The organism is Roseibium denhamense (genome assembly GCF_009711415.1).
GTDB classification, from domain to species: Bacteria; Pseudomonadota; Alphaproteobacteria; order Rhizobiales; family Stappiaceae; genus Roseibium; species Roseibium denhamense.
Window position 1 is genome coordinate 1 of record NZ_SMLZ01000113.1, and the last position, 47,073, is coordinate 47,073.

Here is a 47,073-nt window from a genome sequence, read left to right on the forward strand (position 1 = left end):
AAAATATTGAAATTCTGAGGAAAATGGCTGGGGTGGAAGGATTCGAACCTTCGCATGGCGGTACCAAAAACCGCTGCCTTACCGCTTGGCTACACCCCAAGGCCGTGGAGACGCTGTATAGCGATGCCTTTTGAAAAGCGCAAGCCTCTCCATCCGCATTCTTTTCCCCGCGTGGATAAGTTTTCCCCAGCTTGGTTATCGTCTTTTGGCACATCATCAAAAACTGTGCGCGCGGGCGCCCTCATCCCATGGCTGACCGGAAAGGCAAACGCCTTGCGGGCGGTCACTTCATTGGATTTATTGTTTATTTGAAAAAATGGATCGCGAGCCAAGCAAACAGCTTGCGCGCCTCTGGAAGCTTTGCTAAACGACGCTCCACGCAGCGAGGCCTTGCACTGCTGTTCCCGGCAGATTTATAGTAATCTGCAATTCAAGTCGGAGTGTAGCGCAGCCTGGTAGCGCACCTCGTTCGGGACGAGGGGGTCGGAGGTTCGAATCCTCTCACTCCGACCATTTTCCCAAAATTGACTTCAGATTATGCGCGGCCGTCTGGCTTTCGCGAATCCAAAACAACGACGCCTCTCAAACACCGGCGACACGGGTCAGGAACCGGTCTATGCCATCCTTGAGGTCGCGGTTGCGGCTTGTGAGATCCTCCGACGCGGACAGGACATTTTGAGAGGCAGACCGTGTCCGGGACACGGCGTCCGACAAGTCACTCATATTGGAGGTCACGGTGGTGGCGCTGTGCGCTGCCCGCTGGATATTTCCGGATATCTCGTTCGTGGCAGCCCCTTGCTGGGACACGGCCGCGGAAATGCCCTGAGTGTATCCGTTCACCTCATCCATGGTGCCCGAGATCGAGCCGATCGCCCTGACCGCTTCGCCGGTGGAAGCCTGGATCGTGTGGATCTGGGCCGAAATTTCCTCTGTTGCCCGTGAGGTCTGGGTGGCCAATTCCTTGACCTCGGCGGCAACCACGGCAAACCCCTTGCCCGCCTCCCCGGCCCGCGCCGCCTCGATTGTCGCATTGAGCGCCAGCAAGTTGGTTTGTTCGGCAATCGCCTGAATGAGCGTCACCACCTCCCCGATCTTGGACGCGGCCTCGGCGAGGCCCTGGACCTTGGCATTTGTGTCCTGCACCGCCTCCGTTGCTGTTGTAACGACGGCCGATGTCCGGCTGACCTGATCGCCAATCTCGGCAATTGAGGCAGACAGTTCCTCCGTTGCGCCCGCGACGTTTTCAACGCTCATGCTGGCATCTTCACTGACCCGTGCCGTATCTCCGGCCTGCGCCGCACTGCTTTCGGCAATTTCGCCGAGTGCCCGCGCAGTGCCGGTCATTCCGGCAGCTGTTTCGTCAAGCGCGGCCAGCAGGGTTTGAATGTCGTCCCGGAACGTTCCAATCAAGGCGTCCACTTCGTCCTGCCGGGCTGCCTGCTGATCGCGGCTTTCAAGGGCCTCAGCCTCAAGGCGCACCCGCGCGCGGGCGTTCTCCTGGAACACCTTGACCGTCCGGCTCATGTCGCCGATTTCATCCTTTTGGCCGGTGGACGGGACCACGACATCAATATCGCCCTCGGCCAGCCGCCCCATGGCGGCCGTTAAGGCGCGCGTGGGTTTGGTGATCAAAAGAGACAGCAAGAAAGCCAGAACACCGCCCAGGACGACAGCCGCGACGAGGGCCGCTGCAATCAGAGACAGAGCCGTATCGGCCTGCGCCCTGGCGCCGATGGACTGTTGCCCGGCAAGCCCCGTGATGGCCGTGCGCACCTGCGCTGAGGCTTCAGACAAGGCGAGCCGGCTGTCTTCAAGCCGTGTCTGTACGTCAACCATGGCCGCAAATTCACGCTCGAATGCAGCGACATCCTGTTCGACCGCCGCGACGGTTTCCGTGATTTCGGGAAAAGCCGCACTGTCCGCCTTCAGGGTGTTGGCAAGTAGCTGGAGGCTTGCAATCCGGTTGGCAACCGTATCGCTGCTGCTGTCATTCACGCCCGCAAAGAACTCCATCGTGACCGACCGGATTTCGAGGGACGCCTGCAGGAACTTGGAGGCATTTACCTTGACCAGATCGATGATGCCGAGTTTAGAGCCAGCGGATCTTGCCTCCTTGGACGCCGCATCGGCAGCTTCATAGGCGCGCTTCCTCAGATCCGAGGCCGTTTCATGTATACCGGCCAACAGAAGACCGGCCGCCGTGGCGGCTTCTTCCGGCAAGCCTGCGGGCGCGGTGGTATCCTCTGACGGGGCCCACTTTTCCTGAAAGGCAGCGATTTGAGCAGCCAGATCCTTGATCTTGGGGCCGTCGACACCGCCGACCTTCAGTTTGGCGGCCCGTTTGGCGCTTTTCTCAAGATCGAGCAGCCCGTCCAGAACGGCAGCGCTCAGGTCGGGCGCAAGACCGGCACCGGCCGCACCTGCCGTGACCATTTTGCCAAGCTCTCCGGACAAGTCTTCCATGCCCGACAGCATCCGGCCCAGCTTGTCCGCCCGGTTACGGGCGCCGTTCGCTTTCTTCGCAACCCCCCCGGCATCCCGCTGGATTTTATCCATCTGGTCGGTGATGCCCATGGCGAGGGTTTCGAGCCGGACCGCGGCCCGGATCAGGTTGCCAACCTGATCCTGCTGCGCGGCCACGGCCGCAGTTACACCGTCAAACTCGCTCTGAAGATCTGAAACCAGCGCGATCGCCTCATCCGCGGCGGCGCGGCCGCCATCGGTTCTGGAGGCCGCTTTCAGCCCCAGCAACGAGCTGTTCAGCCCGTCGATCCTTGAACGTGCTGTTTCGGCAAGCTCCGGTGTGCCGGCTGACAGGTAAGCTGCCTTCGCCTGCGCAACTTGTTGAAGATCCGCCATCGATGCGGTCGCCTGCCCGCTGAGGTCTGACTGGGCCCTTAGACCCAGAATGGCGCCCGTCCCAACGGCCCCGACGGCTGCGGCCACCAGCACCATGGTCACGAAGCCTCCGCCAACCTTCACGGATAGGCGCAGATTTTTGAGCGGTTCGAGCAACTTGGACATGTTTCCCCCAATAGTTGCTTCAATTGAAGCTCCAGGGGTTAAACAAAAAATGAAAAGCCTTTGATTTTACTCGCCTTTTCAATCCCGAATTAAATCGGGCCGATTTTGTCCATATGCACCAATGCGATACCTGAGAAATTTTCCAGGATAAAAATTTCCCAAAATAAATCCGCGGCCCCACTTTTCCGGTCCCGCCCCCACATCACAGGCGAAGGGACTAGTCTTTTACGGCACTGACCCCGGACGTTGCCGCACTTGCCAGAAGCCCCTCCAGAACAGCCTCATCGCCGATTTGGTTGGCCATAAGCAGGATCAAACGCGCGTTGAAGGCATCGCTGTCGGCTTTGCTCAAGCCCTCATGCGCCTTCAAAAGGCTTTCGTAGAACGCGTCAGGCTTTGTAAGCCCTGTTGTACCCATCCCGGTCATGCGTGCTCCTCTTCTTTCGCGCCAAGCGCCTTTGCAAGCGCTGCTTCTACTGCGGTCCTGTCGAATTCGAGCCACCGGGCCGCCACATGCTGATCGGGCCGGATCAGATAGACCGCCTTTGATTGCTCCCCCAAATACCGGTCACGGAGCTCGGGGCCGATATCGGGCCCGTGGATTGCCACACCGACGACCTTGAGCCCGTTCAGGCTGATGTCTTCCGGCACGCTGCAATTGATCCCGAGAACGACAAAACCACCCTTCAACCGGTCCAGCAGCCAGTCCGCTCCAAGAGGAGCGTCCGGCGCCGGGCTGCCCGGCCGTGTCCTCATCGGCAGGAGGTCCGTGTCCGCCCCGTTCAAAGGCGAGCCGTCATAGATACAAGGCACGGACAGCCGCCCGGAATTGACCAGAGGCCGCGCGAAGGCGTGGTCTTCAGCCAGATCCAGCACAGCATCGCGGAAGATCCGGCTCATTTCGGATTTCGGGGTGATGAAGTCGGTCGACCGGCTGCTCTGGAGGATGTTCTCGTCGGCAGCCATTTCCCGCTCATACGCATAGCTGTCGAGAAGGCGCTCCGGAGCCTTGCCTTCCAGAACCATTTTCAGCTTCCAGCCAAGATTGTCCGCGTCCTGGAAACCGGAATTCGCCCCGCGCGCGCCAAAGGGCGACACCTGGTGCGCGCTGTCTCCGGCGAAGATCACACGGTCATGGCGGAAGGTTCCCATCCGGCGGCACTGGAACGTGTAGATCGAGATCCACTCCAGATCGAAATCGACATCATCCCCAAGCATCTGCTTCAAGCGCGGGATGACGTGATCCGGTTTTTTCTCTTCTTCCTTGTCGATGTCCCAGCCAAGCTGCAAATCAATCCGCCAGACGCCGTCTGGCTGTTTGTGCAGAAGCGCCGACTGGTCCTTGTTGAAGGGCGGATCGAACCAGAACCAGCGCTCAGTGGGGAAGTCGGCCTTCATGACGACATCGGCGATCAAGAAATTGTCTTCAAAAACGCGGCCGGCAAATTCAAGGTCCATCATCCGGCGCGCTGGCGAGGCCGCGCCATCACAGGCAACCAACCACTCGGCCTCCAGCCGGTAGGCATCTTCCGGTGTTTCGACAATCAGTCGGGTGTGGCCTGCGGCCGGTTCGATTTCCGACACCCTGTTGCGGCCGCGGATTTCGATGGGTTTGCCTTCGGCCTGAAGCATACGGATGCGTTCGACCAGATAGAGCTCGCAGTAATATTGCTGCAGGTTGATAAAGGCCGGCCGCTTGTGGCCGTCTTCTGGAAGCAGGTTGAATTCGTAGACTTTCCGGTCGCCGAAAAACACCTTGCCCAGGTTCCAGACAACCCCTTTCTGGACCATCTCGTCGCCGCAGCCGAGCCGGTCGAAAATCTCCAGCGAACGTTTGGAAAAGCAGATCGCGCGGGATCCGACGCTGACCTTGTCATTCTCATCAAGCACCACGACCGGCACCCCGGACTGGGCAAGATCAATGGCAAGGGCAAGTCCAACTGGCCCCGCGCCAATGATGACCACGGGATGGCGGACCGGGCTGGCCGCGTCCTGGTCCTTGGACCGCTGATAGGGATAAAGCGGTACTTCAAACAGTTTCGTCACAGGGTCTCCTCCCAAAAGTCCCGTGTCAGAGATATTTGTGCGCCGCCGGATGACGGTCGAATTCCAGAAAGAACTCATCCAGCTGGGGCGGCGCAACGGAGGTTCCGGCCAGCATGGCGTGCACCTGTCCGCGATGATGAACCTGATGCTGAAACAGGTGCAAAAGCGTGTTTGCGATTGTCTCGTGAAAGATGCCGTTGCGGCCCCTGTCCTGCGGCACCTGCTTGCTGAGATCCTCCGCAGCCAGAGCATCGCAAAAAGCGATCAGCTGCCGGTCCACCTCCGCCTGCGCCGTTCCTAAAACGTCTGCCGTTTTCAAAAACGGGACATCAAAAACCGAAAGCCCCTGCCCTGCCCCGGTCAGTGCGTCCAGATAATACCGGTCGACTTCCCAATTGTGGTTCAGCGTTTCCAGGATCGAGGGAAAGAAGTTCGTTCTTTCCGCCTCGAACGCGTCCTGACTCAAACGGCAGCAGGCCTCATAAAGCCGCTCATTGGCATAAGCATTGTTGCGCGTCATAAGGCGGAGGTGATCAACGGGTGCACTCATCACTCAGCCCTGCAAATCCGCCCACATGTTCGCATCGCGCTCTGCAGTCCAGATGCGCGGCGTATCGATGCCCAGCGCTTCGTCAAAGGCCCGCGCGACATTGAACGGCAGGCAGTGCTCGTAGATCGCATAGTCCTTGAATTTCGGATCGCATTCCGCGCGGCAGGCATCCCAGGCCTCTTTCAAGGTTCCGCCGCCTTGAGCCACCCGGGCGACCGGCCTGTAGGTCGAGGTCACGAAATCAGCCGTGTTCGTCAGCGCCTTGCCGACCATCTCCTTGCCGACCAGCGCATCGCCGCGACCCGGCGCAATGGCTTCAACGTCATAATCGCGGATGGCCGCAAGTGTTTTCGGCCAATCGTTGAAATGGCCGTCACCGCAATAACAGGCCGAGTGGTATTCAACGATATCGCCGGTGAACATGACGTTCTGGTCCGGCACGTGAATGACAATATCGCCCGCCGTATGCGCCCGTCCCAGGAACCTCAGGTCCACCCGGCGCTTGCCCAGATAAACGGTCATCTTGTCGTTAAAGGTGGTGGTCGGCCAGGTCAGCGGCGGAATATCGGCGACATTGTCATAGCCCATGAACAGACGCGGAAAGCGCATGAATTCCGATTCCCGGTCTTCCGCACCGCGTTCCACGACCATGGACCGGGCTTTTTCGCTCATGATGATGTTTGGCGCCTGATACGCTGCGGCGCCAAGAACCCGCACGGCGTGATAGTGGGTCAAGACCAGATGGCTGATCGGCTTGTCGGTGACGGACCGGACCTTCTCGATCACCTTGTTCGCGAGCGCCGGCGTTGCCTGCGCCTCGATGATCATGACGCTGTCGTCGCCGATGATCACGCCGGTATTCGGGTCGCCTTCTGCGGTAAACGCCCAAAGATCCTTGCCGATTTCGGTGAAGGAGATCTTTTTTTCTTCCATGTCGCCGCTTGATGCGAATTGCTTGGCCATTCTGTATTCCCGTCGTTCACGAGGTTCGCGTCGTTCTTGGTCTTGATGAGGCGCCATCACGCGGCCGTTTCCACCGTTTGCTCAATCGCCCCGAAAATCGAGTGGCCGCCGGTGTCCTGCATTTCAATGCGCACCGTGTCTCCGGATTTCAGGAAAGGGGTTTTGGCCTCGCCGTGTTCAATGGTCTCGATCATGCGCAATTCGGCAATGCAGGAATATCCGGCGCCCCCGTCCGCCAGCGATTTTCCCGGTCCGCCATTCAGCTTGTTGGAGACGGTCCCGGAGCCGATGATCGTGCCAGCGCCAAGGGCCCGCGACTTGGCCGCATGGGCGATCAGACGGCCGAAATCAAACGTCATGTCGATGCCGCCATTCGCCCGGCCGAACGGCTCACCGTTCAAATCGACATGGAGCGGCAAATGCAGTTTTCCGCCTTTCCAGGCATCTCCCAGCACATCCGGCGTGACCGCAACGGGTGAAAAAGCCGAGGACGGTTTGGACTGGAAAAAGCCGAACCCCTTGCCCAGTTCGCCGGGGATCAATCCACGCAGGGAAACGTCGTTCACGAGCATCACCAGACGGATGAAATCCCGCGCCTCATCAGCCGAGACGCCCATGGGAACGTCGCCGGTGATGACGGCGATCTCTCCCTCCATGTCGATCCCCCAGGCGGGATCGGGCATACGGATCGGATCGCGGGGGCTCAAGAAGGTGTCAGACCCGCCCTGATACATCAGCGGGTCCGTCCAGAAACTGTCCGGCATGGTCGCGCCGCGCGCTTTGCGCACCAGCTCGACGTGATTCACGTAAGCCGAGCCGTCCGCCCATTGGTAGGCCCGGGGCAAAGGCGACAGCGCGTCATGCTCATGAAAGCGGATCATGGGCACGGCCTCATGGGAAAGGCTCTCGGAAAGCACTTGAAGCTTGGGCGCCGCATGTTCCCAGTCATCGAGGGCTGCCTGCAATGTGGCGGCAATATGAGTTGCCTCCGTGCAGTAGGTCAGCCGGTCATTGACCACCACCAGCTTTCCGTCGCGGCTACCGTCTTTCAAGCTCGCCAGTTTCATGAATAGTCCTCCCAGGCCCGTCTTACCTTTTGATTTCAAGCCCATCATGGCTGACGATGGTTGTGCCGGAAAAGGCTTTTGTCGCCTCGATCCATTCTTCGTGTTCAAAACCCAGCAGGTCAGCGGGAATAAGGTGGTTCAAAACCAGTGTTCCGGCGCCGGCGTCTTCGGCAATGCGCGCGGCATCCGGCGCCATTGTATGGCTTGCCAGAAGATGCTCGCGCAGGCGGGCGCCGTTTCCGGTGATCTCGACGATCTTCTCAACGCCGCGCGCCAGCATCGCCTCATGAACAAGAACATCACAGCCCTTTGCGAACCCGGCAAGCGGCGGGAAAAACGCGGTGTCGGCAGAGAAGACGACGGACCAGTCCGCGGTCTCAAATCGCAACGCAAAGCAATCAATCACAGGCGGATGATCAACCCTTAGGGCCGCAGCCCGGACCGCATCGTCCTCAAGCGGAATGGCGCCTTCGCCCAAGAGGCGGATTTCGACCAGGTCCCTGAGATCGGGCCGGCCCTCATCCTCGATCCGCAAATCTATGTCGTAGCGCATGGAGGCGAGAAAACCGTCCCAGTACTCCATCAGGTCCTGGGGTCCGAAAACCGTGACCTTTTTCGCAAGGCCCGCCGTCCAGGCCGTGTGCAAAAGCGGCCCCAGCTCCAGAACATGGTCAGAATGCATATGGGTGATGAAGATCAGGTCCAGATCCTTCAGAACCATGCCTGCCTCGACCAGGCCCCGGGTGACGCCAAGACCGCAATCGATCACACAACGGCGTCCACCGATCTCGAGGAGAGAGCTCGTTGGTGACGGCCCGCCTGGCCGGATCGCAGGGCCGCCCTTGGAACCCAATATGACGAGACGGTCATCCATATCCGCTTTGCCCTGCACCCACACACTCCTTGCCAGCATTCACAACTGCGCTTTGTCAAAAAAGCTGTCCCGGACTTGATCCGGGACCAACCCTGAAGGCCCCGGACCAAGTCCGGGGCGGCAAACAGTGTCAGTTACTTCCTATCCCACGTGCCTTCCGGTGTTCCGTCAAATTTCTTTTCAAGGCTGTCCCAGCAATCGATGTAATCGTCCTGCAGCGGGGCTTCCTTGGCGGCGTATTCCGTCAAGTGCTGCGGGAAGCGGGTCTCGAACATGAAGGACATGGTGTTGTCGAGCTTCTCCGCCTTCAAGTCCGCATTTGAGGCGCCCTCAAAGGCTTCATTGTCCGGACCATGCGGCAGCATCATGTTGTGAAGGCTCATCCCGCCCGGCACGAAACCCTGCGGCTTGGCGTCATACTGGCCGTAAATGTTGCCCATTAGCTCAGACATGATGTTCTTGTGATACCAGGGCGGGCGGAAGGTGTTTTCCGCCACCATCCAGCGCTCCCGGAACAGAACAAAGTCGATATTGGCGGTCCCCGGCACCCCGGACGGCGCGGTCAAGACGGTGAAGATCGACGGATCTGGATGGTCAAACAAAACCGCTCCGACAGGGCAATAAGTTCTAAGGTCGTATTTTACCGGCGCGTAGTTGCCGTGCCAGGCCACCACATCAAGCGGTGAATGGCCGATCCTGGTCTCGTGGAACTGACCGCACCATTTGACGGTGACCTTGCTGAGGGTTTCCCTGTCTTCATACCAGGCGACCGGTGTCTTGAAGTCGCGGCGGTTAGCCATGCAGTTGGCGCCAATCGGGCCGCGGCCCGGCAGCTCGAACTTCTGGCCGTAATTCTCGCAGACAAACCCGCGCGCCGGACCTTCAACAACCTCAACCCGGTAGACCAGACCGCGCGGCAGGATCGCAATTTCCTTCGGCTCCAGCTCGATAATGCCGAGTTCTGTGCAGAACCGAAGTATCCCCTCCTGCGGCACGACCAGAAGCTCGCTATCGGCGGAGAAGAAGTATTCATCCTCCATCGACTGGGTCGCGAGATAGACATGCGTTGCCATGCCGACCTGGGTGTTTACATCCCCGGCGGTCGTCATGGTGCGCATGCCGGTCAGCCACGTGAGATCGGCGTCGGCGTGCGGCACCGGGTCCCAACGGTACTGGCCCAGCGAAATCACGTCATCGCAAACGTTCGGCGCGCTTTTCCAATAAGGAAGATCGATTTTCTGAAACCGGCTGGTGTGCTTGACCGACGGCCGGATACGGTAACACCATGTCCGCTCGTTCTGATGGCTCGGCGCAGTGAAGGCGGTGCCGGACAGCTGCTCACCGTAAAGCCCATAGGCACATTTCTGCGGGCTGTTCATGCCTTGCGGCAGCGCGCCCGGCAGGGCCTCGGTCTCAAAGTCATTGCCGAAACCCGGCATGTACTGAAGCTCATTGGCAAGCGGCTTGCCACCTTTGCCGGAAACTTGCTTGTGATCGACCTTGTTCATGCGCGCGTCCTCCCAGGATCATGCCCCGTCAAATTAGTTACGTATGTAACTATTTCATCAGGCGGGGTCAAGGAGATCCGGAAAATGAATGGATGGGCTTCAAAAAGTGACAGGAGTTACCGGCCCTGGCTGCGTTTCAAAACGGTTTCCGGTGCTGCTGCCCATTCCCCTCCAACCGTCATCGCCTCACTGCGGCTTATCTGGCAGCCTCAATGGCAGCGTAGGCTTGATCCTATGCACATAGCCTGATATAGATGAGAACATATCATGAACATTGAGGTTTGAGATGCAGTTCGCCGCTCCCACGCAGGCCCGTCAGACCAGCAGCGCTTGCCCGCCCCCGGCAGACCTTGGGCAGCCGTTGGATGTTACCCGCAAGGATGTTGACCTGATGGTGCTTTATCTGCGCAAGGCCCGGGACCGGGCCCGCGACATCCGGGACCGTTCGCCGGCCGGAAGCTACATGGAAAGTGTCCTGTCGCGGACAATCGACGGACTGACTTTGGAATTGTCCCAGCTTGAATATCTGCTTGCGCGCAAACCCGCCGACGCGCCGGGCAATCCACCTGCCGGCACCCGAATGCGGCCGGCAATCTGAGCGGTTTGAGCCACCTTTGACAGACCGGCCCGCTGCAGCGGATCGCGTCATTCCGATTTCAGGTCCAGCGATCCGATAAGCTGAAGCCGGGCTAGCGCAGACCCAAGCAACCGGCGGAGCAATCCAACAACGGAAATGCTTCGCCCCTGCCAAATGGTCCATGAAATCCACCAGATTGTGTTGGGTTGATCACACTACGCTTGGCCGCCCCAAAGGCACCCTTTGGCGGAAATCGGCATGTGAACACCGTGTTTGCTTTGCGAAATCGCAGCCAGCCACATATGGTCCGCTCGAACGCTGTACTTATATATGAGCTCCCGGACACATGGTCATTGAAGCTGCAATCCTGTTCTGCCTGATCCTGCTGAATGGCGCCCTTGCCATGTCAGAGCTTGCCATCGTGTCCTCACGGCCGGCCCGGCTCAAGGCACGCAAAGACCGGGGCGCGAGACTGGCCTTGAAACTGTCCGAAGATCCCGGCCGTTTTCTGTCCACCGTCCAAATCGGGATCACCCTCGTTGGCGTGCTGTCCGGAGCCTTTTCCGGCGCCACCTTGGGGCTCAGGGTTGCAACGATGCTGGAAAGCTCGGGACTGTCGGCTGGCCTGGCACAGCCGCTGGGCGTCGGGTCCGTGGTCGTCGTGGTAACCTATTTGTCGCTGGTCATCGGTGAATTGGTCCCGAAGCAGATTGCCCTGTCCAATCCGGAGGGCATTGCCGCCCGCGTTGCGCCGGCCATGACCCTTCTGGCCTTCATATCCGCGCCGCTGGTCTGGATACTGGACAATTCCGGCAAGGTGATCCTGTCCGTGTTCGGCCAGGACCGGGGCCAAAAACAACGGGTAAGCGACGAGGAAATTCATCTGCTGATTTCCGAGGCCGAGACGGACGGCGTGATCGAAAAGGGCGAAACTGCCATGATCGCTGGTGTCATGCGGATCGCCGACCGGTCCGCAAAGGGCCTCATGACCCCGCGCAACGAAGTGAAGGTGGCCGATGTCAGCGAGAGCCGGGACGAAATTCTAAAGCGCTTCATTGAGACCGGACGCACACGCCTGCCGATCCGCGACGGCGGCGCCGACGAGATTATCGGGATCCTCCATATCCGGGACCTTCTGGCCTCTGACCCCAACGCCTTCGATCCGCGCAGCCTGATGATGAACGCTCCTGTCATTCACGACGGTCTGCCAGCCATGGAAGTGATCGACCGGCTGCGCGCCTCCCCGGAGCATATGCTGCTTGTTTATGACGAGTACGGCCATTTCGAGGGCCTTGTCACGGCCATGGATGTTTTGGGGGCGATTGCCGGAGGCTTTGACGAAGCCGAGGACGACCAACCCAAGATCGTGGAGCGCGAAGACGGCTCTCTCCTGGTCGCCGGCTGGATGCCGATCGATGAGTTCACGCACAAGCTGAAGGTCACGCTGGACGATGACGGGGACTACGAGACGGCCGCCGGGCTGGTGCTGTTCCTGTCCGCCGATCTTCCGAAAGTCGGCCACGTGGTGCGAATCGGCGATTGGCGGATCGAAGTGATGGATATGGCCGGGCGGCGGATTGACCAGCTTCTGGTGCAAAGATCGGCCCCGGCACCCGAAGCGGCACCCGAAGCCGATTGACGGGCCGCACGGCGCTGTCCCCAGCCTCAAAGCCGGCGCCGGTCCCGGCGCTGCCGGTCACCGGTATTTGGCGGCTGTAATAAACTCTGAAAACGCCTCGCACCAGACAAGAACTGTCGTGTAATCCTCCAGGCTAATTCCGTCGGGCACCTCCACGATAAACCCGTCGAAAGTCCTGATGTCCCCCAAGCGGACGGCGCCGTCCTTGACGGCCTCGAACCCGGCTTCGTCCTCAACGAACTCGCTCACCAGATACAGTTTGTAGTCCGGACCGGGTGAAAGCGCGCCTTCATGTACGATCTGGGTTGTCGACAAACTGATTGTGCCCTCTCCCCAATGCAAGAGATCACTGCCGGCAAGGTCACGGGTCAAGGTGGCCTGATACTGCGCCTGGTTTGCAGCAGCTGACAGCATTGCTTCGTCAGGGCCCTCGGGGGCGGTCAGGATCGGCAGGAAGTAAATGCCCAGGGCAAATCCTGCAGCCAGCATCGCACTATGAGAAAACGCCAGCAGGAGAAGTCTTATCATTTCGAGCCTCTATTCGGTTTTGCGGACAAGAGGTAAGATGCTGCCGGCAAAATACAATCAAACGGTGCTGACACTTACGTGGGCCGCGCGTGAAAGAGGTAGCCCTCAGGCGGCGGCCTCGTCGCCCGGCGCGGTTTGCCAGCCAAGATCGGTCAGGGTGACGATGCGGTTACCGCGCAGATCAGTTGCACAGACCAGAAAACCGCGTTCTTCCATATGGCTGAGCAGCCAGCGGGCGCGCCCTGGCGAACGCGTGCCATAAGCCGTTGCGATTTCCACATTGCCCGGACACGGCGCCTTGGCCAGTGCCGCCTTTGCCAGCAGCAGATAGACGCCGCGCATGTCATCGGGAAGTTCGGCAGCAATCAGTTCGGCCTGCTTCCAGTCATCGTCATTGACTTCAGCCGTATCGACCTTGGCCCTGGCAACCGCCAGTTTTTCCCGGAACGCCTGCAAATCGGGCGCGCCGCCCGCCAGCTTCGCGATCCGGCACCGCACCTGGAAATCCTGATAGAGCGATGCAATCGGCTGGAAAGCTGCCTCGTCGTCTTCCAAAATGCCGGCAATGATTTCGTCGATCTTTTCCTCGCGCTCACCAATATCAAACAGGCTTTCGGCTTGAGGTGCTTCCTCGGCCTGCGCCCGCTCTGCACTGGAGAGCTGATCCAGAACGTCACCCGTGGAGACAACAGGCTCGGCGATCCGGGGACGCACAGGCACGGCTTCATCCGCGCCGCGGGTAAAGATCAGGTCCTTGGCGTCTTGCGTCGGCTGGTCAGGCAAGGGCATCAATTTCGGGCTTCCGCCGCGTCCGGCCGTTTCAACGGGGCCGATCTTCACCGGGACAGGACGGCGGGACATGGCAGGCCCAAGGGCGATGAAATGCCCCCGGTCAAGATTTCGGAAGCTTTCTGCCTGCCGCCGCTCCATACCGAGAAGATCTGCCGCCCGGGCCATGTCGATATCAAGGAACGTCCGGCCCATGAGGAAATTCGAAGCCTCGGCAGCCACGTTCTTGGCCAGTTTCGCAAGTCTCTGTGTGGCAATGACCCCGGCCAACCCACGTTTGCGGCCCCGGCACATCAGGTTCGTCATGGCACCAAGAGACCTGCGGCGGGCCTCTTCGGTTACTTCTCCGGCAGCGGCTGGCGCAAACAACTGGGCTTCGTCGACAATGACCAGCATCGGGTACCAAAGGTCCCGGTCGGCATCGAACAACCCGTCAAGGAAGGTCGCCGCCGCCTTCATTTGCCGGTCGGCATCCAGGCCTTCCAGATTGAGCACAACAGAGACGCGGTGCTGGCGTACACGGGCGGCAATCATCTGCAGGTCTTTTTCGGTTCCAACCGCATCGACAACCACATGGCCGTACTTGTCGGCCAGCGACACAAAATCGCCCTCCGGATCAATGATCGCCTGCTGAACCCATTTCGCGGACTGCTCCAGAAGACGGCGCAGGAGGTGGGACTTTCCGGAACCGGAATTGCCCTGGACCAGCAAGCGGGTCGCCAGCAGCTCTTCAAGATCGAGCATTGCGCGCTGCCCGCCTGCCAAATCCCCGATGTCTATCTGAACCGTCATGGCGTTGCCCCGCGCGGTCCGGACCGCGCTCTATTCCTTTTTGTCTTTCTGGATGTCCTGCGCCACAGCGAGGGTGCAGTCCGTAGTCAGCACGATTCCGGCTTATATGCAAAGGCAGCGGCGGGGGAAAGCCCGGTTTTCCCAGACATCCACGGGCAGTGACGCACCGGGCAGCCGGACGTAACCTGCACCTCAGTTTAAATTGGAAAGCCGATTAATCTTACTCGCCGCGCGCACTGTACACACCAAGCACGATATGCTTCATTACTTTGAGACTCGACTTCTTTTCTCGGTAATACGAATAAGTGACCTAAAGACATGCACGTATTTCGGACACTTATCCTAGCCTCATCACTTGTGATTGCGTACCTCACTCCGGCTTCCGCAAATTCAGACGTGTGCCCGGTCCCCTTGAAGGTCCGGTTTTCAGTTGACTATCTCCCCTTCAGCCTCATGACGTCCGAAGGCCAGTTGATGGGCATTGATGTCGAGTTCGTCCAAAAGCTCTTTGAGCATTTGGACTGTCCGATTGAACCGGTCACCATGCCCTTCAAAAGGGCCATCATCGAGTTGGCGGCCGGGCGGATCGATATGATGCCGTTTGCGTCGATTACCCGGGAACGCAGAAGCTTCGCGCTGTTTTCGCTCCCCTACCGGAACGAGACAGCAGGCCTTGTTGTCCGCCGCGAGGAATTGCCGAACCTGCCCATCGATGAGTTGGACGACGTTGTCGACCTCGGCCTTGTGCTCGGGCATGAACAAAACTCCTATCGCGGCGAAACCTTCAAGGCTTTTTTAAAGTCCCCCAAGGCCGAAAAGCATGTGTTCGAGTTTGTCTCGTCCAGCGAAGGGATCCGCATGCTGTCGGCAGGCAGGATTGACGCGATTGTTGAGATGCCGGCAGCTGTTCTTGCCACGGCGCGGGAGATGGGCGTTGAAGCCGATTTCGCAGAGCATCCATTCCGGCTTTGGAGTGAGCCCGTGCACTTCATGTTCAGCCGCAAAACCGTCTCGCCGAAGCTCATAACCGCCGTGAACTATGCGCTCGAAGACCTTATCGCGACCCCGGAATATGTTGCCCGCTACGGCTCGATGGGTCTCCAGGACAATCCGAGATTCGACCCGGACGGCTAAACAAGCCCCAGACCGTCACCGCCCAAAGGAAACGCACGATATGGACCAGTGTAAGGCACTATCAAAAACAGATCCGCTTCCCTATGGGCCAATCCGCATAAAAAAAACGGTCTGGCGCCTCTTTCTCGGTATCGCCCTGATGTTGGTGGTCCTGACAAGCACGGCACGGTTTCCGGCGTCTGCTGAAAACTGTCCAAATCCGCTCCGGATTCACGTGCCGCAGGACTATGAGCCGTTTTCCTACAAGACGTCAGAAGGGCAGATCGTCGGCATCGACTTCGAGTTCGTACAAGCTGTTCTTCACCGGGCAGGCTGTCAGATCGAATTTTACGAAATGCCGTTCCAGCGCGCTGTCGTCGAGCTGTCGGCCGGGCGGCTGGACATGACGATGTTCTCATCGATTACAGATGAAAGAAGGGCGTTTGCCCATTTCTCCGTTCCATACCGGAACGAAACTGCCGGCTTAGTGATCCGCTCTGCTGATACGGGCAAATTCGATATCTCTTCCCTCGAAGATATCCTGTCTTTAAACCTTCTCTTGGCCCACGACATTGGTACTTATCGAGGAGATCCGTTTGAGACATTCCTGCAAAAGCCCGAAGCGCAAAAGCACATTGTTCAAGTGAGCGGATCGGAGCAGAGCCTGCAGATGCTTCTGAAAGGCAGAATTACCGCGATCGTCGAAACACCGGCTGCTGTCTTTTCGCTTGCCAGATCGTTGAACGTCGAAGACCAAATCGAAGAACACCCGTTCCTTTTATGGAGCGAACCGGTCCACCTCATGTTCTCCAACAAGTCGGTACCAAAAACATTCGTCGACCAGGTTGATGCGATTATATCCAAGCGGGTAACGACAGACGACTACCAGGCGCATTTCGGCTCCATGAGCCTGCAGACCGGGGACGGGAACACATCCACAAACTAGGGCGTTACTTACCAGAACCGCAATTGTGGCCGAAGCAGACTGTCCTGCCCCTTTTCCCCGCGCGCGGAAACGCCATTTTCATTGGCAGACTGTGTGAGGCGATTGGATAGACCTGATGAAAATACATGCTGATTTGTCAAAACGCGCGGCCGTGGACACATCAGATCTTGAATGGGTCCCCTCGCCCATGGCCGGTGTCGACCGGCGGATGCTGGAGCGCGATGGCGCGGAGGTGGCACGCGCGACAAGCATTGTCCGCTACGCAGCTGGCTCCGCCTTCTCTGCCCACACCCACGATCTTGGCGAGGAGTTTCTTGTTCTGGACGGTGTTTTTTCCGACGAAACAGCCGATTTCCCGAAGGGCATGTATGTCCGCAACCCGCCGGGCTCCCGACATGTTCCGTCCAGCGGCCCGGGCGCAGTCATCCTCGTCAAACTCCGGCAAATGGACCCGGAGGACGATGCCTTTATCCGTGTGAACACGCTGGATCCGGCCGCATGGCAGGACGGGCGGCCCGGCGAGACCCTGCTGCCGCTCCATGTACGCCCTGATGAAGAGGTGGTCATGTTGCACTGGTCTCCGGACACGCAGTTTGACACCCAGGACTTCCCGGCCGGTGCGGAGTATTTTGTTCTGGAGGGCCGGTTCAAGGATGCGGACGGCACCTATGATCAGGGCACATGGCTCAGGTTGCCGCCCGGCAGCAGGCAGACAATTTCAACTGATACCGGCGCCCACGTCTGGCGGAAGACAGGACACCTCGACCGTTAGGGCCCCTTTTCCGGGAAAGCTGAGGTTGCTGGGAGCGGATAAGTTGTGCTGCGGAAACCTTAGGAAATGGTGCCCGCACTCCTATTACTTGCCAGTCTCTGGAAATCCGGTGGGGTCAATCAGCGCCATTTTATTGCAGAGTATTTTCAGGGTCAAACGCCGTTATGCGGCCCTCCTTGACCTTTAACCGCTCCGGGCATTTCGCCAGTTCCTTGTCCAGATAGGCCTTGGCGAGCGCCCTGTTATGCCGAACGTCCGGAAAGGCCGCTTTAAGGGTATCCATGGCGCTGTCCTGGACCGCATCGCCCAGTGCAACGTTGTAGAGGGCTTTTGCACGGGCGCGGCTGCGGAAAAGACCCCTACCGGTCAGGTACCGCTCTCCCAGCGTCGCCCCGGCCGTCTCAAAACCTCCCGTCATGGCAAGATGGAACAAGCACAAGGTTTCTTTCCGAAAATCCGGCGCCTCACTGATGTGATTCATGTTGGTTTCGGCAAGGATGGCTTGCGCGACGGGATATCCAAGATACGCGGCAGTCATGTAACCGTAATAGGTGGTCCGGTAAGCCAGATCTCTCAGGGTTTCATATTCAAAAAGCCTGGAATTGGGGACTTTGAAGGGATGTGGCTTACAATCCGCCTCCCAAGTCAGCCAGGATAATTCGGTGATCGCAACGGGATCTTGGTGTTCTTGAAGGCTCTGAAGCCTTTGGTAGGCCTGCTGATCTCCTTTGCACGCAGCATCGCCAAGGGCGTTCATCGCCTCGCGCTGTTCCTGCCATTGCTTGGACAACAGATCGGCAGCCCGCGTCTGCGGAGCTAATGCAAGACAACCGGCCAAGAGAGCCGCAAACACCTGAACAAATCTTGTCGAAATCGACATGAACCTGCCTCCACGCGCAATGTGCCGGAGCGCCCATCCTTAGCGGTTCACATGTTTAACGTGTGTTTCAGATCACGTTTCCCGTCACGCCATGCAAGTCTGCTGAGACCTCATGCCGTCCAATGTCTTGGGACAGGCATGACGGTGGTGGATGCATGTTTGGTGAACTCAGACGGTCGGCGAAGGAGTACCCAGCGCTGTTCGCAGACCCGTTTTTACAATGAACTTATGAAAAGGAAGAATGGCCCATAGATAAGCATGGCCCGCCAGGTTATGGCGCCTGCAGCAGGTTGCCACGAACAAGCGTCCGTCTGCGCCTTGAGTCCGGTAAAGGCTCAGCCGGAAATCCTGATGCTTGTCATCTTCCCCCAAGACGATTTCATCGTTGTCCACGACGAAAATGCGGAAGAACGCGATCCGGTCGCCCTCTCCACGCTCCGTAACCGGTGGATTGCTGTCCACCATGGCCAGGTCCGCTGTGGTTTTAAGCCCAAGCGGTTTGACCAGTAGGTCCCGGAGCTTCAGCAGCCTCTTTACCCAGACCGGGTCCCTGGAAACCATGTGATCTGCAATCAGCCGGATGTCCATCGTCTGCAACTCTGGCCGCTCTGCGATCGAAATCGAAAAAACATCCAGGAAATCGGACGGGGCGCGGTAGGCATTCAAACGGCTCGCTGGTGGCAAAATCGCGTTCGACTGTACGGCGGCACGCATGGCTGGCTCCTTCCAAAGACCTGAAATCCTAGGTTTGACCATAGCCGGATTGCACGCACGCGGGCGGCGCACATTGTCACACCGCCCAGCGCACTCAACCTGCGGTCACGCAAATTCAGGCGCGTTAAAGGCGCCCTGGAACGCGATTTCGTTCAAGGACTTCCTCTCACTCGGCCGTTCTTGTTTCTGGAGTTCAGAAGACAATGCTCCGACCGGTCCCCTGCGGCCGATCAAGATTGCAACCTCTGCCTTGTAGCGCCCGGGAACACCCAATGTCTCATGCACCCGGTCCCGGGCAAGGCCTGCAACTGCATGCGCGTGATAGCCGAGAAGGCTCGCCTGCAGTGCAGCCTGTCCCCAGGCCGTTCCCGCATCGAAGGAGTGAAACGCATTTGGAATGGTCCCGTTCTCCTTCACGCCATCGACTTCCTTGTCTGAAAACAAAAACACCAGGGCAGATGCGCCATGCGCCCAGCTGCCATTGAAGTCATCCAGCAATGAATAAAAGGAACTCCAGGTGCTGTCGTCGCGCCGGGAATAGACGAACCGCCACGGCTGCACATTGAAGGCAGACGGTGCCCAGCGGGCGGCTTCCAGAATGGTCAGCAAATCCGCCTCCGGCATGGTTGATCCATCGAAACTGCGGGGCGACCAGCGGTTCAAAAACAAATGATCGACAGGAAATTCTGAGTGGCGTGCTGGCATGAGATTTCTCCTTTTTATCTCGCGGCCCGTCCGGACCGAAACTGTCCAGCCGTAGATAGCCACTCTTTATCTTTATATCAAGATACTTGTTTACGAGAATTATTATCGCGAGATATTTGCGCGTTCACTTCCCCGTTTCGGGGCAGGCAACAAGCGCCCTTCCCCTGCTCCGAAACGGGCTGAAGGCCGGGACGGTGACTTGGAACTGCTCGATTAGACAGATGAAGCGCAGCGGTGAAACCGGGCCGACCTGCGTTCGGGTAAAGGCCGCGCTGGTCAAGGAAGGGGTTCGATGGCGCCGGCATTCCAGACAACTGGCTTAGGCCTGCGGTGCTTCCGGCAATCTGGATAGCGCCCTCGCGGTCACAGCATGTGGCGATAAATGCTATGAATAGACGATAACTATCCGGCGCGCTGGCAGCGGTATAAGAGAGCCTGTCAGGACTGGACTGCGGTAAACAAGGGCGCCTGCGTCCAAGTGCTTATTATGGCAGCTGCCGCTTTAGCCATCGGGCGGGGTGCCCGAACCCAACTGCTACAGTCCTTCAAAGTCGCCCTTGTATTGGTCACGCAGAACCTTTTTCTGGATCTTGCCCATGGTGTTGCGCGGCAGATGGTCCAGAACATGCACTTTTTTGGGCTGCTTGAACTTTGCAAGCTTGCTGGACAGGGCAGCGAGAATGAACGCCTCATCCGGCGTTGCACCCGGGTCCGGCGCAAGCACGGCCACCACGCCTTCTCCAAAATCAGCATGAGGCACGCCAATCACGGCGCTTTCTGCCACCCCATCGATTTCATCCAGCAGAGTTTCGACTTCGGCGGGATATACATTGAAGCCGCCGGTGATGATCAGATCCTTCTCCCGGCCGACAATCGAGACATAGCCGTCTGTATCCATCCGCGCCATGTCTCCGGTGATGAAATATCCGTCGGCCCGGAACTCCTGAGCGGTCTTTTCCGGCATGCGCCAGTAGCCTTGAAAGACGTTCGGACCTTTCACCTCGATGATGCCGACGTCGCCCTGCGCAACCTCGCGGCCTGTCTTCGGATCGGCAATTCTCAGTCCCACACCTGGCAGCGGAAAACCGACCGTTCCCGGACGCCGGTCGCCGTCATAGGGATTGGACGTGTTCATGTTGGTTTCCGTCATGCCGTAACGCTCCAGGATCTTATGACCCGTGCGGTGTTCAAACGCCTTGTGCACTTCTGCCGAAAGAGGTGCCGATCCGGAAATGAACACGCGGAAATGACGGACAAGATCACGGGTGAAGGCCTCAGACCCCAATAGGCGCGCATAGAAAGTTGGAACGCCCATCATGCTTGTGGCTCCCGGCAAGAGGCGCAAGACGGCCTCCAGATCGAATTTCGGAAGAAACAGGAGCGAACCGCCCGCCATCATCAGACAGTTTGTAGCAACGAAGAGCCCGTGCGTATGGAAGATCGGCAAGGCGTGCAGAAGGACATCGTCTTCGGTAAACCGCCAATACTTTGCAAGGGTTTGGGAATTGGAGGCCAGATTGGCATGGCTGAGCATGGCACCCTTGGAGCGCCCGGTGGTTCCGGACGTGTACAAAATTGCGGCAAGGTCATCGTCCTCCCGCGGGCAGTTTTCGAACTGCTCCGGCATGCTGTCTGCAAGGCTCGCCAGTGGACCGGTTCCGGCCGCGCAAAGCGTTTGCAGAACGGCGCCGGTGCGCGCCGCGATATCGCTGAGAGCAGCTTCATTCTTCGAATCGCAGACGAACACCACAGGCTCGGCATCTTCCAGAAAGTAAGCGACTTCCGCCGGGGTATAGGCTGTATTCAGCGGCAGAAACACGCCTCCTGCCCGAATGGTGCCGAGATAGAGCATCAGGGCATCCGGTGTCTTTTCCACCTGAACAGCGACCCGGCCGCCCGGCTTCAGTCCCAGCTTTTTGACGGCACCTGCATATTGCGCCGATCTTTTCAGAACCTGTGCATAGGTCATTGTGACACCGTCGCCGGTTGTCAAAAAGACCTTGTCCAAAGAGGGGATGAAAGCGGTAAGGGTGTCAAAAAGATGATTGCTCATGTGACCTGGTATCGCCATGGAGAAACGCGCGTGCCGGAACCGGCAGCTTGACCCCACCGTTTAATCAAGTCTGCCGCTTGAGAGCAAGGCGGCCGGTCCTTGGGATAACTGCAACCGGCGCCCTTGCAAGAAACGACAGCGGTGAGAGCACGCGGTGTCCCGCGCCAGATATGCGTGATACGGTCGTGCTGAATCACACCGGTGCTGCGCTCGAGTCGCGGCATGTAAATTCCAGAAAGGACAAGACTTGAAGGCCAGATCCCAGACCTTTGCCGAGCTCATCGCAGACGGAACAGTTCATGTAATCGGGATCGGCCTTGGTATCGCGGCCACAATCATCCTCGGCGCTACGCTTTGGGATGCAGGCGATCCCGCCCGTCAAATCAGCGTACTGATTTATGCCGCCTGTCTGATGGCCATGCTGGTATGCTCCGCGCTCTACAACATGATCGCCAAGGACAACAAAACGGGCGTTCTGCGCCGGCTGGACCATGCCGCGATCTTCCTGATGATTGCGGGAACCTACACACCGTTGACAGCCGTTATCATCGGGGGCTGGACCGGCGGAATTCTGCTTGCCATCGTCTGGACCGGGGCACTGACCGGCGCGATCGTCAAACTCTTGAACCTTCAAGGTCTTGACCGGCTGACAGTGCCGATCTGCCTCGGACTTGGGTGGGTTGTCGTTTTCTTCATCAAACCGCTCTTCGACAACGCGTCGGCCTTCGGCTTCTGGATGATTGTCGCAGGCGGTCTGCTCTACACCTGCGGGACGGTGTTTTATGCGTGGAAGAACCTGAAGTTCCAGAACGCGATCTGGCACGCGTTCGTTCTGGCGGCTGCCATCTGCCACTTCACCGCTGTCTTCTATGACGTCGCTCTCGCAGCTCCAAAACCCTGAGAAGGCTTCGAAGCCGCCGATATAGATCCGCGGGCGATAAATCGGACCCGATTTACCGCCAATGCTTAAGCGTTAGCGGTCAGCCTTCCGCCGGCTTGTTTTTCTGCGACTGCTCTTCGGTCAGAACGATGACGTCCGTGCGCAGCGGCACGCGGTTGAACAAATCGATCACGTCTTGCTGCCACATACGGATGCAGCCCGAAGAGACGCTTTTGCCAATGGAGTTCGGCTGGTTGGTACCGTGAACCCGGTAGAGCGTGTCTGTCGCGCCTTGCCACAGGTCCATGGCCCTAGCTCCGAGCGGGTTTCTGAGCCCAGCCGGGAAGCCTTTTTCCCAGTAGCGTTCAAGGGACGGCCTGCGGGCAATCATTTCCCGTGGAGGGCGCCAGATCGGGTGGACACGCTTGACGCGGACCTTGGCATCACCCGACCACGCAAAACCGGCCCGGCCGACACCAATGCCATAGCGCAGCGCCTGTTTGCGCGACAACGTCCAGTACAGAAAGTTGTCGTAAGGATCGACAATGATCGTTCCCGGCTTTTGGCGGGAGTCATACTCCACCACCTGGCGCCAATATTTTTGGTCGAACTTCTTGTAGTTGATCGCAGGCCAAGTGTAGTCGCCATCCGGCAAAGCTGCATAGGCTGAGGCGTAGTCGAAATCCTCTCCCGGCAAATCCGGCTGGTCCGGCAGCCCGACAAGTTCCATGGTTTGACAGCCACTCAGGGCGGCAGCGGTCAAAGCCAGTCCGCCGCCAAGCAGCGTCCGGCGGCTTAGTGTGCTTTGGACAGCAGTCTCACCCGAACCGGTCAAAAACAATTTGCGCGTCATGCAGCCTCCAGAAAGTCCGCCTCTTCTTGAGACAGCTCCCGGCAACTTGCAAGTCACATTCGGTGGAAATCACTTCCTTTCCGCCAATTCCTGACCACAATTGCCGCTGAGTGTGACAAGTCTTCAACGCATGCCCGTTTCCGGCGAAAAGTATTCAAGGACAATTCGTGCCCCATTTCGAAAACTCCCAGTCCATCCCTGTTTTTGACGGACATAACGACACCCTTTTGAAGCTTGTCATTGAGGACATTCAAAAGAAACCGCGCAGCTTTTTCGAACGCTCCACGAAGGGGCATCTGGACTTCGAGCGCGCGCAGGATGGCGGATTTGCCGGAGGACTGTTTGCCCTTTTCGTTCCTTCGGATCCCAATCAGGACTTTTCAAAACCGTTCAATCCGAAGGACCCCAACAGCTACCGGCCCGTGCCGCAGAAGGACGCCTTAAGCTTCACATACAGGATGATTGAGAAGGCAGAGCTTCTTGCCGGCGAATCCGAGGGCGGTTTCAAAATCTGCAAATCGCCGGAAGAGCTGCGCGATGCCATCAAGACCGGACAAATGGCCGTCAGCCTCCATATTGAAGGTGCCGAGGCCATCGATGACGAGTTCTATGTGCTTGAAGACCTCTACAAACGGGGCCTCCGGTCTTTAGGCCCGGTCTGGAGCCGTGAGAACATTTTCGGTTACGGCGTGCCGATGGATCATCCGGCGTCGCCGGATATCGGCCCAGGCCTGACAGAAGCCGGACGGGATCTGGTGCGTGCCTGTAACAGGCTCGGTATTCTTCTGGACACGTCCCATTTGAACGAAAAGGGATTTTGGGACGTTGCGCGCATTACCGACCGGCCAATCATCGCGAGTCATTCTAATGCGCATGCGATTTGTGCCAGCAGCCGCAACCTGACCGACAAGCAGCTTGATGCCATCAAGGAGAGCGGCGGTCTGGTAGGTATCAATTTCCATATCGCGTTCCTGCGGCCGGACGGTGCCTATAACCGCGATACGCCAATTGATGTCATCGCGGACCATGCTGCCTACCTGATCGACCGCCTCGGCGAAGATCACGTTGCTCTCGGGTCCGATTTTGACGGCTGCCTGCCGCCGAAGGATCTGGCCGATGTCACTGGTTTACCTCGGTTATTGGAGACTTTCTCCGAGCGGGGGTTCAGCGATTCCGTGATCGGGAAGCTGGCCTACAAGAACTGGCTGTCTGCACTGGAAACCGCAGCCGCATGACCATGTTGGCCGCGCAAAACGCGCGCCAACTGCCCTGGAGTTCTGATCACGATTACGCGACATCGCGAATTTGTTACCGACCGTTTGGAAATAGCAATTGCAAATGCTGTCAGGAATGGGACAATGCACGCATTGTTAGTTTTAGCAGCCATATAAGCGACACGAGATACTAAAAACATTTGCCCGGCATCAGTGGCTCACACATTGCCCCGGGCCCGTCCATCGCAAAAACAAATGGCTGCGGACTTTGACAGCGCCCCATCGACCCTTCCAATCGTGAAGCGGTTCTGATCAAGCATGCGACCGGCGGAGAGGGCTGCCGGTCACATCACGCGCTGTCATCTGACGAAGGGTGCTATGGGGGGCAGCAACGGAATGATGCAGGGGCTCGCGGACACAGCAAAACCGCAAACCGCAACGCCGCAGAAGCGTGCGACGAAATCCAGCACAGTCTATCAAGATCTGAAACGCAAGATTTTAACGGGCGGCCTCACAGCGGACAGCCCGATTACCGAACAGGCGTTGGCGCAGGAATATGAGTGCTCCCAAAGCACCATCCGGGAAGCCCTGATGCTATTGCAGGAATACGGGCTCGTGGTGCGCAAGGGGTATCAGGGGACATTCGTCACGAACCCGACCCCGGTCGAGGCGGCACTGCTCCTGACGATCCGGATCGACCTGGAGACGGCTGGGGTGATGCAATCTGTCGAGCGGATACAGGCCTCCGAGATCGCAACGCTTCGCCAACTCGGCACCGAATTCGAAGCCTGCCGTGCAAGGCGCGATGTTTTTGGCGCGGCCGAGATTGACCGCCAGCTGCACACCAAGCTGTTCGAACATGCCGGTCTCCCGGTACTCGAGCCGATCCTGACCCGCACGATCATGCAGCTCCAGCAAATCATGCTGCCGCGTCCACGCGGTGAAAGTGCCTGGACCACTCCAATGGTCACGCCACATGATGCGATCTTCGATGCGCTGGAGGATGGGGATAAAACAGGCGCCGTCGCAGCTGTCCGGTCACACATCCTTTCAAGCGCTGTCCGCCTGGCGCCGCATGTCTATGGAGAAAACATGGCAACGCTTGGCCGGAACCTGGATCAGGGCAGCGCCGACGCCCCTAGCCTTGTCCGCTCTGCCGGGTAGACCAAACCGGACTTATCTAAAGGGAAAGCCGGCCGGCCGGCGGGCTTTCGTTTGTTTGGCAGTCGTGCAGCCAAAGTCAAATCTGATCAGATGGAATTTGCGTCAGATCGGCGGGCGATAAATCGGACCCGATTAACCGCCCAAAGCTGATCGAATATGCAGTGATCGAGCATCTTTGGGCGTTTCAATCTAAACGCCCGATGCTCTAGGCCGATTCCATCATCTGGCGCTGGGTCAGCATGGCAGCACCGATCAGCTCCTTGGTATAGGCATCCTGCGGCGCCTCAAAGATGGCTTCGACCGGACCGGCCTCGACCACCTGCCCTTTCTTCATGACCATGACCGTATCGGAAAGGGCACGCACCACGGCAAGGTCATGGCTGATGAACAGGTAGGTCAGGCCGTAGGTCTTCTGCAGATCCCGCAAGAGCTCCACAACCTGCTTCTGAATGGTCCGGTCCAGCGCCGATGTCGGCTCATCGAGCACTACAAGTTCGGGCTTCAAGACCATTGTCCGCGCAATGGCGATCCGCTGGCGCTGGCCGCCGGAGAATTCGTGCGGATAGCGGTTGCGCATGGACGGATCGAGCGAGACTTCCTCTAAAGCCTGGCAAGCCCGGGCGTCACGGTCTTTCGCAGTCAGGGAAGGTTCATGAACCAGAAGGCCTTCCGAGATGATCTGCCCGACAGTCATGCGCGGGCTCAGCGAACCGAAGGGATCCTGAAAGATCAGCTGCATGTCCTTGCGCAGGGCACGCATCGCCCCCCGGTCCTTGCCGGAGATCTGCTGGCCCTGAAACACCACCCTGCCGCTTGCCGGCAACAGGTTCAGGACCGCCCGCCCAAGGGTTGACTTGCCCGAGCCGCTTTCGCCGACAATGCCGAGCGTTTGTCCCTTGCGCAGGGCAAAACTGATGTTGTCGACCGCGCGCAAGATGTGCTTGGGCTGAAGAAACCCGTTCTCCAGCTCAAACTCCACCTTCACCTTTTGCGCCTCCAGAAGAACCGGTGCGGTGTCCGGAACCGGTGGTTTATGGCCGGTAGGCTCCGCATCGAGCAACATCCTGGTGTAAGCATGTTCGGGCTGGGTGAAGATCCGCCGGGTTTCGCCTTGTTCGACGACCTCCCCGGTTTTCATGACATAGACCCGGTCGGCGATCTTGCGCACGATCCCAAGATCGTGGGTGATAAAGATTACCGCCATGCCGAGCCGCTTCTGCAACTCGGCCAGAAGGTCCAGGATCTGCGCCTGCGTCGTCACATCAAGAGCTGTCGTCGGCTCGTCTGCGATGAGGACATCCGGATCATTGGCAAGCGCCATGGCGATCATCACGCGCTGCCTTTGGCCGCCGGACATCTCATAGGGAAATGCCTTGATCTTGCGCTCAGGCTCCGGGATGTTCACCAGCTTGAGTAGGTCCAGCGCTTTTGCCTGGGCCTGTTTCCAGGTCAATCCGCCGTGCTCCACCATCGGTTCGGCCAGCTGCCGGCCGATTGTGTAGAGCGGGTCGAGCGAGGTCATCGGCTCCTGGAAGATCATGGTGATCTTCTTGCCGCGGATCTGGTTCAGGCGGCGGATGGACAGGCCCAGAATGTTGCCATTTTCATAAACAACCTCGCCTTCGGTCCGCCCGTTTGAGGCAAGAAGCCCCATGGCTGCCATCATGGTCTGGCTTTTGCCGGATCCGCTTTCGCCAACGATGGCAACGGTCTCGCCCGCATTGACATGAATGTCGACGCCGCGCACCGCATTCACAGTCCCCGTGTTGGTCTCGAAGTCGACCTTCAGGTTCTTGATGTCGAGGACGCGTCTTGTCTGTTTGTCTGTCATCGTCCTCTCCTTACCGGTCTTTGGGATCCAGGGCATCGCGCAATCCGTCGCCGATGAAGTTCAGCGCAAACAGCGTCGATGTCAGGAAGATGGACGGGAAGATCAGCATCCAGGCAGAACCCTGAAGGTTTCTGGCGCCTTCGGAAATCAGAACCCCCCAGCTTGTCATGGGCTCCTGGATCCCAAGTCCGAGGAAAGACAGGAAGCTCTCCAGCAGGATCACCTTCGGCACCAGCAGGGTCATGTAAACGACCACGGGTCCAAGCGTGTTCGGGATAATGTGCCGGCGCACGATACCGCCGTCACTCACGCCCATGGCCTCGGCCGCCTGCACATATTCCTGCCGCTTGATGCTCAGCGTTTGTCCGCGCACGATCCTGGCCATATCAAGCCATTCAACGGCCCCAACCGCAATGAACATCAGAACGAAGTTCCGGCCGAAAAACACCACAAGCATGATCACGAAGAAGATGAAGGGCAGCGAGTACAGAATGTCGACGACCCGCATCATGAGCTGGTCAACCCGCCCGCCAAGATAGCCGGAAGTTGCGCCGTAGATCACGCCGATGCTGATGGCCACCACAGTGGCGAGCAGACCGATGGTCAAGGAGATCCGGCCGGCGATAAAGGTCCGGGTCATCAGGTCCCGGCCATTGGCGTCCGTGCCGAAGTAAAAATGCAGATAGTTGATGTCGGCCGTCAGTGTCCCGCGCTTGTCTTCATCTGCGAGATCAGTCAGAGCCGCGTTCTTGAACATGTCGCTGCGGTCGATGTAGCGCACGGAGCGCGGATCGATGGCGCGCCGCGATGTGACCTCCACCACCACTTGATCCCCAACACGCTCGTAACTTTCAAGATTGAGGCGGGCCCGTTTGACCAGCGCTTCAAAGGCCGGCTGAACCTGATCGGCTTTCGGATAGGCTTCCAGGCTTGCCGGAACCTTCACGTAGTCCCGGTAAACCGTGTCGAAGTTGTGGGGTGACAGGATCGGCCCGAAAACGGACAGGAGCGCAATGGCCGCAAGCACGATCATGCTCGCAACGGCTGCCTTGTTCGCCAGAAGCCGGTCGCGGGCATCATCCCAGAGCGACCGTCCCCTTTGCGGCGCAGCGACAATATCGGGTGTCGTTACAGACATGGTTCAGGTCCTCAGTCGTAGCGCACGCGCGGATCAAGCAGCGCATAAAGCAGATCCACGACCAGGTTGAAGATAATGACGAAGCAGGCGACGACGACAACAGTGCCCATCACCAGTGTGTAGTCACGGTTGAGCGCGCCTTGGACGAAGTAACGGCCAATCCCCGGGATCCCGAAAATGGTCTCAACCACAACGGAGCCCGTAAGCAGCGCAGCGGCGGCCGGGCCCATGTAGGAGACAACGGGAAGAATGGCACCGCGCAGGGCATGCACCACAATGACAAGGTAACTGCGCAAGCCATATGCCCGGGCAGTGCGCACATGGTTGGACCGCAGCGCCTCGATCATCGATCCCCGGGTCAGGCGCGCGATCACCGCAATCTGCGGCAGCGCCAACGTCACCACAGGCAGGATCTTGTTGACGAAGGCCCCGTCCCCCCAGCCCCCTACGGGAAGCCAGCCAAGCCAGACCCCCAGCAGTAGCGTTAGCACCGGCGCGACAACAAAGTTCGGAATGGTCACGCCCAAAGTCGCGGCCGCCATGACGGAATAGTCAGCCGGGCCATTCTGACGCAGCGCTGCGGCCACGCCTAGCATGCCGCCAACCACCAGCGCCAGCGCCAATGCGCTCAAGCCCAGCTGGATGGAGATCGGCAGGCTGGCTGCGAAAAGTTCGTTGATCGTGAAATCACGGAAATAGAAGCTCGGCCCGAAATCCAGCTGGGAGATGGACTGCAGGTACAACAGGTACTGCGTCCAGAGCGGCTCATCCAGGTGGTAAATCTTGTTGAGGTTTTCCATCACCTTCGCCTCGAGCGGGCGTTCAAGGTCGAACGGACCGCCGGGAGCCACACGGATCAGGAAGAACGAAATCGTCACGATCAGGAATATCGTCGGGATTGCACCTAGCAATCGACCGAGCACATAGCGGGTCATCAGCTTGCCCTTCTGATTGAACGGTGGTCTTGAGCCGTCCGGGCCGCCACCTTGCAAAACCGGCAGCGGCGGAAAACCCGCCGCCGCCAATTTCGATTTTCATGTTTACTCGGAGATGCTCATCCAACGGGTCGGGTGAATGTTTTGAAGGTTGTCTTCAAAGCCACTGACCTTGTCGGAAACGAGGTTCATCGAGCCGTAATACATCAGCGGGATGAACGGCAGATCACGCATGAACAGGGCTTCGGCCTGTTGCAGGATCTGAGCGCGCTTTTCAAGATCCACGGTCTGAGCCGCTTCGTCCATCAGCGCATCATATTCCGGATTGTTGTAACGGGCGTAGTTGAAGCCGTCATTGTCGGATTCAACCATGAACAGGAAGTTCTGCGGATCGGAGTAGTCGCCGATCCAGCCCGCACGTGCCACATCAAAGTCACCCCGGTCACGCAGATGCGCATAGTGCGTGGCGACATCGGTGTTGAGCATAGAAATCTCGACACCCAGCGGCTTCCACATGTCGGCAATCGCAACAGCCGTGTTCTTGTGGTTTTCCGATGTGTTGTAGCGGATCTCCAGCTTCAGCGGATTGTCCTGAGAGTAACCGGCCGAATCCAGAAGTTCGATGGCCTTATCTTCGCGGTCGATCAAGGACATGTCCTTGTACTCCGCATAAGCCGGCTCACCGTAGTTGCCAATTCCAGGCGGAACGAAGGAATAAGCCGGCACCATGACGCTGCCCCAGATTTCCTCTGCTAGGAACTCGCGGTCGATCGCCATGGAAAGCGCCCGGCGCACATCCGGGTTGCTCAGGGCTTCATCTTCATGGTTGAGCGCGTAGTAGTAGTTGCCAAGATATGGCGCCACGCGGAACTGGTCGCCCAGTTCTTCCTTCATGAACGCGACCTGCTCGGTCGGCGCGTCATTGTAGGTATGCAGTTCACCAGCCTGGAAGCGGCGGAGCGCCGCGCCACGGTCTTCGGTCGGGTAGAAGATGACCGTGTCGATCTGCACATTGGCCGCGTCATGGAAATGCGGGTTCTTCGTCGCTTTCAACTGAGCGTTCGGCGTGAACTCCGCCAGTGTGAACGGCCCGTTGGTGACGATGTTCTCAGGCTTCACGAAATCGGAGCCATGGGCATCCACCGTTGCCGGATGCACCGGAAGACCGGTCTGGTGGCCGAGAAGGTCGATAAAGTAAGGGGTCGGCGCTTCCAGCGCGATTTCAAGCGTCCGGTCGTCAATCGCTTTGACTGCCAGTTCTTCACTGGCCATGTCGCCCGTGTTGACCGCTTCCGCATTTTTGATCGGATAAAGAATGTTTGCGTATTTCGCACCCGTTTCCGGGTTCATGATCCGGCGGAGAGAATAAACGAAGTCGCCCGCTGTTACGGGATCACCATTGGACCACTTGGCGTTTTCGCGCAAGGTGAAGGTGTAGACGGTTCCGTCGTCAGAGACGGCCCAGCTTTCTGCAACGCCCGGGATTACCTCACCTTTGGCATTGTAGGAGACCAGACCCTCATAAAGGTCGCGCAGAATGTGCGCTTCGTAGACGGTGGAGGTCTTGTGCTGATCGAGCGTTTCAGGATCGCCGGTATTGCCGCGATGGTAGACCACCTCGGCCATGGCGGTAAGAGATGTAGCAGCCATAAGAGCAGCCGCAAGCGCAGTCACGCGCATGGACTTGAACATATCGTTCTCCCCTCTAGGGTTATTGGTGTAGTAAAGAAACGATACACCAATAGATTCCATGCTCCGCACGCCCGATCAAGCGCTCCGCAACGGCACGTTCCGACGATTGCCGTAAAAAGGCGATGTTTTTGCGAATTGACCCGAGTGCGCGGAAAAATTTTCCGTATTTTTACTGAGATTTCAACTTTTCCACGCAGAGAAAAGAAATTATCTTTCGTGATCACCGGCAGAAACGATACTTTCCGCTATAGGCCAGATACATGCCCGTGTTCGGATTGAACGACTTGAACTTGCGCGAGCAATAGGCAACCCACTGCGGTGTGAACGGCGCAAGACCGGTCTTGGTGTAGGGCACGCGCTGGGGCTGGCCGTGATACCGCGGCGGGTTCACGTAAACACGGTAGCGGTACGGATAAACCGGCCCATGATAGCGGGGATAATAGTAACGGCCCGCGTAAGGACGGTAGGGGCGGCCATAGTAATATCTGGGGCCGTAATAGAAGGATCCGCGGTAGCCGCGTGATCCGACGACGAAGCCAAATCCATTCGTCCCGATATGAATGCTGTCTGCCTTGGCCGGGCTGCTTGCCGGAAGGCTGACCATGAAAAGTCCGGCGATCACGCTAAGCACAGCCGCCGCTCCGGTCATGCCACGCGCCAGAAACCGGATTTGACCCTGAAGTCCGTTCGAATACCGAATGCCGGGCATTTGTGATGTCTCCTCAAACAATCACTGCAACAAGCCCCTGTCCACACCACCACTATAGCTCAGAAATGAGAGGAAATCTCGGCAGCACCCGGAAATGTGATCCGGTGGCCTCACGCCTGCTTGCGCCCCGGCGCCCGGACCAGTAAATCTCCGGCCGAATTCCTCATTCATCTGAAAGCACTCATGGCCCCTCCTCCGCTCCTCACACTCCGTGATGTTCATTTGACCTTTGGCGGCACGCCCCTCCTCACCGGAGCGGAGTTATCCGTTTCCGAGGGCGAGCGGATTTGTCTTGTCGGACGCAATGGTTCGGGCAAGTCGACCCTCTTGAAGATTGCCGCCGGCATGATCGAAATGGACACCGGCGAGCGCTTCTTTCAGCCGGGACGGACCATCCGCTACTTGCCGCAGGATCCGGATCTGTCGCCTTACGCCTCCGTCCTTGATTATGTGAATGAAGGTCTGACAGAAGGCGATGATCCTTATCGCGGTGCCTATCTTCTGGAAGTGCTCGGGCTGACCGGCAAGGAAGACCCGAAGGCGCTGTCCGGCGGGGAAGCCCGGCGGGCCGCCCTGGCACGCACTCTGGCACCAGAACCGGACATCCTGCTTCTGGACGAGCCGACCAACCACCTTGACCTTCCGGCCATCGAGTGGCTGGAAGACGAGCTGAAAAGCCTGAAATCGGCAATCGTGCTCATCTCGCACGACCGCAGGTTTCTTGAAAATCTGTCCCGGGCAACCGTCTGGATCGACCGGGGCAAGGCGCGGCGCATGGAGCGCGGTTTCGGGCATTTCGAAAGCTGGCGCGATGAGATCTTCGAGCAGGAAGAAGCCGACCAGCACAAGCTCGCGCAGAAGATCAAGCGCGAAGAACACTGGATGACCTATGGCGTAACCGCCCGGCGCAAACGCAACATGCGCCGGGTGCGCGAACTGGCCGACTTAAGGAAGCAAAAGCGCGAGCACCGCGGGCCGCAGGGAACGGCAAAGCTTGCCGCCACCGAAACCGACGCCTCCGGCAAGCTGGTGATCGAAGCCAAGGACATCTCCAAGACCTATGGCGGGCGGGACATCGTCAAGGGCTTTTCCAGCCGCATTCAGCGCGGGGACCGGATCGGGCTTGTGGGGCCGAATGGCGCTGGCAAAACGACCCTCTTGAAGATGCTGACCGGCGAACTTGTTCCCGACACAGGGTCGACCCGTCTTGGCACCAACCTGGAGATGGTGACCCTCGACCAGAAGCGGGAAAACCTCGATCTCAACGATACGCTGTCATCGGTCCTGACCGGCGGCAGCGGCGATCTCGTTCATATTGGCGATGAGAGCAAACACGTGATGTCCTACATGAAGGACTTCCTGTTTGCGCCCGAACAGGCCCGTACTCCCGTTGGCGTTTTGTCCGGCGGCGAGCGGGCCCGCGCCATGCTGGCCCGTGCCCTCGCCAACCGCTCCAACCTGATGGTGCTCGACGAGCCAACCAACGATCTCGACCTTGAGACCCTCGATCTCCTGCAGGAGCTTCTGGCCGACTATCAGGGCACGGCGCTGATCGTCTCCCACGACCGTGATTTCCTGGACAGGGTCGCCACTTCCGTAATCGTGTCGGAAGGAAAGGGCTTCTGGCGGGAATATGCCGGCGGCTATACCGACATGCTGGCCCAGCGCGGTGAAGGCGTGACCGCCCGCAAGGTGGAAAAATCAGCTCCAAAAAAAGAAAAGGCTTCTGCCTCAACGCTTTCCGACGACAAGCCGAAGAAAAAATCCAAACTCAGCTTCACGCAACAGCATCTCTTAAAAACGCTGCCGGAGGACATTGAGAAACTTGAAGCAAAGCTTGAAGCGCTTCAGGCCGAGATGAACGATCCGCAGCTTTATGCGAAGAACCCTGACAAATTTGCCAAGTTATCCGCGCAAATCACTGATCTGACAACACAAAAAGACGCCATGGAAGAACAGTGGCTTGAGCTGGAAATGCTCAATGAGGGATGAGCAGGGGGCTGCCTCCCTCCCGTGTTTCCTCCCTGCCCTGAGCCGCATGCCCGGCGTTGAGCCGGGGAACCTTGCCCGTGTTCGCTGCTCTGGGCCTCCCAACACCCACCACATGTCATCCCGGCCTTGAGCCGGGACCTACTCTCATGTCCGCTTGCCGAAGTGTCTTTCGAAACGTTGCATGCTCTGCGAACGAGTGGTTCCCGGATCTCCGCTGCGCTGCGTCCGGGATGACAAACGGGGGAGAGCGGCGCCACAGGGGCTTGTGACACCAGCAATCCTTCCGACAAACGGCCATCAAAAAACTCCATTAGCGTAAGCCTGTTCTGAAAGCGTACTATTTAAGGGAACAGACCATGACGCATAAACCTGTTTTGAATATCCAGGATGTCCTCGCAAAGCCCGAATATTGTGATGAAAATCCGGAACGCGGCAAATTTCAGGCCCGTTTTGGGTTCATCGGACGGGCGCTTGGCACAGAGAAACTCGGGATTAACATCACCATCGTCCCCGCAGGCAAAGCCGCCTGGCCGCGGCATTTTCATTACATCAATGATGAAATGTTCATCGTTCTCGAAGGTACGGGAACGCTCCATTATGGCGACGAAGACCATCCGCTCAAGCCGATGGATATCATCCATATTCAAGCTGGGACCGGCATTCCGTTCCAGATCGACAATACAGGTGAGACCGAGCTTCGGTATCTAGCGCTCTCAGCACTCGACGAAGCTGATGTCTTTGTGTATCCGGACAGCAACAAGATCGGTGTCATGGCAAAGGCCGCCCCTTTCCGGGACTTATCCGAAAGTGGCGACCTGCCCGCTTTCCGGAAGTGGGTCTCAGCCGATATGACCGTGGGATACTGGGACGGTGAACCGGATGCCGGGCAGTGATCTGATCAAGGCCATACTTTTGCCTATCGCAGATCCTTGTAGAAAATCGTCGTTGCATCCAGCTGGCCGTGACTGCCATAGGCATAGTCGGGGATGATCCCGGCTTTTTGATAGCCGCAGGTGGGATAAAGGCTTTCCGCGCTGTCCCCGGTGACCGTATCCAGGACCAGCAGCCAGCGGGTCTGCGCGCGCGCCAGATCGTCAACGGCGGCCATCAATTTGCGGGCAAGGCCCTTCCGGCGGTGATCCGGATGGACCATCAGCTTGGCAACATCCGCCCGGTGGCTGCCGTTTTGCTGGGGTGCGAGACATAACATGACCACCCCGGCAATATCCGCGCCTTGCCTCGCCACCATCATGAAACTTTGCCCGGACGTCAGTTCCTCACATTTGGCCCGCCAAAACGCCTCTGCATCCTCGACACTCAAGGGCAGGACAAAGCCTATACCAGCCCCATCCTCGAGACAGGCGATCAGGAGCCTGGCAAGGCCTGGAACGGCGCTGTAGGCTTGGCGATCGCTTAGAAGGTATACTACGGGCGGTGCGGGCGGGAAAGTCTCAGCGGTCATGGCGTAATCACCGTCAGAATGTAGCGGGCCGGCTTCGGCCCAGGCGCATGATAGGAATTGGGGGCATTCAGCCGGAAGCGCAGAACGTCTCCAGCCGCAAGCTCGTACCGGTCCGGTCCGAGTGTGACCGCCAATGCGCCTTCCAGAAGAACAAGATGATGTTCCAGATCGGGCAGCGGCGGAGCTGCATAAGAAATGACAGCTCCGCCCGGCAGGAACCCCTCAATGACACTGCCGCGAAAGCCGCTGGCGGCGGGCGAGAGGCTTCTGCGGCGGAATCCGGTGTCCGGATCGGTCCAGATGGTTTGATCCGAGGGCCTGAGCGAAGCCTTGTGGGCAGGCCGATCGACCCCGAAGAGATCCGCCATGGACAGATGAAAGGCCTTTGCCAGCTGGCCGAGCGCAACGGCGGTCGGGCTGGTCTCCGTCCGCTCGATCCGGGATAGGGTCGCCCGGCTCAGCCCACTTTTTTGCGCCAGGTCTTCCAGCGACCACTCACGCGCCTGGCGCAGGTCCGAAAGCCGCCGGGCCAAATCTTCTTCAATCGACATAAATCACCTATAAATGAGATTTTTCTCATATATGGGATTATTGATTTGAGCAAGTTTTTTGGAATCTGATCGGGATTGAGCCTCCGGTCACGCCCGTGGATGACCCCGTTCCGCGCCAAATGCGCTTTTCCCGGTTCTCCGCTCCGCCCCCTTCCCGGTTGACCGCCGCCCCATGTCATATCCTTGAGAAGACCGCGCTGGCATTCACACCACCGAACCCGAAGCCATTGGTCAGGATATGGCTGACATCGCGTTTGATCGCCGTATCCGGCACCAGTTCGAAACCGGCAATTGCCTCATCAGGGCTGGTCAGGTTGCGCGACGGTGGCAGATGTCCGGTACGGAGCGCTTGAATGCAGGCGACTGCCTCAACCGCCCCGGCCGCTCCCAGAAGATGCCCAAACATCGATTTGGAGGAGGATACGGCAAGATCCTTGCCCCGCCCCTCAAACAGTGTGGTCAATGCCGCGATTTCGGCTGCATCCCCAACAGGTGTCGAGGTGGAATGCGCATTGACGTAGCCGATCTCCGAGGCAGCCAGACCGGCGGATTTCAGGGCCTGTTTCATGGCCCTCAAGCCTCCCTCCCCGTCCGGAGACGAGGCGGTCACATGATATGCATCGGCCGATGTGCCGTACCCAGTGAGCTCTGCAAGGATGGTGGCCCCGCGTGCCCTGGCGTGGTCGTATTCCTCCAGAATGAGGGTTCCAGCCCCTTCCCCCATGACAAAGCCGTCCCGGTCCTGATCAAACGGACGCGAGGCTCCGTCCGGGGCCTCGTTGCGCTTGGACGACATGGCCTTCGCGGCGCAGAACCCGGCATAGGAAACCCGGTCCAAACAGGCCTCGCTGCCGCCGGTGACCATCACATCGGCCTCACCGGCGCGGATCAGCCGGGCCGCATCTCCAATGGCCTGCAGGCTGGCCGCACAGGCCGTCACCGGGGCCCCAAGCGGGCCCTTCAGGCCAAAGCGGATGGAAATCTGGCCAGCGGCAAGGTTTGCCAGGAAGGACGGCACCAGAAAGGGCGACGCACGGCGCGGGCCTTTTTCGTCCACAAGCCGGGTTCCGGCGGTCATCGCCGGAAATCCGCCAACCCCCGTGCCGATGATTATGCCCGTGCGTTCTTTCTCGCTGTCCGTCTGCGGCGCCCACCCCGCATCTTGAAGCGCTTCGCCCGTTGCCGCCATGGCAAGATGAATGAACCGGTCAGTCCGGCGCTGCTCCTTCGGGTCCATGACCGCATCCACGTCAAACCCATAGGGATCTTCGGACACATCGGGCACTTCACCGGCAACCTGACAGGCAAGATCCGCAGCATCAAACCGTGTGATCCGGCGGATGCCGTTGGCCCCTTCCGTGATCCGCTCCCAGAACCTGTCGACACCGGTCCCAACGGGCGACACCACCCCCATTCCAGTTACCACAACACGACGCATGTTTCCGTTCCTTCTCTTACAAAAGTGTAATTACACATTTTAGTCCAAACTTAGGTCCGGCTTGGTCTGGCCGATGATCCGGTTACGGGTCAGACCTTCGAAAGCCTCTGCAACAGGTTGACTGCCTTGAAAAAATCCTCGTCGCCCAGGTGCCGCTTCATGTCATCCTGGGCCTGCCGCCACAACGGAACCGCCTTTTCCAGCAAGGCTTCCCCGCCACTGGAAAGCCGGTAGCGTTTGCCCCGCTCCCCTTCCCTCTGGTTCGACAAGACCATGCCCTTGCGCTCCACCAGGGCGAGATTACGGACAAGGGTTGTCCGCTCCATGGACAGGCGTTCAACCAGATCGGCGATGGTCTGGTCGTCTTCCGCCTGGATAGCGACCAGCACCGAAAACTGCCCGGCAGTGAAACCGGCCTGACGGGCCAGCCGGTCATAATACCGGCTGACGGCACGGGCGGCCTTGCGGGCGTTGTTCAGGACACACAGGGAAAAATCGTCGTCTTCAGCGCTCATGGGAAGACTTTATGTGCATATACACACCCATCGTCAAGTCCCGCGCGTCAGGTGTGCGCCAATGCCGATGTCATAGGACGTTTGCGTTTGCGTGGGAAGACGTTACGGTGACCGAAACAAACTACACGCGGAGATAGCCATGACCGATGCGGCACAGGCAGTGGAAGACATGAAGGCAAAGATCCAGGAAAACTGGGGCTGGTTCCTCGCTCTTGGAATAGCGCTTGTTCTCGGCGGTCTCGTTCTTATCGCCGCACCGCTCGCGACAACCATCACCGTAACCTACTTTATTGGCGCCGTGCTTTTGATCGGCGGTGCCGTCCAGGTCTACAATGCCCTGAAGACCCAGGGCACGGGTCATTTCATCTGGAACCTTCTGACCGGAATCATTGCCCTGATCGGCGGGATTCTGATCTTCGTAAATCCGGTCATCGGTACCTTCGCCCTGACCCTGACGCTTGCGGCAACCTTTGTGGCTCAAGGCGTAAGCCAGCTCTTGCTGGGCTTCAAACTGCGCCCGCATGAAGGCTGGATCTGGGTGATAGTGGCTGGCGCGGTCTCCCTTGCGGCGGGCATCATGATCTGGGTCGATCTGCCCGGCTCGGTCGCCTGGGCCCTTGGTCTGATCGCCGGCGTCTCCGTTCTCGTGAACGGCTGGAGTTACATAGCCATTGCGCTTGCGGCGCGTGCCTCCAAAGGCTGACGTTCCAGGTTGAAGGGTTTGACTTCGGCATCCGGCAGAATTTGTTTTGCCGGATGTTTGTTTTTCTGTATTTTCAAACGGCCGGATCAAGCGGAACCGGCAGCGACACCGGACACACATAGCCGGACACAAGCGACACCGGACACAATGATGCTAGCGATCATCGGGCGTCAGCCCGGACAGCCGCACAACAAAGCCCACTGGTGGTGGCCGCCCCCCGCCGGCCGTTGATGACGCGCACGATTTTGACCGTGCTCTCCGCATTCAATCCAGACATCAACGGAATAATTCACACATGACCAGCGTAACTCTGCGCGGCAGCGACCGCATGCTTCACGTTGCCTTTCAAGACGGCACGGAGGCCGACTTTCCTTTTTTGTGGCTTCGGGACAATTGTCCAAGCGGGTTTCATCCGCAGACCCTGGAGCGGCAGTTTGACCTGACATCCATCCCGCTTACCCTTGGAATTCTGGAAGCTGATGTGGATGGCGATGCCATCCGCATCAAATGGGATGATGACGGTCACGAAAGCCGGTTCGACCCGGACTGGCTGCGCCGGCACAAGCCCGGCTCTGGGCTCGACGACCCTGCCGCCGTGGCCCCGACCCTCTGGCATGCCGGTACGGACGTTGCCACCCTGCCGCGGATAAATGCCCAAACGCTGATGACCGACGACGGCGCGCTTCTCGACTTTCTCAAGGCAACCAAGAAAACCGGCCTTGCCTTCGTGGATGGCATGGCCGACGACCCGGATGCGGGCATGGCCGCCGCCCGGCGGATCGGCTTCCTGCGCGAGACCAACTTTGGTGTCACCTTCGAAGTCCGTTCCATGCCAAACCCGAACAATCTGGCCTACACCTCGCACGCGTTGCCCCTGCACACGGATCTTCCCAATCAGGAGCTGCCTCCCGGATTTCAATTCCTTCATTGTCTTGCCAACGAAGCTGAAGGCGGCGGATCAACCTTCTGCGATGGCTTTGCCATTGCTGAAGATCTACGCCAGCACGACCCGGAAGCCTTCAAGCTCCTCAGCGAAGTTCCGGTCCCGTTCCGTTTTCAGGACGCGGATTACGACATCCGGCGGCATCACCCGGTAATCCAGCTGGACATGTTCGGCAACCTGCAGGAGCTGCACTTCAACGCCCACATCGCGGCCGTGTTCGATCTGAAGCCAGACATCATGGAGGCCTATTACCGCGCCTACCGCAAGATCATGGCTCTCACCCGCTCCGACGAATACGTGATTACGACGCGGCTTGAGGGGGGCGAAATGGTCATCTTCGACAACCGCCGTGTCCTGCACGGACGGGCCGCGTTCGACCCGAACACCGGTTACCGCCACCTGCGCGGCTGCTACGTGGACCGGGGCGAATTCGACAGCCGCATCCGCGTTTTGAGCCGGTAAGGGCTTTACTGACAAGACACCAGCCGCCGCCCTGCGCTGTCATGCAAGGGCGGCGGCACGCATTTCAGTGTCTAGATCTGCGCGCGATAAATCGGACCCGATTTACCGCCCAAAGCTAATCGAATATGGAGTGATCGAGCCTCTTTGAGCGTTTCTGACAAAAACTCTTTGCTCTAAAGACAAACACAGTTTCGGATCTCACCCGAAAATCAGTGCCTTGCCGTCTTCTGACAATTCCTGCCAGCTTCCCTCTTCAATCCCGTCAAGCCCGAGGGCCCCGATCCGGCTGCGCGAGAGCACGGTGACATGGTTGCCGGTGGCGGCGAACATGCGCCGGACCTGGTGATAGCGGCCTTCATGCAGTGTGAGCCGGGCCTGGGTCTCGCCCAGCACTTCAAGCTCCGCCGGTTTCAGATGTTTGTCCTCGCTTTCCAGCATCATCTCGCCGGAGGCAAACAGCGCTGCCTCATCGCCCTTCAGCGGCCGGTCCAGCGTAATATCATAGACCTTGGGAACATTCGATTTCGGAGCGATTACCTTGTGCAGGAAGGTGCCGTCATCTGTGAACAGCAAGGCCCCTGAAGTTTCTTTGTCCAGCCGGCCGATGGTCGACAGGACCGGTTTGCGCATCCGGAACCGGTCGGGCAAAAGGTCATACACCAGCCGCCCCTGATCCTTGGTGGAGCAGGTGTAGCCGAGCGGCTTGTTCATAAGAATGACAACGCCCTGCGCCGGATCAAGCGGTTCGTCGTCGAAGAGGATCTCTTCATGCGGGGTCTTTGCATCGGCTTTGAGGCGGTTGCCTTGCCGGTCCGTCACCCAGCCGTGGCGGATGGCCTGTTGCATTTCCTTCCGGCTGCCATAGCCAAGGTTTGCCAGCAGTTTGACGAGCCGCATCTTCAGCGCCCTCCCTTGGCTTTCACAGCTTTCAGCACCTTGTAGCCGCCTTCGTCCGCAAGCATGTCCACCGAGGCGAACACCTCCTTAAGCGTATGCTCATAAGGCAAATGCCGGTTGGCAACCATGTAGAACACGCCGCCCGGACGCAAACCGCCCGCAGCTGCGCGGATAAACCCCTGGCCGACATCCGCCCGGTCCGCCTTCCCCGTCTGGTGGAAAGGGGGATTGGAGACGATGAAATCATAAGGCCCCTCAAGCCCCTTGGTGACATCCGACCAGATGCCGTTCAGCGTCTTCTTGCCCTTGAAGGCGGCAAGGTTTTCGCTGGCCAGATCGAGCGCCCGTTTTTCTGCTTCATAAAGATCCATCGCCGCAACGTTCGCGGACCGCTCCAGAACGGCGCGGCTCAAAAACCCGAACCCCGCGCCCAGATCCGCACCGCGCCCCTTCAGATCCAGCGGCAGGTTGTCCGCCAGAAGCCTTGAGGCCGGGTCGATCCGGTCCCAGGCAAACACGCCCGGCCGGCTGACATAAGCGCCATCAAGAACCGGACGCACAGCGTCAAGCTCAAGCCATTCGGCGAGCAGGTCCTGATCAAGATTGGCTTTCTGGACCAGCCCCCAGACCGCCCGGCACTTGTTTTTGGACAGTTTATCGACCGGCCCGAGCAATGCGGCGAGATCGCTTTCAAGCGTCTTTGCCCCTTCCGAATTCGGGGCGCATGCAATCAACGTCCCGCCGTCCCGGCACTTCGCAACGGCGCGGGCCAGCTGGGCACGCGCCTCTTGGCGTTGCCGGCCCGGCAGCACGAGAACGGCATCAAACCCTGTGTCCTCCACCTCTGCTTCCACGGTCACCCCACTGCGCTGAAGCGCATCGCGATCAGGTGCAAAGCTCTGTTCACACACAAGGTTGTGGTTGCCGAAATCATTCAAGGGCTGCCCCGCGCGGGCGCGCAAAAACAAGATGCGTGCAGGGCTCGAAAGCACAACGGCTTCTTCAGCAATCGGCAGGGTCAGGGTCTCAAGCGCGGGATCCATAAGCAGCTTTCCAGTCTCGGTCTGCCGCGCTCATACTCCCCGTCGGCGCATTCGTCAAAAGGCTGCGTCGGATTTGAACGGTTTTCCATCGACCAGAAGTCGGAGCGGCAAGGATCTTCCATCCTCCGTGATCGCCACGACCAGCTGGACGCGCTCGCGCGGCAAGTCCTCGATAATCCGCCCCTCTCCTTCCGGTAGGAAAAAGGCATCGATACCGTAATCGATGCGGAACCGCTCATTGGCGAGCGAAGTGACCTCTCCTGCGATTGCCAAAGACCCGGCATCTTCGCGGGCGCGGGAAATCCTGACCGGCGCCATGCTGCCATTTTCGGCCGGCTCCAGACCGACATAGACCCTATCTCCCGCCTTGATATCCTTGCCGACAGCCAGGATCCGCGGGACCTCGCCAATCGCAAGATTGATGATCACGTAGTCACCGCGCAACAGATCGCGCGGATCGATTGGAACCAGGTCAAGCACCGCCTCCTCACCGTCCAGCTGGACAGACAAACGGTCGGCAAGGGGAATGGCAATCAGCACCAGTTGGAGAACCGCGACAAGCCCCCAGGCGGCATAGATGTGCAGCGCGGATTTTTTCTTGGCCGGCGCACCCGACTGAAAAGAGACTTCACTCATGCCGCAGCCTCCCTTGCGCCTGTCTTCGGACCGCCGCGCTGGCGTTTGAAAACACGCGCCAGCAGCAGTGCAACCCCAAGAAGGACGCCACCTGCGATCAGGAAGAATATCGACTGCCCCAGCAAGGATCCGATTGTGACTTGCAGCAGCCACAAGGCAACCACGGTCAACGCCAGATAGGCACACACCATCCAATAGCGGTTGTTATACCAGGTCCCGAGCGCACAAAGCCCAACGAGCGCTGCAAGGACAGCGGCCGCCAACGGGATCGGGTGCGTGGTCAGTACCGGCAGAAGAACGGCTGCCATGCAAAGGCCGGTCATGGCAAAGAACCCAATCCCCTTGATCGTCTTAAAGGAGAGAAGAAGCCCGGTCCCGCACATGAGCGCCGCCAGCCCAAGCGGCAAGCTTGACGGGAGAGGCGCCAGACCGGACAGCCTCACTTCATCCGATATTTCCGGCAGAAGGATCAGCACCAGGACCAGCAGAACACACATCGCCAGAAACGCCACGTCCTGCAACGACCGGAGCATGAGCCAATGGGCGTGGCTTTTGACCGGGCGCTCACTCGACCATTTCACATAAAGATCCAGGATCGGCCCGGCCTGCAGCATGACGGCGAACATGCCGCCGAAACCGCCCAGCACGAGCGCCAGCGTAAATGCGTCATTCCCGCCAAACCGGTCCCCTGTCTCAACCAGCCACCGGGTAAATGTGATCAGAAGCAGCAGAATGGCGGCCCAGCGCGTGATCCGCGACGGATACAAAAAGGGATGAAGAAACACAGCGGTCAGGAAACCCAAACTGATCAGGATTTCAAGCATGGTGGACGGTTCAAAGTCGGTCCGGCTGACCTGCCAGGAAATCGCGGCAATCGCCGCAATCACCAGCGGAGCCCGTGAAGCCGTGCCCCAGGCTGCGGCAAGCGCGCCGATGCAGACCAGGAACGCACCGCCCGACCAGTCGGCCGGCAAATGGAAAATCTGCCCCACTAAGGCCATTCCGCCGACGAACATCAAGGTGGCAAACCCGGTCATGAGATCGGCGAGCCCTTTGCGCCCGGCCCGCGCAACAATGGCCGCCAGCCCGTGAGCGCTCAAAACAAGCAGAGCAATCCCGGTGAGTTTGACCGGTTTGGGGATGGCTGCCCAGTTGGCGGCGATGAAGGCAAAAACTGCAAGGGCGACGCAGACCAGGCCAATGCCGCCAAGCATCAGGGGCAAGCGCGACCGGCCGTCTTCCACCTCCTGCTCTTCCAAGATGGCGGCAGCGTTTGCCGAACTGACCCAGCCCTTTTCAACCCAGTGTTCCAGGTCGTCGCGCAGACGCTTCTTGTAAATCCAGTCGAACATGCACCAAACCTGTCCCTACAATCTCACCGTCTTAACGTGATTGGCGCGCCGATAAAACGGTTATCTCAGGTCATTTCTGACCAAGTGGTCGATTTATAACGCTGATTTTTTGCGCAAGCCCTCGGGGACAAACACGGCAAACAGACACTCAAACGCCACTGCCGAAGCCTCTACCGGCGCCTGAACCGGTGCATTGGTTGGGTTCCGTCCCCATGGCCGCCTTGCTTCCGTTTTGGCCACGAGCACGCACAACTTCTAAGCAGATCCAATTTATGCTTGCCTCTTGTGCAGCAGGCCGACACTCTGACGGGAAAGCAATCACAGCCAGGGGAAGTTTAATGCGTCATCTTTGCACCAAGGCACTCGCTAGCCTTGCCGTCGCCACGGTCTTTTCAGCCTCAACCGCACTGGCTGAGACCGATATCAAGTTCTCGCTCGACTGGAAGTTTGAAGGCCCGGCAGCGCCATTTTTCATCGCGCTCGACAAGGGATATTTCGCTGACGAAGGCCTTAACGTCACCATCGACACGGGTGCCGGATCACGGGAGTCAATTCCACGGGTTGCAACCGGCGCCTATCAGATGGGGTTTGGTGACATCAATGCCATGATCAAGCTCATGGACACCGAGCCGGATCTCAAGGTCAAAGCCGTGATGATGGCGTATGAGACCCCGCCTTTCGCGGTGATCGGACGCAAGAGCCAGGGTGTCACGGAAGATCCGAAGTCCCTGGAAGGCAAGACACTCGGCGCACCGCCGCCCGATGCCGCCTTCGGCCAATGGCCGGCCTTTGTCGATGTGGCCGGGATCGACACTTCCGGTATCACCATTGAAAATGTGGGCTTTCCGGTGCGCGAACCGATGCTGGCCCAGGGCCAGGTCGATGCGATTTTCGGCTTTTCCTTCTCCTCCGTCCTCAATCTGAAGGCGCAAGGCGTGCCGGAAGAGGATATCTCGCTAATCCTGATGGGGGAGAACGGGCTGGACCTTTATGGCAACACCGTCATGGTGAACACGGATTTCGCCGCTGAAAATCCGGATGCGGTAAAGGGATTCGTCAAGGCGCTGGTCAAAGGATATCTGGATGCGATTGCCGATCCGGCAGCAGCCATTCCCTATGTCTTGAAACGCAACGAGATCCTCGACGAAGCGGTCGAAGTGGAACGCCTGACCATGGCAGTTGAGGGATCCATTGCCACACCGGCTGTCAAGGAAAACGGCTTTGGCGGCATTGATCCGGACAAACTCACCAAATCCATGAAGTTCCTTCAAAACTCCATCGGCTTGAGCGACACGCCGCCCTCTGCCGACCGGGTGTTCGATGCGAGCTATCTGCCGCCAGCCGAAGACCGGATGGTCAAGTAAGCTGCCTGTTTGAACGGTATTGATTGCCTGCGGCGGCCTCGCGGCGGGCCTTTTTGGCGGAAACCTTGTGACCGGATTTGTTGATCTCAGAAATGTGCGGCTGACCTATGGGGGCACAGCCGACGGAACGCTGGCTCTGGACGGGTTGGACATAAATGTGAAAAAGGGTGAGTTTGCCGCTGTCGTGGGCCCGTCGGGCTGCGGAAAGTCCACCTTGATGAAACTCGCAACGGGCCTCATCACACCGCAAGAGGGCACGGTCGAGGTCGCGGAGAAAGAAGTGAGCGGACCGGTTTCCATCGCCGGAATGGCCTTTCAAAACCCGTCCATGCTGCCTTGGCGGACAACCCTTGCCAATGTCATGCTGCCCCTCGAAATCGTGCAACCGCACAGATCGAAGCTGCGCCGGGAAAAAGCGTCTTATGTCGCAAGGGCAGAAGACCTCCTGAAATTGGTCGGGCTTGCGGGCTTCGGTGAGAAATACCCGTGGCAACTCTCCGGCGGCATGCAGCAGCGCGCCAACTTGTGCAGGGCGCTGATCCACGACCCTGCGCTTTTGATGCTGGATGAGCCCTTCGGAGCCTTGGATGCCTTCACGCGGGAAGAGCTTTGGCAGGTCATGCGCAACCTTCATGCCGAAAAGGGCTTCACCGTTATCCTGGTGACCCATGACTTGCGCGAGGCGGTCTATCTTGCCGACAAGGTGTTTGTCATGAGCGCCCGCCCGGGCCGCATCATCAAGGAACGGGAGGTGACATTCGAACGGCCGCGCCCAATCGAACTGACTTACGAGAATGCTTTCAACGACATTGTTCATGAACTGCGCGGTCTGATCGCCGATGCGAGGGCGGCCGCATGAGCACCCGGACTTTGATCACGATTGCCCCTTGGGCCTGCACCGCCGCCTTGTTCCTGGTCTGGGAGGCAGCCGTTGCCCTGTTCGACATCCCCGTCTTCGTACTGCCAGCCCCGTCCGATATCTGGGCCGCCATGGTGAAGTACTGGTCGCCGATCTGGAAGAACTCTGTCCAGACGCTCTACACAACTTTGGCCGGCTTCCTGATGTCGATTGCAGGCGGATTGGCCCTCGGGCTTGCCATCGGCTGGAACCGGGTGGTTTATGCCGGGCTTTATCCGCTAATGATCGGCTTCAACGCCATTCCGAAAGTCGCCCTGGTCCCGATCCTCGTCATCTGGTTCGGCATTGGCGATATCCCGGCGATCCTGACCGCTTTCCTGATCTCGTTCTTTCCGATTGTTGTGAATGTCGCCACAGGCATTTCCACCATCGAACCGGAGATGGAAGACGTCTTGCGGGCGCTCGGCGCCAAGAAGCTGGACATCATGCTGAAGGTCGGGATTCCCCGGTCCATGCCCTATTTCTTCGGCTCGCTGAAGGTTGCCATCACTCTTGCCTTCGTCGGGTCCGTGATTTCGGAAATCATGGCCGCGAATTCCGGTGTGGGCCACATGATGATCGGCGCACAGAGCCAATTCAACGTGCCGCTGGTCTGGGCCGCCCTTGTCGTCTTGGCCATTCTCGGTATAGTAATGTACGCATTAATGGCATGGATAGAAATACGCATGACAGGCTGGGCACATCGGAGCGCACCCGCGTGACGGCATTTTGAAATCTGAAGATCAGAGCCAACTCCTAACAACATCCAGAGGGGCTCTGAGGGGGCGTCCACGAGGCCGGGACGCCCCTTTTCTTATTTTCTGACGGCTAGAGCAAATCGCATTTAATCGGTGTCGTCTT

At 58.7% G+C, this 47,073-nt stretch carries 44 protein-coding genes and 2 tRNA genes; 17 read left to right on the forward strand and 29 right to left on the reverse strand.

What is annotated here, in order from left to right; all coding sequences use genetic code 11:
- Positions 1-24 precede the first annotated feature (24 nt).
- Positions 25-99: transfer RNA gene (locus E1180_RS16375), tRNA-Gln, on the reverse strand.
- 149 nt (positions 100-248) lie between these two features.
- Here E1180_RS16375 and E1180_RS16380 point away from each other — a divergent pair.
- The gene (locus E1180_RS16380; RefSeq protein ID WP_155192646.1) at positions 249-419 is read left to right on the forward strand and encodes a hypothetical protein; all 171 of its coding nucleotides are present in this window, start codon (positions 249-251) and stop codon (positions 417-419) included.
- A gap of 17 nt (positions 420-436) precedes the next feature.
- Positions 437-513: transfer RNA gene (locus E1180_RS16385), tRNA-Pro, on the forward strand.
- A gap of 69 nt (positions 514-582) precedes the next feature.
- On the opposite strand, the gene E1180_RS16390 is transcribed toward E1180_RS16385, so the two are convergent.
- From E1180_RS16390 to hmgA, 8 genes are all read right to left on the reverse strand, one after another.
- Entirely contained in the window at positions 583-3,024 is a 2,442-nt protein-coding gene (locus tag E1180_RS16390; protein ID WP_155192648.1) for a methyl-accepting chemotaxis protein, read from the reverse strand.
- A gap of 217 nt (positions 3,025-3,241) precedes the next feature.
- Entirely contained in the window at positions 3,242-3,451 is a 210-nt protein-coding gene (locus tag E1180_RS16395; protein WP_155192650.1) for a DUF2783 domain-containing protein, read from the reverse strand.
- Entirely contained in the window at positions 3,448-5,070 is a 1,623-nt protein-coding gene (locus tag E1180_RS16400; protein WP_283404549.1) for an FAD-dependent oxidoreductase, read from the reverse strand. Before E1180_RS16400 ends, E1180_RS16395 begins: the two co-directional genes overlap by 4 nt.
- 25 nt (positions 5,071-5,095) lie before the next feature.
- Positions 5,096-5,620 (reverse strand): DinB family protein, encoded by a 525-nt coding sequence (locus E1180_RS16405; protein ID WP_155192652.1) that lies wholly within the window; start codon positions 5,618-5,620, stop codon positions 5,096-5,098.
- Positions 5,621-5,623: 3 nt separating this feature from the next.
- Positions 5,624-6,583, reverse strand: a complete 960-nt coding sequence (locus E1180_RS16410; RefSeq protein WP_155192653.1) for an MBL fold metallo-hydrolase — start codon at positions 6,581-6,583, stop codon at positions 5,624-5,626.
- A gap of 56 nt (positions 6,584-6,639) precedes the next feature.
- The gene (locus E1180_RS16415; protein WP_155192654.1) at positions 6,640-7,650 is read right to left on the reverse strand and encodes a fumarylacetoacetate hydrolase family protein; all 1,011 of its coding nucleotides are present in this window, start codon (positions 7,648-7,650) and stop codon (positions 6,640-6,642) included.
- Between the two features lie 22 nt (positions 7,651-7,672).
- A complete protein-coding gene (locus E1180_RS16420) occupies positions 7,673-8,524 on the reverse strand; it encodes an MBL fold metallo-hydrolase (RefSeq protein WP_155193053.1) in 852 nt (283 codons plus the stop codon).
- A gap of 134 nt (positions 8,525-8,658) precedes the next feature.
- On the reverse strand, positions 8,659-9,963 hold the full coding sequence (gene hmgA / locus E1180_RS16425) for a homogentisate 1,2-dioxygenase (RefSeq protein ID WP_425280926.1): 1,305 nt from the start codon (positions 9,961-9,963) through the stop codon (positions 8,659-8,661).
- A 355-nt stretch (positions 9,964-10,318) separates the two neighbouring features.
- Between hmgA and E1180_RS16430 the strand changes: the two genes are divergently transcribed.
- Together E1180_RS16430 and E1180_RS16435 are read left to right on the forward strand one after the other, a co-directional pair.
- On the forward strand, positions 10,319-10,630 hold the full coding sequence (locus E1180_RS16430; RefSeq protein WP_155192656.1) for a hypothetical protein: 312 nt from the start codon (positions 10,319-10,321) through the stop codon (positions 10,628-10,630).
- Between the two features lie 325 nt (positions 10,631-10,955).
- Complete coding sequence (locus tag E1180_RS16435) at positions 10,956-12,248, forward strand: hemolysin family protein (protein WP_155192657.1); 1,293 nt, start codon at positions 10,956-10,958, stop codon at positions 12,246-12,248.
- Between the two features lie 57 nt (positions 12,249-12,305).
- Here E1180_RS16435 and E1180_RS16440 read toward each other — a convergent pair whose 3' ends face one another.
- Complete coding sequence (locus tag E1180_RS16440) at positions 12,306-12,776, reverse strand: DM13 domain-containing protein (RefSeq protein WP_155192658.1); 471 nt, start codon at positions 12,774-12,776, stop codon at positions 12,306-12,308.
- A 105-nt stretch (positions 12,777-12,881) separates the two neighbouring features.
- Positions 12,882-14,357, reverse strand: coding sequence for a helicase HerA domain-containing protein (locus tag E1180_RS16445; protein ID WP_155192660.1), 1,476 nt, complete (start codon positions 14,355-14,357; stop codon positions 12,882-12,884).
- Positions 14,358-14,675: 318 nt separating this feature from the next.
- Between E1180_RS16445 and E1180_RS16450 the strand changes: the two genes are divergently transcribed.
- The 3 genes from E1180_RS16450 (at position 14,676) to E1180_RS16460 (ending at position 17,188) form a co-directional block, all read left to right on the forward strand.
- Positions 14,676-15,491, forward strand: coding sequence for a substrate-binding periplasmic protein (locus E1180_RS16450; RefSeq protein WP_155192662.1), 816 nt, complete (start codon positions 14,676-14,678; stop codon positions 15,489-15,491).
- Between the two features lie 40 nt (positions 15,492-15,531).
- Complete coding sequence (locus E1180_RS16455; RefSeq protein WP_196220625.1) at positions 15,532-16,416, forward strand: substrate-binding periplasmic protein; 885 nt, start codon at positions 15,532-15,534, stop codon at positions 16,414-16,416.
- 115 nt (positions 16,417-16,531) lie between these two features.
- Positions 16,532-17,188: a cupin domain-containing protein gene (locus tag E1180_RS16460; RefSeq protein WP_155192666.1), complete on the forward strand. Its 657-nt coding sequence runs from the start codon at positions 16,532-16,534 to the stop codon at positions 17,186-17,188.
- A 130-nt stretch (positions 17,189-17,318) separates the two neighbouring features.
- Here E1180_RS16460 and E1180_RS16465 read toward each other — a convergent pair whose 3' ends face one another.
- The 4 genes from E1180_RS16465 to E1180_RS16480 all read right to left on the reverse strand — a co-directional run bounded on the left by E1180_RS16465 (position 17,319) and on the right by E1180_RS16480 (position 21,540).
- Positions 17,319-18,068 (reverse strand): SEL1-like repeat protein, encoded by a 750-nt coding sequence (locus E1180_RS16465; protein ID WP_155192670.1) that lies wholly within the window; start codon positions 18,066-18,068, stop codon positions 17,319-17,321.
- A gap of 168 nt (positions 18,069-18,236) precedes the next feature.
- Positions 18,237-18,782, reverse strand: a complete 546-nt coding sequence (locus tag E1180_RS16470) for a DUF2867 domain-containing protein (RefSeq protein WP_155192671.1) — start codon at positions 18,780-18,782, stop codon at positions 18,237-18,239.
- A 105-nt stretch (positions 18,783-18,887) separates the two neighbouring features.
- Complete coding sequence (locus E1180_RS16475) at positions 18,888-19,487, reverse strand: nitroreductase family protein (RefSeq protein ID WP_155192672.1); 600 nt, start codon at positions 19,485-19,487, stop codon at positions 18,888-18,890.
- A 535-nt stretch (positions 19,488-20,022) separates the two neighbouring features.
- The gene (locus tag E1180_RS16480) at positions 20,023-21,540 is read right to left on the reverse strand and encodes a malonate--CoA ligase (protein WP_155192674.1); all 1,518 of its coding nucleotides are present in this window, start codon (positions 21,538-21,540) and stop codon (positions 20,023-20,025) included.
- A 247-nt stretch (positions 21,541-21,787) separates the two neighbouring features.
- Here E1180_RS16480 and trhA point away from each other — a divergent pair, with 247 nt between their 5' ends.
- Positions 21,788-22,441 carry a PAQR family membrane homeostasis protein TrhA gene (gene trhA / locus E1180_RS16485; protein WP_155192677.1) on the forward strand — a complete coding sequence of 218 codons (654 nt, stop codon included), beginning with the start codon at positions 21,788-21,790 and terminating at the stop codon, positions 22,439-22,441.
- Positions 22,442-22,520: 79 nt separating this feature from the next.
- On the opposite strand, the gene E1180_RS16490 is transcribed toward trhA, so the two are convergent.
- Positions 22,521-23,273, reverse strand: coding sequence for a L,D-transpeptidase (locus tag E1180_RS16490; RefSeq protein WP_155192680.1), 753 nt, complete (start codon positions 23,271-23,273; stop codon positions 22,521-22,523).
- A gap of 167 nt (positions 23,274-23,440) precedes the next feature.
- On the opposite strand from E1180_RS16490, the gene E1180_RS16495 reads away from it, so the two are divergent.
- Both E1180_RS16495 and E1180_RS16500 read left to right on the forward strand, forming a co-directional pair.
- Complete coding sequence (locus tag E1180_RS16495) at positions 23,441-24,508, forward strand: dipeptidase (protein ID WP_283404548.1); 1,068 nt, start codon at positions 23,441-23,443, stop codon at positions 24,506-24,508.
- Between the two features lie 357 nt (positions 24,509-24,865).
- Positions 24,866-25,651 carry a GntR family transcriptional regulator gene (locus E1180_RS16500; RefSeq protein ID WP_196220627.1) on the forward strand — a complete coding sequence of 262 codons (786 nt, stop codon included), beginning with the start codon at positions 24,866-24,868 and terminating at the stop codon, positions 25,649-25,651.
- A 205-nt stretch (positions 25,652-25,856) separates the two neighbouring features.
- Here E1180_RS16500 and E1180_RS16505 read toward each other — a convergent pair whose 3' ends face one another.
- The 5 genes from E1180_RS16505 to E1180_RS16525 all read right to left on the reverse strand — a co-directional run bounded on the left by E1180_RS16505 (position 25,857) and on the right by E1180_RS16525 (position 31,956).
- The gene (locus E1180_RS16505; protein WP_196220628.1) at positions 25,857-27,482 is read right to left on the reverse strand and encodes an ABC transporter ATP-binding protein; all 1,626 of its coding nucleotides are present in this window, start codon (positions 27,480-27,482) and stop codon (positions 25,857-25,859) included.
- 10 nt (positions 27,483-27,492) lie between these two features.
- Complete coding sequence (locus E1180_RS16510) at positions 27,493-28,620, reverse strand: ABC transporter permease subunit (RefSeq protein ID WP_155192687.1); 1,128 nt, start codon at positions 28,618-28,620, stop codon at positions 27,493-27,495.
- 11 nt (positions 28,621-28,631) lie between these two features.
- Positions 28,632-29,555 (reverse strand): oligopeptide ABC transporter permease OppB, encoded by a 924-nt coding sequence (gene oppB / locus E1180_RS16515; protein ID WP_155192689.1) that lies wholly within the window; start codon positions 29,553-29,555, stop codon positions 28,632-28,634.
- 105 nt (positions 29,556-29,660) lie between these two features.
- On the reverse strand, positions 29,661-31,247 hold the full coding sequence (locus E1180_RS16520) for a peptide ABC transporter substrate-binding protein (RefSeq protein WP_155192691.1): 1,587 nt from the start codon (positions 31,245-31,247) through the stop codon (positions 29,661-29,663).
- Positions 31,248-31,467: 220 nt separating this feature from the next.
- On the reverse strand, positions 31,468-31,956 hold the full coding sequence (locus E1180_RS16525; RefSeq protein ID WP_208997193.1) for a BA14K family protein: 489 nt from the start codon (positions 31,954-31,956) through the stop codon (positions 31,468-31,470).
- 183 nt (positions 31,957-32,139) lie between these two features.
- Between E1180_RS16525 and E1180_RS16530 the strand changes: the two genes are divergently transcribed.
- Both E1180_RS16530 and E1180_RS16535 read left to right on the forward strand, forming a co-directional pair.
- Positions 32,140-33,948: an ABC-F family ATP-binding cassette domain-containing protein gene (locus E1180_RS16530; RefSeq protein ID WP_155192693.1), complete on the forward strand. Its 1,809-nt coding sequence runs from the start codon at positions 32,140-32,142 to the stop codon at positions 33,946-33,948.
- Positions 33,949-34,304: 356 nt separating this feature from the next.
- A complete protein-coding gene (locus E1180_RS16535) occupies positions 34,305-34,841 on the forward strand; it encodes a cupin domain-containing protein (RefSeq protein WP_155192695.1) in 537 nt (178 codons plus the stop codon).
- A 23-nt stretch (positions 34,842-34,864) separates the two neighbouring features.
- On the opposite strand, the gene E1180_RS16540 is transcribed toward E1180_RS16535, so the two are convergent.
- From E1180_RS16540 to E1180_RS16555, 4 genes are all read right to left on the reverse strand, one after another.
- A complete protein-coding gene (locus E1180_RS16540) occupies positions 34,865-35,410 on the reverse strand; it encodes a GNAT family N-acetyltransferase (RefSeq protein WP_155192698.1) in 546 nt (181 codons plus the stop codon).
- On the reverse strand, positions 35,407-35,961 hold the full coding sequence (locus E1180_RS16545; protein ID WP_155192700.1) for a helix-turn-helix domain-containing protein: 555 nt from the start codon (positions 35,959-35,961) through the stop codon (positions 35,407-35,409). The genes E1180_RS16540 and E1180_RS16545 overlap by 4 nt, the downstream gene beginning before the upstream one ends.
- Before the next feature lie 175 nt (positions 35,962-36,136).
- Positions 36,137-37,399, reverse strand: coding sequence for a beta-ketoacyl-ACP synthase II (fabF, locus tag E1180_RS16550; RefSeq protein WP_155192702.1), 1,263 nt, complete (start codon positions 37,397-37,399; stop codon positions 36,137-36,139).
- An 89-nt stretch (positions 37,400-37,488) separates the two neighbouring features.
- Complete coding sequence (locus E1180_RS16555) at positions 37,489-37,914, reverse strand: MarR family winged helix-turn-helix transcriptional regulator (RefSeq protein WP_155192705.1); 426 nt, start codon at positions 37,912-37,914, stop codon at positions 37,489-37,491.
- 139 nt (positions 37,915-38,053) lie between these two features.
- Between E1180_RS16555 and E1180_RS16560 the strand changes: the two genes are divergently transcribed.
- Together E1180_RS16560 and E1180_RS16565 are read left to right on the forward strand one after the other, a co-directional pair.
- Entirely contained in the window at positions 38,054-38,617 is a 564-nt protein-coding gene (locus E1180_RS16560; protein ID WP_196220629.1) for an HdeD family acid-resistance protein, read from the forward strand.
- A 295-nt stretch (positions 38,618-38,912) separates the two neighbouring features.
- Entirely contained in the window at positions 38,913-40,022 is a 1,110-nt protein-coding gene (locus tag E1180_RS16565) for a TauD/TfdA family dioxygenase (protein WP_155192708.1), read from the forward strand.
- Between the two features lie 198 nt (positions 40,023-40,220).
- Here the strand turns inward: E1180_RS16565 and E1180_RS16570 are convergent, their stop codons facing one another.
- The 4 genes from E1180_RS16570 to E1180_RS16585 are packed head-to-tail and all read right to left on the reverse strand — an operon-like array spanning position 40,221 to position 43,950.
- On the reverse strand, positions 40,221-40,919 hold the full coding sequence (locus tag E1180_RS16570) for a pseudouridine synthase (protein ID WP_155192710.1): 699 nt from the start codon (positions 40,917-40,919) through the stop codon (positions 40,221-40,223).
- Positions 40,920-40,921: 2 nt separating this feature from the next.
- On the reverse strand, positions 40,922-41,962 hold the full coding sequence (locus E1180_RS16575) for a class I SAM-dependent methyltransferase (RefSeq protein WP_155192713.1): 1,041 nt from the start codon (positions 41,960-41,962) through the stop codon (positions 40,922-40,924).
- 54 nt (positions 41,963-42,016) lie between these two features.
- Positions 42,017-42,598: a GDYXXLXY domain-containing protein gene (locus E1180_RS16580; protein WP_155192715.1), complete on the reverse strand. Its 582-nt coding sequence runs from the start codon at positions 42,596-42,598 to the stop codon at positions 42,017-42,019.
- On the reverse strand, positions 42,595-43,950 hold the full coding sequence (locus E1180_RS16585) for a DUF2157 domain-containing protein (RefSeq protein ID WP_155192717.1): 1,356 nt from the start codon (positions 43,948-43,950) through the stop codon (positions 42,595-42,597). Before E1180_RS16585 ends, E1180_RS16580 begins: the two co-directional genes overlap by 4 nt.
- A gap of 338 nt (positions 43,951-44,288) precedes the next feature.
- On the opposite strand from E1180_RS16585, the gene E1180_RS16590 reads away from it, so the two are divergent.
- The 3 genes from E1180_RS16590 to E1180_RS16600 all read left to right on the forward strand — a co-directional run bounded on the left by E1180_RS16590 (position 44,289) and on the right by E1180_RS16600 (position 46,934).
- The gene (locus tag E1180_RS16590) at positions 44,289-45,314 is read left to right on the forward strand and encodes an ABC transporter substrate-binding protein (RefSeq protein ID WP_155192719.1); all 1,026 of its coding nucleotides are present in this window, start codon (positions 44,289-44,291) and stop codon (positions 45,312-45,314) included.
- 67 nt (positions 45,315-45,381) lie between these two features.
- Positions 45,382-46,173: an ABC transporter ATP-binding protein gene (locus E1180_RS16595; protein WP_283404546.1), complete on the forward strand. Its 792-nt coding sequence runs from the start codon at positions 45,382-45,384 to the stop codon at positions 46,171-46,173.
- On the forward strand, positions 46,170-46,934 hold the full coding sequence (locus E1180_RS16600) for an ABC transporter permease (protein WP_155192722.1): 765 nt from the start codon (positions 46,170-46,172) through the stop codon (positions 46,932-46,934). The genes E1180_RS16595 and E1180_RS16600 overlap by 4 nt, the downstream gene beginning before the upstream one ends.
- Positions 46,935-47,073 lie beyond the last annotated feature (139 nt).

Excerpts from the sequence above, each read along its gene's own strand:
- E1180_RS16380 (WP_155192646.1), top strand. The coding sequence starts at position 249 with ATGGCTGACCGGAAAGGCAAACGCCTTGCGGGCGGTCACTTCATTGGA.
- E1180_RS16390 (WP_155192648.1), bottom strand. The coding sequence starts at position 3,024 with ATGTCCAAGTTGCTCGAACCGCTCAAAAATCTGCGCCTATCCGTGAAG.
- E1180_RS16395 (WP_155192650.1), bottom strand. The coding sequence starts at position 3,451 with ATGACCGGGATGGGTACAACAGGGCTTACAAAGCCTGACGCGTTCTAC.
- E1180_RS16405 (WP_155192652.1), bottom strand. The coding sequence starts at position 5,620 with ATGAGTGCACCCGTTGATCACCTCCGCCTTATGACGCGCAACAATGCT.
- E1180_RS16410 (WP_155192653.1), bottom strand. The coding sequence starts at position 6,583 with ATGGCCAAGCAATTCGCATCAAGCGGCGACATGGAAGAAAAAAAGATC.
- E1180_RS16415 (WP_155192654.1), bottom strand. The coding sequence starts at position 7,650 with ATGAAACTGGCGAGCTTGAAAGACGGTAGCCGCGACGGAAAGCTGGTG.
- E1180_RS16420 (WP_155193053.1), bottom strand. The coding sequence starts at position 8,524 with ATGGATGACCGTCTCGTCATATTGGGTTCCAAGGGCGGCCCTGCGATC.
- hmgA (WP_425280926.1), bottom strand. The coding sequence starts at position 9,963 with ATGCCGGGTTTCGGCAATGACTTTGAGACCGAGGCCCTGCCGGGCGCG.
- E1180_RS16430 (WP_155192656.1), top strand. The coding sequence starts at position 10,319 with ATGCAGTTCGCCGCTCCCACGCAGGCCCGTCAGACCAGCAGCGCTTGC.
- E1180_RS16435 (WP_155192657.1), top strand. The coding sequence starts at position 10,956 with ATGGTCATTGAAGCTGCAATCCTGTTCTGCCTGATCCTGCTGAATGGC.
- E1180_RS16440 (WP_155192658.1), bottom strand. The coding sequence starts at position 12,776 with ATGATAAGACTTCTCCTGCTGGCGTTTTCTCATAGTGCGATGCTGGCT.
- E1180_RS16445 (WP_155192660.1), bottom strand. The coding sequence starts at position 14,357 with ATGACGGTTCAGATAGACATCGGGGATTTGGCAGGCGGGCAGCGCGCA.
- E1180_RS16450 (WP_155192662.1), top strand. The coding sequence starts at position 14,676 with ATGCACGTATTTCGGACACTTATCCTAGCCTCATCACTTGTGATTGCG.
- E1180_RS16455 (WP_196220625.1), top strand. The coding sequence starts at position 15,532 with ATGGACCAGTGTAAGGCACTATCAAAAACAGATCCGCTTCCCTATGGG.
- E1180_RS16460 (WP_155192666.1), top strand. The coding sequence starts at position 16,532 with ATGAAAATACATGCTGATTTGTCAAAACGCGCGGCCGTGGACACATCA.
- E1180_RS16465 (WP_155192670.1), bottom strand. The coding sequence starts at position 18,068 with ATGTCGATTTCGACAAGATTTGTTCAGGTGTTTGCGGCTCTCTTGGCC.
- E1180_RS16470 (WP_155192671.1), bottom strand. The coding sequence starts at position 18,782 with ATGCGTGCCGCCGTACAGTCGAACGCGATTTTGCCACCAGCGAGCCGT.
- E1180_RS16475 (WP_155192672.1), bottom strand. The coding sequence starts at position 19,487 with ATGCCAGCACGCCACTCAGAATTTCCTGTCGATCATTTGTTTTTGAAC.
- E1180_RS16480 (WP_155192674.1), bottom strand. The coding sequence starts at position 21,540 with ATGAGCAATCATCTTTTTGACACCCTTACCGCTTTCATCCCCTCTTTG.
- E1180_RS16490 (WP_155192680.1), bottom strand. The coding sequence starts at position 23,273 with ATGACGCGCAAATTGTTTTTGACCGGTTCGGGTGAGACTGCTGTCCAA.
- E1180_RS16500 (WP_196220627.1), top strand. The coding sequence starts at position 24,866 with ATGGGGGGCAGCAACGGAATGATGCAGGGGCTCGCGGACACAGCAAAA.
- E1180_RS16505 (WP_196220628.1), bottom strand. The coding sequence starts at position 27,482 with ATGACAGACAAACAGACAAGACGCGTCCTCGACATCAAGAACCTGAAG.
- E1180_RS16510 (WP_155192687.1), bottom strand. The coding sequence starts at position 28,620 with ATGTCTGTAACGACACCCGATATTGTCGCTGCGCCGCAAAGGGGACGG.
- oppB (WP_155192689.1), bottom strand. The coding sequence starts at position 29,555 with ATGACCCGCTATGTGCTCGGTCGATTGCTAGGTGCAATCCCGACGATA.
- E1180_RS16520 (WP_155192691.1), bottom strand. The coding sequence starts at position 31,247 with ATGTTCAAGTCCATGCGCGTGACTGCGCTTGCGGCTGCTCTTATGGCT.
- E1180_RS16525 (WP_208997193.1), bottom strand. The coding sequence starts at position 31,956 with ATGCCCGGCATTCGGTATTCGAACGGACTTCAGGGTCAAATCCGGTTT.
- E1180_RS16530 (WP_155192693.1), top strand. The coding sequence starts at position 32,140 with ATGGCCCCTCCTCCGCTCCTCACACTCCGTGATGTTCATTTGACCTTT.
- E1180_RS16535 (WP_155192695.1), top strand. The coding sequence starts at position 34,305 with ATGACGCATAAACCTGTTTTGAATATCCAGGATGTCCTCGCAAAGCCC.
- E1180_RS16540 (WP_155192698.1), bottom strand. The coding sequence starts at position 35,410 with ATGACCGCTGAGACTTTCCCGCCCGCACCGCCCGTAGTATACCTTCTA.
- E1180_RS16545 (WP_155192700.1), bottom strand. The coding sequence starts at position 35,961 with ATGTCGATTGAAGAAGATTTGGCCCGGCGGCTTTCGGACCTGCGCCAG.
- fabF (WP_155192702.1), bottom strand. The coding sequence starts at position 37,399 with ATGCGTCGTGTTGTGGTAACTGGAATGGGGGTGGTGTCGCCCGTTGGG.
- E1180_RS16555 (WP_155192705.1), bottom strand. The coding sequence starts at position 37,914 with ATGAGCGCTGAAGACGACGATTTTTCCCTGTGTGTCCTGAACAACGCC.
- E1180_RS16560 (WP_196220629.1), top strand. The coding sequence starts at position 38,054 with ATGACCGATGCGGCACAGGCAGTGGAAGACATGAAGGCAAAGATCCAG.
- E1180_RS16565 (WP_155192708.1), top strand. The coding sequence starts at position 38,913 with ATGACCAGCGTAACTCTGCGCGGCAGCGACCGCATGCTTCACGTTGCC.
- E1180_RS16570 (WP_155192710.1), bottom strand. The coding sequence starts at position 40,919 with ATGCGGCTCGTCAAACTGCTGGCAAACCTTGGCTATGGCAGCCGGAAG.
- E1180_RS16575 (WP_155192713.1), bottom strand. The coding sequence starts at position 41,962 with ATGGATCCCGCGCTTGAGACCCTGACCCTGCCGATTGCTGAAGAAGCC.
- E1180_RS16580 (WP_155192715.1), bottom strand. The coding sequence starts at position 42,598 with ATGAGTGAAGTCTCTTTTCAGTCGGGTGCGCCGGCCAAGAAAAAATCC.
- E1180_RS16585 (WP_155192717.1), bottom strand. The coding sequence starts at position 43,950 with ATGTTCGACTGGATTTACAAGAAGCGTCTGCGCGACGACCTGGAACAC.
- E1180_RS16590 (WP_155192719.1), top strand. The coding sequence starts at position 44,289 with ATGCGTCATCTTTGCACCAAGGCACTCGCTAGCCTTGCCGTCGCCACG.
- E1180_RS16600 (WP_155192722.1), top strand. The coding sequence starts at position 46,170 with ATGAGCACCCGGACTTTGATCACGATTGCCCCTTGGGCCTGCACCGCC.